This window comes from Streptomyces sp. 8L (assembly GCF_020176795.1).
Taxonomy (GTDB): Bacteria; Actinomycetota; Actinomycetes; order Streptomycetales; family Streptomycetaceae; genus Streptomyces.
The window spans coordinates 16,615-73,551 of record NZ_JAIUKE010000003.1; the positions used below are offsets into that span (position 1 = coordinate 16,615).

A 56,937-nucleotide genomic window follows, 5' to 3' on the forward strand; every position below is an offset into this window, starting at 1 on the left:
ACCCGCCGCCACGGAGCGGGGGGGGCCCCGGCCGGGCGGGGGGGGGGGGGTGGGGCCCCGGGGGGGGGGCCCCGCGGCTACCCACTAGGTCGGGGGGGGGGGGGCCCCCCCCCCCCGGGGGGCGCCCGACGCCCTGTGCACCGCCCCGCTCAACAAGGCGGCGCTGCACGCGGGCGGCCACCCCTATCCGGGGCACACCGAATTGCTCGCCGAACTCGCGGGCGTGGACGAGGTGTCGCTGATGCTGTCCACACCGAAGGTGAAGGTCATCCACGTCACCGCCCACGTCGGACTGCTGGACGCCGTGCGCCGGATCGAACCCGGCCTGGTGGAGCGGACGGTCCGCAGAGGCCACGAGGCGATGGTGCGGGCCGGGACGGCGCACCCCGTGCTGGGGGTCTGCGGGATCAATCCGCACGCGGGCGAGAACGGCCTGTTCGGGAACGGCGAGGAGGACGAGAAGATCCGGCCCGCGCTCGACGCGGTGCGCGCGGACGGCATCGACGCGCGCGGGCCGCTCCCGGCGGACGCCGCCTTCTACCTCGCCTCGCGCGGAGACCTGGACCTGGTGGTGGCCATGTACCACGACCAGGGGCACGGTCCGGTGAAGGTGCTCGGCATCGAGACGGGCGTCAACCTGACCGTCGGGCTGCCGGTGATCCGCACCTCCGTCGACCACGGCACCGCCTTCGACATCGCGGGTACGGGAACGGCGGACCCGCGCAGCATGATCGAGGCGCTTCGGCAGGCCGCCCGGATGTCCGGGGCGGCGGCGACCGGCTGATACACGGCCGGGACAACTCCCGGGCGCGAACCTGTGGATGACGGCGACATCGTTGACGCTCCCCGCCGCCACGCGGCACAGTTCACCCGGCACGATGACCGACAACGTTGTCGGCGCGTTGTCGCTCCAGTGCCGTACAGCATGCGCGGCAGGGGCCCGCCTGCCGCCTGCCTGCCGTACCGAATGTGTCGTCCAGGAGTGTGGGAGTGGTGGCATGACGATGGACCAGACCGCGAGGCGTGGGCCAGGGCGCCGTGGGGTATTGGCGGCGCTCGGCGCCGCGGGCTCGGCCGCACTCGTCGGCGGCACCGGGGGAGCGGCCTTCGCGGCCGGGCCCGGCAAGGGATCAGCGGATTCCGCGGGAAAGGCCGCGCAGGGGACGTCTCACACGCCTCCCGCGGCGCAGGCGGCCCGCGAGGTGCGGGAGGAGTTCCTGCACGCGTGGGACGGCTACAAGCGGTTCGCCTGGGGGCACGACGAGGTCCACCCGCTCTCCGGCGGGTCGAGCGAGTTCTTCGTCCCCGGGAGCCCGGTCGGCCTGTCGATCATCGAGGCGCTGGACACGCTGTACGTGATGGGGCTCGACGACGAGCTCGCCGACTCCGTCCGCTGGATCAAGAGCGACCTGTCGCTCGACATCGACGGCGACTTCCACGTCTTCGAGGCCATCATCCGGGTGGTGGGCGGCCTGCTCGCGGGCCATCTCGCCACGGGCGACAAGCGGTTGCTCGCACTGACCGCCGACGTCGCCGACCGGCTGCTGCCCGCCTTCACCAAGTCGCCCACCGGTATGCCCTACCAGTACGTCAACTTCCGTACAGGGGCGGTGTCGGGGGCGACGCCGCCGCTCGCGGAGATCGGCACGAACATCATGGAGTTCGGACTGCTGTCCAAACTCACGGGCGACAGCAAGTACTACGACGCGGCCAAGCGCGCCCTGCGCGCCGCCGTCGGCGCGCGCTCCTCGCTCGATCTGCTCGGGACCAGCCTGAACGTCGAGACGGGCCGCTGGACCGACGCCACCGACAACGGCCCGAACCCGCCCACGGACTCCTTCTACGAATACCTGTGGGGCGGGTGGACGCTGCTGGGCGACACCGACTGCCGCGACTGGTTCCGGCTGCTGAACAAGGCCCTCGTCAAGAACGCGGTGGAGACCTACGACGGCCGCGTCTGGTTCAAGCAGATCGACTTCTCCACCGGCGCGCTGCTCGGGCGGGGCCAGTCCGAACTGGGCTCCTTCTACGCCGAGGTGCTGGCCGCGAGCGGCGACGACGCGCTCGGCGCGGCCTACTACCGCTCCTGGACGGACGTGCTGGACCGGTACGCCGTCCTGCCCGAGTCCATCGACTACACGACACTGGCGGCGACCACCAAGGGCAACCAGTTCCGCCCCGAGTACGTCAACGCCTCCTTCGACCTCTCCCTGCGCACCGGACAGCGCACCTACGCAGACACCGCCTACCGCTACTTCCAGGGCATGAAGACCAACGCCCGCACCGCGAACGGCTACACGATCCTGGACGACGTGACCGTGTCCCCGATGGCCCAGGGCGACCTGTTCCCCGCGTACGGCTTCGCCGAGAACTTCAAGTACCTCTACCTCATCTTCGAGGACACACCGCGCTTCGACCGCCATGACTACGCCCTGTCGACGGAGGGCAAGGTCCTGCGCGGCCTGCTCCCGCGCCGCTGACCGGCCCGGCCCCGCGCCCCGGCCGGGCTCGCGTCCCGGCCCACCCGGCGGCGCGGGGCACGCGTGGGCCGGTGCGCGGGCGTGCTCACGCCTGCGCGGAGGCACTCACGACTGCGCGCGGGCGCGGGAGCCGTGTCAGCGGACGACGTCGAACACGTTCTTCTGCACGCCGTTGGCGTATGCCGCGTGCTCGACCAGCTTCAACTTCTGCGTGTCCTTGTCCGTGGCGCTGAACAGGCGCTTGCCGGCGCCGAGCAGGAGCGGGAAGACGAGCAGGTGGTAGCGGTCGATCAGGCCGGCGTCCGAGAGGCTCCGGTTCAGGGCGGCGCTGCCGTGGACGATGATCGGGCCGCCGTCGGTCTCCTTCAGAGCCGCGACCTCGTCGAGTGAGCGCAGGATCGTCGTCTCGCCCCAGTCGGTCACCAGGTCGTCCTCGGTGAGGGTGGTGGAGACGACATACTTCGGGATCACCTTGTAGTCGGCGAAGTCCGCCATGTCCGGCCACACCGGGCTGAACGCCTCGTAGCTGGTGCGGCCCATCAGCATCGCCGCGGCCTCCCGCTGCTCGCGACCCTTTATGTCGAACGCCTCGGGGAGGAACTCGATGTCCTTGAAGGTCCAGCCGGAGTTCCGGTAGCCGGGCTCGCCGCCCGGGGCCTCCACGACGCCGTCGAGCGAGATGAAGGCCGTGCTGATCAGGGTACGCATGGGTGGTTCCTCGGTGTGTCGTGTCCGGTTTTCGGCGGGTGGGACCGGCGGACGCTTCAGCCCTCCTTCGACCGCGGCGCACCAACCACGACCTATGACCGGTGATCACGGCGGTACTCATCGGTGCGCGCCCGCTGATTTCCGCGAGCTCAACGGCCGCGTCGGCCGCGATGAGGCACCCTGCCCCCGATGCGCGATCTGACCGGCGGTCAGCGCGGGGCACGCGCGGGCCGGCGCGCGGCCACGCTCATCCCAGGGAAGGGATCTCGATGGCCGGGCACCGGTCCATCACCATGGCGAGGCCGGCCTCCCGCGTGCGCGCGTACGCCTGCTCGTCCACCACACCCAGCTGGAACCAGACCGCCTTCGCCCCCTTCGCCACCGCCTCGTCCGCGACCGCTCCCGCCAGGTCGCTGTTGACGAAGACGTCCACCACATCCACGTCGAAGGGGATCGCGTCCAGCGAGGCGTACCCCCGCTCGCCGAGGACCGTCTCCGCCTTGGGATGCACCGGCACCACCCGCTTGCCGAAGCGCTGGAGCACGCCCGCCACGCCGTACGCCGCGCGCGCCCTGTTGTTGGACAGTCCCACCACCGCCCACGTGTCGCCCGTCTCGGTGAGGATCGTACGAATCGTCTCGTCATCCGCGTACATACCCGGGAAACAGGCCCGACGCGGTCCGGCATTCCCGCCCGCACCGGATGGCTCCCGCCCGCATAGGGTGGGGCGATGCCCGAGCAGTACCTGACCGTCGCCCGTGCGGGCGCGCACGAGACCGAGATCAACCGGTCGCGCTTCCTCTGCGCGCTCGCGCCCTGCGCCACCGAAGAGGAAGCGCGGGAATTCGTCGCACGTGTGCGCGCGGAACACCCCTCGGCGAGCCACAACTGCTTCGCGTACGTCATCGGAGCCGACGCCTCTGTACAGAAGGCGAGCGACGACGGGGAGCCCGGCGGCACGGCGGGCACCCCGATGCTCCAGATGCTGCTGCGCAGGGAGGTGCGCTACGTGGCCGCTGTCGTCACCCGCTACTACGGCGGCGTGAAACTCGGCGCGGGCGGGCTGATCAGGGCGTACGGGGGCGTCGTCGGCGAGGCCCTGGACGCCGTGGGCACCCGTGCCAGGAGGCGGTTCCGGCTCGCCACCGTGACCGTCGGCCACCAGCGCGCGGGGAAGCTGGAGAACGACCTGCGCGCCACCGGACGCACCGTGCGCGGCGTCCGGTACGCGGAGGCGGTGGCACTCGACATCGCCCTGCCGGACGCCGACGTGGAGACGTTCCGCGGCTGGCTCGCCGACGCCACCGCGGGCACGGCGGTGCTCGAACTCGGCGACGAGGCGTACGGGGACGCGTGAGGCCACGGGAACGGACACGGCGGCCGAGCGGCCCGGCACGGTGGAGCCGGACCCCGGCGGTCGGCGACCAGCGACAAGCGGGCGTGCGGCGGAGTGGCGTGCGGCGGGCGGGCCCGCCCGGTACGCCCGTTGCTCCACGGGCTGTCGTACCCCACCGATACGCTCGGGGATCATGAGATTCCTGCACACGTCGGACTGGCACCTGGGGCGCTCGTTCCACCGGGTGAGCCTGCTCGACGCACAGGCCGCGTTCCTCGACCACCTGGTGGCGACGGTGCGCGAGCGCGACGTGGACGCGGTCCTGGTCGCCGGCGACGTGTACGACCGCGCGGTGCCGCCGCTCGCCGCGGTCGAGCTGTTCGACCGCGCGCTGCACCGGCTCGCCGGGGCCGGGGTGCCCACGGTGATGATCTCCGGGAACCACGACTCGGCCCGCAGGCTCGGCGTCGGCGCCGGGCTCATCGAGCGCGCGGGGATTCACCTGCGGACCGACCCGGCGGGCTGCGGTACGCCGGTGCTGCTGAGCGACGCGCACGGCGAGGTCGCGTGCTACGGACTGCCGTATCTCGAACCGTCCCTGGTGCGCGATGACTTCCGGGTGGAGCGCGCGGATCACGAGAGCGTGCTCGGCGCCGCCATGGACCGCGTGCGCGCGGATCTCGCCTGCCGCCCCGAAGGCACCAGGTCCATCGTGCTGGCCCACGCCTTCGTCACGGGCGGCGCGCCCAGCGCCAGCGAGCGGGACATCACCGTGGGCGGGGTGGCGTCCGTCCCGGCCGGAGTCTTCGACGGGGTCGACTACGTGGCACTCGGGCATCTCCACGGCGCGCAGCGCCTCACCGACCGCGTGCGCTACTCGGGTTCGCCCCTCGCCTACTCCTTCTCCGAGGCCCCGCACCGCAAGTCGATGTGGCTGGTCGACCTCGGACCGGATGGGGAGGTCGGGGCCGAACGGGTCGACTGCCCGGTACCGAGGCCGCTCGCACGGATCAGGGGCCCCCTTCAAGAGCTCCTCGACGACCCCGCGCTCACCCGGCACGAGGAGGCGTGGGTGGAGGCGACGCTCACGGACGCGGTCCGCCCGAAGGACCCCATGGCCCGGCTGGCGGCGCGCTTCCCGCACACGCTCAGCCTGCTGTTCGAGCCGGAGCGGAGCGACGAGGACCCGTCCGCGTCCTATGCCAGGCGCCTCCAGGGCCGCAGCGACCAGCAGATCGCCGAGGACTTCGTCGCGCACGTGCGCGGCGGCGCGGGCCCCGATGCGGGCGAGCGCGCCGTACTGCGCGACGCCATCGAGGACGTGCGGGTGGACGACGCGGTGCGCGAGGTGGCCTCATGAGACTGCACCGGATGACGGTCACCGCCTTCGGGCCCTTCGCGGGCACGCAGGAGATCGACTTCGACGCGCTCGCCGGCGCGGGCGTCTTCCTGCTGCGCGGTCAGACGGGAGCGGGCAAGACGTCGGTGCTCGACGCGGTCTGCTTCGCCCTGTACGGCGGCGTGCCTGGCGCCCGCCAGAAACCGGGCATCGTCCTGCGCAGCGACCACGCGGCCCCCGGGACGCTCACGCAGGTCACGCTCGACCTCACCGTGGCGGGCCGCCGCATCGAGGTCACCCGGAGCCCGGCCCAGCAGCGTCCGAAGAAGGGCCGGGCCGGGTTCACCACGGTCAAGGCGGCGAGCGCGCTGCGCGAGTACGACGCGGCGGCCGGCGCCTGGCGGGCCCTGAGCCGTACACACCAGGAGATCGGAAAGGAGGTCACCGAGCTGCTCGGCATGAGCCGTGAGCAGTTCTGCCAGGTCGTCCTCCTCCCGCAGGGCGACTTCGCGCAGTTCCTCCAGGCCGACGCCGAACAGCGCGCGAAGCTGCTCGGCAGGCTCTTCGACACGCACAGGTTCGCCGCCGTCGAGGACCGGCTCGCCGAGCTCCGGCGCGGCGCGGAAACGCGGGTGCGCGCAGGCGACGAGAGGCTGTACGCGCTGGCGCAGCGCATCGCGCAGGCGGCCGGCCCCGGTGGCGCGCCTCCGCCGCCCGAGCGTGCGCCCGGCGATCCCGGCCTCGCGCAGGACATCCTCGCCTGGGCGGCCGCAGCCCGCTCGGTCGCGGTGGAGCGGTGCGACATCGCGGCGCGCGCGCTCGCCCAGAGAGGGGCCCTGGAGGCCGAGGCCCGCGCCGAGCTGGACGCCCAGAGCGAACTCGCCCGGCTCCAGCGGCGGTTCGCCGAGACACGCGAGCGCGCCGAGTCGGTCGAGGAGTCCCGCTCCAGCCGCGACGAGGCACAGGCCAGGCTGGACGCGGACCGCAGGGCCGAGCGCGTACAGGAGGCACTCACGCTGCGCGAGGCCGCCGGGCGGGACCATACGGCCGCCCTCGCCGCGTGCGGCGCGGCGCGCCTTCCCCTGCCCGCCGACCTCGCGGACGCGGGCGCCGAACAGCTCACCTCGGCGGAGCGGAGCGTACGGGAGGAACTGGGCGCTCTCGCGTCGGCGCGTGCGGCCGAGGCGCGGGTCGCTGAGATCGGACGTGAACGCGCAGAGCTGGAGCGGCAGTTGCGGGCCGACGACGAGACGGCACGGGAGGCCGCCGCGTGGCTCGCCGGCTGGGACGGCCTGCGCGCGCGGCTCCGTGAGGAGATCGAGGCGACCCAGCAGGCGGCCACCCGGGCGGAGCGCTTCGGCGCCCTGCTCGACCCGGCCCTGCGGCGACTCGAAGCGGCCCGCGACCGGGACGACGCGGAGCGGACCGAGCGCGAGGCGGCGACCCGCGCGGCGCGGGCAGGCGCCGCCGCTGTCGCGGCCCACGAGACCTGGCTCGATCTTCGCGAGCGCAGGCTCGACGGCATGGCGGCCGAACTCGCGGCGGGCCTCGCGGCCGGCGAACCCTGCTCGGTCTGCGGCTCCACCCAGCACCCCGCCCCCGCGCGCCCCGCCGCAGGCCAGGTCGACGCGGCCGCCGAGGACGCGGCACAGGCAGGGCACCGCCGCGCGGAGGAAGCGCGGGCCGCCGCCGACGCCGCGCACGCGCGCGTACGGGAGGCGTACGCGGCGGCGCACGCCGAGGCGGGCGACGCCCCCGTTTCCGAACTGGCCGAAGAAGCTGATCGGTTGAGCCGTGAGCACGAGGCGGCACGGACCGTGGCGGCCCGCGCGCATTCCGCGCGCGAGGCGCTCGCCGCGGCGGAGCGCGAACACCGCGACCGACAAGCGGCGCAGCAGCACGCCGAGCTCGCCGTGGCCGCGCGCACCTCCCAGCGCGAGGCTCTGGAGGGGGAACGGGCCGCCCTGTCCGAGGAGTTGGCCCGGGCCACGGGCGCCGCGGCGGGCATCGCCGAGCGCGCGGCCGAACTGGAGCGGCGCGCCGGCCTCCTCGCCGCGGCCGCCGACGCGGTGCGCGCCGTGGAGTCCACGGCAGGGCAGCTCAAGGACGCCGACGCGCGCCTCGCGGACGCCGCGTACCGCGCCGGCTTCGACACGCCGGAGGCCGCGGGCGCCGCGCTCCTCGACGGCGCGGCGCGGCGCGAACTCCAACACCGCGTCGACGCCTGGCAGCGCGAGGCCGCGATCGTCGCCGAGCGCCTCCTTGAGCAGGACGCAAGCGACGCCGGGGCCCGCCCGCACGCCGCGCCCGAGGCGGCCCGCGCGGCCCACGACGCGGCGGAGCGCGCCCTGCGCGAGGCATCCACCGCCCTCGCGGCGGCGCAGGAGCGCCGCACCGAACTGGGCGGCCTGTCGGCCCGCGCCGACACGGAGGCGCGCGCCCTCGGACCGCTGCGCACCGCGTACGACCGGGTGGCCGGGCTCGCCACCCTGACGGCGGGCACCTCCGCCGACAACGAGCGCCGCATGCGCCTGGAGTCGTACGTCCTGGCGGCCCGGCTCGAACAGGTCGCGCAGGCCGCGACCGTACGCCTTCAGCACATGTCGGCGGGGCGGTACGCGCTGGTGCACACCGACGCCCGGGTCGGCCAGCGCCGCTCCGGCCTCGGCCTGCACGTCGTGGACGCGTGGACGGGCAGCGCGCGAGACACGGCGACGCTGTCCGGCGGCGAGACGTTCTTCGTGTCCCTGGCCCTCGCGCTTGGCCTCGCCGACGTCGTCAGCGACGAGGCCGGTGGCGTCCGCCTCGACACCCTGTTCATCGACGAGGGCTTCGGGACGCTGGACGACCAGACGCTCGACGAGGTCCTGGACGTGCTGGACGGCCTGCGCGAGCGCGACCGCAGCGTCGGCATCGTCAGCCATGTCGCGGATCTGCGCCGCCGCATCCCCGTTCAGCTGGAGGTGATGAAGGGACGGCACGGCTCGACCGTACGGCTGCGCACCGCCCCCCTCGACTGAGGCACCCGCTCCGCCCCGGCCGGGCGCACCCCGCCGCACCGAGTCGACGGCGCGGGCCCTCTGCGGCCTGGCGCATGAGCCTGCCGCCCGCCGTCCGCGACGACGGGGCGCCTGGCATCCCAGCAGCCGGCAGCCAGGCGCTCGGCGCCTCTGGGGCCCCGGCGCCCCGCGGCCTGGCGCCCCGTTGCCGTCCCACCGGGGTGGGGGCCGGCGTCGGCGTCGGCTCCGCTCCGGCGTCAGAGCTCAGACAGCACTTCGACCAGGTCGTCAAGGCCCAGGGACCCCTGTGACAGGGCGGCCATGTGCCAGGCCTTGAGGTCGAAGGACTCGCCGTGCCGCTCACGGGCCTTCTCACGGCCCAGCAGCCAGGCGCGCTCGCCCAGCTTGTAGCCGATGGCCTGGCCCGGCATCGACAGGTAGCGGATCAGTTCGCTCTCCACGAAGTCCGCGGGCCGGCCGCTGTGCATGCCGAAGAACTCCTGCGCGAGCGCGGGCGTCCAGCGCTCGCCCGGGTGGAACGGCGACTCGGCGGGGATCTCCAGCTCCAGGTGCATGCCGATGTCGACGATGACCCGGCACGCGCGCATCATCTGCGCGTCCAGGTAGCCGAGCCTGCGCTCCGCGTCGGGCAGGAAGCCCAGCTCGTCCATCAGCCGCTCCGCGTACAGGGCCCAGCCCTCGGCATTGGCGCTGACCATGCCGACGGTCGCCTGGTAGCGGGAGAGCCGGTCCGAGACGTGCGTCCACTGCGCCAGCTGGAGATGGTGGCCGGGCACGCCCTCGTGGTACCAGGTCGACACCAGGTCGTACACCGGGAAGCGGGTCTCGCCCATCGTGGGCAGCCAGGTGCGGCCGGGGCGGGAGAAGTCCTCCGAGGGCTGCGTGTAGTAGGGAGCGGCGGCCCCGCCGGCCGGCGCGATCATGGCCTCCACCTTCCGTACCCGCGGGGCGAGTTCGAAGTGGGTGCCGTCGAGGGCATCGATGGCCTCGTCCATCAGGCCCTGGAGCCACTCCCTGACCTCGGCCACGCCCTCGATGTGCTTGCCGTGCTCGTCGAGGTGGGCGAGCGCCTCCCAGGGCGTCGCCCCCGGCAGGATCTTCTCGGCCTCGGTCCTCATCTCAGCGAGCAGCCGGTGGTACTCCGACCAGCCGTACGCGTACGCCTCGTCGAGGTCCAGATCCGTGCCGTTGAAATAGCGCGACCAGCGCGCGTACCGCTCGGCGCCCACGGTGTCGGGCGCGCCCGCGACGGCCGGCGCGTACACGTCCCGCATCCAGTCCCGCAGAGTGCGCACGGCGGCCGTCGCCGTCTGGGCGGCGGTCGCCAGCTCCTTGTGGAGCGGCTCGGGCGCGTCCGCGACGAACTCCTCGAACCAGCCGCGCTCCCCGCCCGCCCATTCGGTGAGCTGCTCCACGAAGGTGGCCGTGGGGCGCGGACCGGCCTTGAGGCCGCGCTCCAGGCCAAGACCGAGCGAGGCACGGTACCCCTCGAACGCGGCGGGCACGGCGCCCAGCCGGTCGAGCACCGCGGCCCAGTCCTCGCCGGACTCGGTCGGCATCAGCGTGAAGACCTCGCGGACGCTGTGCACGGGAGAGTGCAGGTTGCTCACCGTGCACAGGTGCTCGTCCGCCTCGTACACCGCGAGTCCCGCCGTCAACCGCTCGCGCAGCAGCCGTCCGCACAGCCGCTCCGGGGCCCTGTCCGCACCGGGCCGCTGCTCCGCCTCGTCCAGCTTGGCGAGAGTCGCGCGGTCGAGATCGGCCTGCGCCGCGAACCCGGCGGGTGAGAAGTCGGGAAGACGCCCGTTGCACTCCCGCACACCGAGGAAGGTGCCGGTGATGGGGTCGAGTCGGATGAGTGCGTCGACGTAGGCGTCGGCGACCTGACGGGGCAGCGCGCTGCCGGCTGTGTCTGACATGCGGACATCCTCTCCGACAGGAGGCGGTCCGTCACACCCTCTTTCTCCGTGGCCCCGTTCTTTCTCCGTGGCCCCCGTATTCCCGGCACCCCCATGGTGCCCGCCGGTGAGGCGCCGGCGCTCAGTGCTCCGGCGCCCCCGCCTCGAACAGACCGGCGCCGCCGTCCGGCGCCAGCGCGTGGATCGCGTCGTGGTCGAGTGTGGCCGTGATCACCAGGGTCGCGTCCTCGACCTGGTGGTCGAGCGGCAGCCCGAGCCCCCGCATCGCGGCCACCATGGCCTTGTTGGTGCGTCGCGTCACCGCGTACACGTTCGTGCATCCTTCGCGCACGGCCAGTACCGCGAGCCGGCCGAGGAGCGCCGTGCCGATGCCGCGCCGGTGCCACGCGTCCTCTACGAGCAGGGCGACCTCGGCCTCGTCACCGTCCCACAGGAGGTGGCCGAGTCCCACCAGCCGCCCGGACGCCGTATAGGCGCCGAGCGTCCGCCCGAAGCGCGGGTCGAGCAGATGGCCGAGGTACTTGTCCACGTCACCCAGGGGCCCGTGGTAGCGCATGCGCAGTGTCTGGTCCGAGCAACGGCCGTGCAGCGCCGCCGCCGCGGCGTGCGCCGCCGTGCCGACCCTGCGGATCGTGACTTCCTGGCCGTTGGACGAGGCGGCCGGGGCGGACGAGGCGGCCGGGGCGCCTTCGTACGGCTGCCGCGGGCCGAGGCTCGCATCGAGCGCGACCAGGGCACGCGCCCTCGCGAACTCGCTGGGTGTGAACGGAAGTGACGGGCGCTCGACGATCACCGTGCCTCCGGTGCCGTCGCGCAGTCGCATCGAGGTACCGTTCAGGGTGCCTTCGGCCGGTACGGTCTCGGCGGACGGGACGCCCGTCGGTGAGTACGCGGGAACGGAGCGCACCGAGCACCGTCCGAGCAGCGACCGCAGCGCGAGCGGCAGTTCGGCCGGGTCGAGCGCGGTGCAGGTCGCAAGGGCGATGGCGCGCGCGGGCGCGTCGACCAGGTCGTGTGCGTCGGCACGCTCGGCCCACACGTCCGTGCCGCCGCCGCGCCGTACGGCCGCGAGCAGGTCTTCGGAGAGGAGCGACGCGGGTGCGCGCAGGAGGAACTCGTCGACCGTGCCGGACGCGAGCGGGTGCGTGTGCAGGGTGAGGATGTCGATCCGGCACTTCGCGAGCACGGCACACAGGGTGGCGAGGCTGCCCGGCCGGTCCTTGACGGTGGTCCGCATGCGCCACAGTGACGTGTCGTCAGCCGTGTCGGTGTCGGACGCGCCGGCCGTTCGGGAGAGGTGCAGGAAGTCGGTGATACGACGGGGCCATGGGTGGGGGCCCCGCGCGCTCGTGCCGGAAGTCGGATCACTCATGGAACCACTCTGACCGGTTGGTGTTTCGTGATCACGAACAGAGCGTGTCTGAGAGGTTAAGGCTGGTTTTGATTGCCTTTGGGTCATTTTTGGCCGTTCCTGGCATTGGACTATCAGTCTTCAGGACGCGAAGCGGCCGGGGGACGGTTCGCCCGCGGCTCCATCCGGAGACCTCCTTTTCATCCGGGAGACCTCCTTCCACTCCCACACCTTTGCGGGACCCGCCACTTCGCCTGTGGCGCCGCACCGCTCGACGCGGCCGACGGCCACGGACAGTATCTCTCCCGTTCGCGGGAGTGACGAGATGTCGGAGGGAATTGCCGGGAGCACATGAGTGGGTACTGACCACGCCGTGGCGTACGCGCCGGTGCACGCGGTCGTATGCGGCGCGTTGGCCAGGCGATCGGACCGCATGTCCCTACGTCGGCCCCTCGTACGCGGCGGGTCTACCAGGTGATCGGGTCGCACGATCATGCGTGGGGTCTGCCCGGTGCCGAGGTCGAGTCCCTGCCCCGCGCGGCGCACGGCGGGTCGCATCAGGGGCGCGCGACCCGGCGGCAGCCGCCGGCAATCGGTCGCTCGACCGAGGACCGACGGACGATCGACGCGGCTCGCACCGGTGCCTAGCGTGTGAACACGGCCCGCGGCCCCGCCGGTCCGGGCCCTGTCGGTTCGGGCCACGCCGGTGCGGGCCGTCGAGACCGGAGATCCCGCAGGCGCGAGAGGACCACCATGCCCATCAGCGGCCAGGCTCACATCAGGATCGCCCGCCCCTCCCGCGACCTCGCGGCTGCCGAGCGGTTCTGGAAGGACGGCCTCGGACTCTCCGTCGTCTACCGCGACGAGGGCGGGCAGGCGCCGGGTGAGCACGCCCTGCTGATGCTCGGACTGCCGGACGCGGGCTGGCATCTGGAGCTCGTGCACGAGGCCGGCGCCCCGGTCGACCCCCGGCCCACGGAGGAGGATCTGCTCGTCGTCTACCTCGGGGAAGAGGTCCCCGGCGCCCTCGTGGGCCGCCTCGAAGAGTGCGGAGGCAGGCGGGTGGAATCCCCGAACCCCTACTGGAACCGGTGGGGCGTCACGATCGAGGACCCGGATGGCTACCGCCTCGTCCTGTCCGTCCGCGACTGGTCCAACAGCTGAGACATCTGCCCCGGTCTTCCTTGGTTTTCCCTGCCACGTACGGGGAGGAAGACGGGGCCCGCTCGGTGGAGCCGGATCGGCTGGGGTGCGGGGCCCGGCGCGGACGGTTTGGGAACGCTCCCACTCTTCGGGTATTGGTCTTGACCAAGTCTCCTGGGCGGCCTATCGTCCTTTAGTGCAGGAACCTTTAATAAATAAGCCATGGAATCCTGCGAGACACGGCGATCGCGGAGGCGCAGGGTGGGGACCACGCAGCTGGAGACAGTTCCGGAGCCGAAGTACTGGCACCTCAAGACAGTGCTCGGTGAAGCCCTCGACTCCGAGTTCAACGTCGGTGAGATCCTGCCGAACGAGCGGGACCTCGCGGCCCGTTTCGGCGTCGCCAGGGCCACGCTCCGGCAGGCCCTGGAGCAGCTGGAGCTTGAGGGGAGACTGCAGCGCAGGCGCGGTGTCGGTACGACGGTGGCGCCGCCCCGTCTCGGCGTCGACGTCTCGACCACGCATGCGAACGGCCCTGACACGTCCGACGACACCTGGCAGCCGCTCGGCTGCGCCGTCGCCGTACCGCCCGCGGCCGTCGCGCGCGTCCTGGAGACTGGAGCCGACGAAGAGGTGCACATCGTCCGCCGCGTCCGCTCGGCGCACGGCCAGTGCGTGGCGGCCGAGTTGCTGTACGTGCCGGCCGCGTCCGTGCCCGACCTGTCGGCCATAGACGCGTCGTCAGGTCCCGCCCGCGCCCGGAGCGTGCTCCGCGAATTGCAGCGCTTCGGTGTCGAGGGGCAGGACAGGGCCGTCGAACTCGGTTCAGCGCGCGCCGACGACGCGAAGGAGCTCGATCGGCTGCCCGGCGCGCCGGTCCTCGTCGTCACCACGCGTTACCTCGCCGGGGGCCGTACGGTGGCCGTCTCGGTGGCCACCTACCGCGCCGACACCTGCCGGCTGACCTTCGGGGACGCGGTCGAGGTCGAGATCAGCGACGAGCCGGAGCGCCAGGCCTCCTGACCCTCCGGAGTGGCGAAGGGCCCATCCGCGAAGGGCTGTTCTGTCACGGGGAGGGCCGTGGCGCGAAAGCCCGCGGTGCGCCGAGACTCGTGACGGCGGGCGATCGACCGCCAAGGGCCCTGCTGCTCCGGCGAGTTCTGCGCGGCACGCTGCCGGACGCTCCTCGTCGCCGCGTGCTTCCACGCGCGTGGGCCTCCGATCCGGCAGGGCGGGCGCTCTCGCGCCGAGGCGCGCATGCTTCCACGCGCGTGGACTAGGCCTTCCCCGCGCGTGGACTCGGCGTCCATGCTCCGCATGCGACCGACGGCGGCCAACACCCGCGGCCTCGGGGCCCGTCGCCAACGGCCGGCCCGGCGTTCAGCGGCGGGCGGTCACCGTCTGCTCCACCGCGAACAGTTCTTCCTCGACATGGTCGAGCGCGAGCCGCAGCGCGCCGGTCGCCACCGCCGCCTCACCGAGCATCGAGAGCTCCACGCGAGGCGCTCGCAGACAGAACTTCGACAACTCGGTGCGCAGCGGCTCAAGCACGCTGTCGAGCCCGGCCGCCCAGCCCCCGATCACCACCAGTTCCGGATCGAGCGCGAGGGACAGCGCCGCCACGTCGTGCACCAGGCGCTGGGTGAAGCGCCGCATCGCCTCGCCGGCTCGCTCGTCACTCTCCTTGGCGAGGGCGAAGACCTTCGTCACCGCGCGCTCGTCCAGCGGGTGCAGCGGCTCGCCCGTCGTGGACAGCAGCGCCTCCGGAGTCGCCTCGCGCCCCAGCAGATGGAGCGCCCCTATCTCGCCCGCGGCGCCCCCGAACCCTCGGTGCAACCGCCCGCCGATCAGGGCGCCCGCCCCGGGGCTCAGCCCGGCGAGCACGAACACGATGTCGTCGGACTCTGTGGCGACGCCCTTCCACTGCTCGGCCACCGCGGCGGCGTTCGCGTCGTTCTCCACCACGACGGGGCACTTGAACGACCGGCGCAGCCGTTCACCCAGCGGCAGACCCGTCCAGCCGGGGAGCGCCGTGCCGAGCCGCACCGTGCCGTCGGCCTCGACGATGCCCGGGCTGCCCACGCCGACCGCGCGCAGTGACCCCCGGGCCACGCCCGTACGGCGCAGTACGTCCGCGACCACCTGGCGTACCCGGTCGAGACGCTCGTCCGCCCCCGCCTCCTCCGCCACGTCGCGCCGGCCCGCGCCGATGATGCGCCCGTCGAGCGCGGAGATCAGTGCGGAGATCCGGTGCGGACCGATCTCGATGCCCAGGAGATGCCCCGCCTCCACGCGGAAGCGGAATCTGCGTGCGGGCCGTCCCTGCTTGCGCGCCTCCCCGTCGTCCGCGGGCGCCTCCACGACGAGCCCGCCCTCCATGAGCCCCTCCACCACGCCCTCGACGGTAGGGCGGGACAATCCGGTGATCCGGCTCAGGTCGGTCAGCGTGAGCGGGGTGTTGTCCCGCAGGGCGTGCAGGACCACGGCGGAATTGATTCGCCGCAGCAGGGAAGGGTCTCCGCCGGTCAGCCGCCCCACGATGCCCCTCCCTGACCGTAAACGTGTGTGCCGGATGGTACTCGCTGGTTGCGTACCGGGCGAGTGCCGATGGAGTCTGGGCCGCCACCGATCAAGATCTTCCGGAGGTACGGCCATGGCGGAGCAGCGCGATGTGATGGACGGCCCGGACGACGGGGTGGCCGATCAGGCGCGGGAATATGCGGAGTCCTGAGGCGCGCGCTGCACCGATCTCGACGGCTCGCCCTGCCTCGTGCTCGATGACCGGGCCGTCCACGCGCCGTTCGCCGCATACCGGGCGAAAACGGACCAGGACGTTCCCGTGGTCCGGCTGCACCGCGCCCACGCTGCTGCGGAGCGTCGTGGGGGCGCTGTGCGTGCTGGTGCCGCTGTTCCTGCTCGTACCGTTCATCTTCCCGACCGCGACGGACGGCACCTCGCTCGCGGACTTCCTGCCCGATCACGCCGGACGGCAGTTGATGCTCCAGGAGCCGACAGGTCCCGGCGGGGCGTGGGGAGGGGCGGCGGTACTCACAGCGTGGGCGGCGGCAGCGATACTCGCGGGCTGGCTGGCGCTCAGGAAGAGGGACGCCTGACATCCACGGGCTGACGGGGGACCACGTTGTCGGCGGGGGCGGGTTTACTGGAGGCATGACCTTCAGCGCCCCGGCCGCCGACCGTGCCGCCGCCGTCGAGCAGTTGCGCACCCGCGCCTTCCCCGAGCGGCGGGCGAGGGCTGGGGCGGTCGTCAGCGGACCGGCCTACCACTGGGCCGAACTGGCCGTAACACCCGTCTGGGACGGGGACATTGCCGACAGAGAGGCGGAAAAGGCCGAGCAGGAAGACCAGTGCGACGCGCTCGTAGAGACGCTGACCGGGCTCTGGGGGGCAGCGCCGCAGACGTTCAGCCTCATGAGCCTGTCCCTGCGAGAGGCCCAGGGTGAGGAACTGCCGGAGCCGTGGAGCCTCCTCGGCCGGAGCCTTCCGGAGCTGAACCTGTGGCAGGTGGAGGGACGCTGGATAGGAATAGGGGTCGCGGGCCTTTCGGATGACCACGAGAGGGTCCTGGTCGCGGTGGTCACCGAGATCGACCCGCCCTGACAGCGGGCCCGGGAACGCAATCGAACGCGGCTCGACCCACCCGGCCATACGACCCGCACCCGATGCGGGCGGGGCGGGCAGCGCGGGTGCCGTGCGCTGACGCACGAGCGGCCCCTCGCCTGGCGGCGTCACGTGCCCGGCCGGGCGCGCAGGGCAGTGCCGCAGCCAGGCGTTTGACGCACAGGCGGCCTCTCGCCCCGCGGCGTCAGGTACCGGGGATGCGTCGGAACCCGCCCCGCGCTCCCTCTCCCACCCAGTGCCGGCCCCAGTCCCAGCCCCGGTCTCCTCGCATGTGAGCCCATTTCTGTAAAAGAGTGTTGGCGTGATTGTTCATGTACCGCCCATGGTGTCTTTACTGACTCTTCCCGGACGGGGGTGTGGTTGCGCTCCCAGCCGGCGGCCTCCGGCAGGGAGCGGGCGAGACGGTCGGTCAGTTGCGCGAGCCGAGGACGCCGCCGGACGGCATCGCCGCCACCGGCTTCAGTGCCATCGACGCCGCTCGATTAGGCTGCTGTGATGAGCGCCGCCGACATGGACACCGACATCGACTTGGCCTTCGTCCATTCGCTGCCGAAGGCCGAGCTCCACGTACACCTTGAGGGCACCCTCGAACCCGCCACCGCGTTGGCTTGTGCTCGTCGCAACGGGGTGAGCCTGCCGTGGGGGAGCGAGGAGGAGCTGCGGGCGGCCTACGACTTCGCCGACCTGCCGGCCTTCCTTGAGGTGCTTTTCCGGGTGGCCGGCACGCTGCGGCAGCGGCAGGACTTCTTCGACCTCGCGATGGACTACCTGCGCCATGTGCATGCCGAAGGCGTCACCCAGGCGGAGGTCTTCGTCGGGTCGCAGACCTTCCTCGACGCCGGCGTGCCGATCGAGGTCATCCTCGACGGCGTGCTCGCTGCTTTCCGCGAAGCCGGCGAGGAATGGGGCATCGATGCCCGGCTGATCTGCACCGCGCAGCGCCACCGGGAGGAGGCCACCGCCCTGGAGTTGCTCGACCTGATCGAGCCGTGGCGCGAGCAGGTCATCGGGATCGGGATGGGTTCAGCGGAGCGAGGCAACCCGCCCTCGAAGTTCGCCCGCTTCTTCGCCGAGGCCCAGCGCCGCGGCTACCGGACCACGATCCACGCCGGCGAGGACGCGCCCGCCTCGTACGTCGTCGAAGCGTTGGAACTCGGGGTGGACCGGATCGATCACGGTGTGGCGGTGGCCGATGACCCGGCGCTCATCCGCCGGGTGGCCGACCTCGGTGTACCGCTGACCATGTGCCCGCTGTCCAACGTGGCGCTCAAGGTGGTGCCGACGCTCGCCGCCCACCCACTCAAGCGCCTGCTCGACGCCGGTGTGGCAGTCACTCTCAACTCCGACGACCCGCCCTTCTTCGGCGGCTACATTGCCGACAACTACGTGGCGAGCGCCGCCGGCCTGGGCCTGACCCGGGCGGAGCTGACCCGGCTGGCCGAGAACTCACTGGCCTCCTGCTGGACCTCGTCCTGACCGGATGCCTCCTCAGGCCGCCAGTGGCTGCCGTCAGACGGCCGGCGTCCCATCGCTTCCGTTGTCGACGTCTCCTCACCCGCTGAATTCCCGCGCGCGAGGTGAGAGTGGCCGGCGGTGTGCTCGCCCTTGGCCAGACAGTGATCGCCGACGCGGTCGATGCCGTGGAAGCGGCGCGGGAGCAGTGGCGGTCAATGGCGGGCCGGCATGGCGTGCCGGTGGCGTTCATCGAGGTGGTGTGCTCGGACCCGGTGGTGCACCGCCGGCGGCTGGAAGGCCGCTCCCGCGGGATCGATGGCTCCCTGAAACCGACGTGGGAGGCGGTGGAACGGCTGCGGGAGGAGTTCGCCCCGTGGATCGATCCCCGTCTGGTGCTGGATGCGGTGACCGACGTGTCATCCAACGTGGCAGCGGCTGCCTGACATCTGTGGGCTCACGGCAGGAGCGTGGGTCCGTCGGGCGGCGGCGCTCTGCTCCTCGCGCTCGGCCAGAACGTCGTTGTCGAACCGGGCGCCGGCCCGGACCAAGGGACCAGGTGGGCTCCGGTGATCGCTCGCCAGCGGTTCTGAGCGGACTCGACGAGCTTGAAGACCACGGCGAGGGCGGCGGCTGGGCTGCCGCCCCGCGGGTGACCTTGGTGCGGAGCTTGACTGTGGAGAACGTCGACTCGATCGGGTCCGTGGTCTGGAGGTAGCTCCAGTGCTCGGCCGGGGAGTCGTAAAAGGCCAGCAGCTCGTCCCGGTCGTCGGTGATCTTCACGATGGCCTTCGGCCACTTCGTGCCGCAGGTCATCGCGGACACCTCGACGAACCCACGGACTTGGCAGGATGCGGGCCGTGGCGCTGATCCTGAAGAAGCGACCACCCGCCTGGCTGACCGGCCGCCGGAACATCGGTTCGGCGACCCGCCCCGATGAACCCCTAGGCCCCCGGCCCAGGGCCGCGCCTCCGCCGTCCCTCGTTATGACACGATTCCTGTTACATATACAACCGTCACATGAATACAGCGGTCTTGCGGGGTGAAGGGCGGCTGAACGCCGGCCGCCCGACCCCACGACCCCACAGCCGAAGGACCTTCATGCGCGCCTCTGCTCCCCGACGCCGTACCCCGCTCGGCCCGGCCGCCGCCGCGACAGCCGCCGCTCTGCTGGCACTGGCCGCGGCGCCCGCCGTCGCCGCCGCCGGCACAGAGCCGGATCTGGCAGTCGGAACCATGCAGCCGATCAAGGGAGTTCAGCCGGGAAGTTCCTTCTCGGCCCCGGCCACCTTCCTCAACAAGGGTGCGGACGAGGTCAAGGACTTCTACGTGCAGTACGCGGTGTCGCCCGGCCTGAAGGCCGACGAAACGTACAAGAACTGCACCTACTACACGGTCCCGTCCTACGACGAGATGCCGGCGTCGAACGTCGCCTCCTGCCACATCCAGCAGCCGCTGAAACCGGGCATCGTCTACGGGACGAACAATCCGCTCTCCCTCAAGGCGCTCGGCAGCGCCTACCGCGACGACGTGCGCGTCTCGATCAGCACCGACAAGCCGGACCCGGGCGACGGCGGCTCCTCCGAGCCGGTGCCCGGCACCGGCGCCCCGCTCACACTGGTGGAGCAGGGCCTCGCCACCGACGCCGACCGCCAGAACCACCCCGACTCGTCCGCCCAGGCCGACGTCAGCGCGGCGAACACCGCCGACTTCGCGCTGACCGGCGACGAGGCCAAGGGCACGGTCGGCGACCAGGTCACCGAGACGGTGAAGTTCGCCAACCTCGGCCCCGCCTGGGTGCGGGGCACCATCGACACGAGCGTCACCACCGTGGACGTCCGCATCCCCGCCGGCACCTCCGTGGTGAAGGCGCACGACTACTGCGACAAGGTCAGCGCCACGCACTACCGCTGCGGGACCTCGCAGTCCTGGGTGAACCCGGACGGCGGCGAGAGCTACCCCTTCGTCCTGCGCATAGACAAGGCCGTCGGCCGCAGCACCGGCAAGATCACCTTCACCGGCGCCGACCGCCCCTTCGACCACAACGCGACCAACGACGTCGCCCAGCTGGTTGTCGACACCGGTAGCGCGTCGGAGAGCGGCACCACCGGCGGCTCCGGCTCGACGGGTGGTACGACCTCCGCGGGCTCCACCGGAGCTGCCACCGGCGGCACGGTCACCTCCGGCGGCTCGGCGGGCAACGCCCCCCAGCCGCAGGGCGGCGGCGTCCTCGCCGCCACCGGCGCGGGCGACACGACCCCGCTCGTGACCCTGGCCGCGGTCGCCCTGGTCGCCGGCGGCGGCGCCCTCTGGGCCACCCGCCGACGCGCGGCACACCGCACCAGCTGACCGCCCCGGAGGACCGCGGGCGTCCCGGCTGTCCCTTCACGGACAGCCAGGACGCCCGTGGACCCGTAGCGAAGACGAGGGCTGACAGTGCTCGGCATCGTGGAGGTGCCGGGTGACGACAACCTCGTACACGTTGGCTCGCTGGTCGTCTGCGTACTGCTCGGTCCGCTGGTAGCAGTCGTACGGGACACGTCGGCAGAAGCCGCTGTCGCTGCTGATCACCGCCGGGTACCGGCACGACAGTCCACAGTTCCAGCCCGTCCTCGAACGCATCCGCGTCCCGCGCATCGGTCCCGGACGACCAGGCGGCACACCCGACAAGGCGAGTGCCGACAAAGCCTCCGGCTGCCGCGCGAACCGTTCCTACCCGCGCAGACGCAGGATCGGATGCACCATCCCGGAGAAGGCCGATCGGGTCCGCAGTCGCAAAAAGGCTCGGCTTCCGAGGCGGCAGGCCGCCGGCCTTCGACAAGGACGACTGCAAGGAGCGCCACGCGGTGGAGCGCGGGATCAACCGGCTGAAACGGCGTCGCGCGGTGGCCACGCGGTACGACACGTTGGCCGTGCGCTACGAGGCAACGGTGCTGGCCGCAGCCGCCAACGAACCGCTGTGAGCGGCGCTTTCACCAGAGCCGCGGAGGAGGCGGTCAGCGGTGGTCCAGCACGTTGACCACCCGTCCACCGGGGTCGCGGACGAAGAACCGCCGCACGCCCCACTCCTCGTCCTGCAAGGGGTGAACGATCTCCGCGCCGCTCTCCCGCATGACCGCATAAGCCACATCCACGTCGTCCACCTCGATGCTCATGTCGGGGTTGACGGGCGCGGTCTTGTCGCTGGTCATGAGGCTGATCTGCGCTGCTGGGCTTGACGGGGAGGCGAGCGTCATGATCCAGCCGTGGTTCATGACCTCCTCAAAGCCCAGCAGGCCATAGAACTCCCGGCTCTCCTGAGCAGCCTCCGACCCGAGATTGGGCACGACACGGCGAACGGCCATCAACGACTCCACGTGAGAAGAAACGTGTCCCTACGAATCCCCAGGAGTACTACGAAAAGTTCGCCATCGCACGCACTTTCGCGACCAACCCTCATTCCGCACCCGGAGACGGCTTCACGACGCAAGGTCACGGCAGGACATCGCAGCGCCCCTGAGGAGACGGCCCCCTTCCGACTGGGCGACGCCTCGCAGAGGCCTGGTCGGATGTGTCGGTCGCCTGGTACTGCAACGACACTCCGTGATGTCCCCCGTCACATGGATGCCGGGGGAGCGGACATCTGGCGCGTCCGGGAGTGACGCGAGTGTGACCCGCTCGGGGGTCCCCCAGCCGTCGTGCGGGAGCGGAACTCGTAGGGCCGGCGTTCAGGCGGCGGGGAAGGGTGTGCCCGTCAGCTTCTCGCTGAGCGCGCGCAGTTCGGCGCGGGCCGCCGGGTCGTACGCCTGGGGGTCGGCCGCGGCGACCGCCGTGCGGTTGACGTAGAGGCCGGTCTGCTCGGCGAACTCCGGTGCGACGACCATGCGCAGGACGTTGGCCACCCCCTCGCTGAGGTCGCTCTGCGGGGTGAAGAGGTGCGTCACGATCTTGGTGGGCATGTACGAGGCCGGGTGCAGCGCGTTGACGGTGACACCGGTGCCGTCCAGCGCCTCTGCCAGGTCCGTCGTCAGCATGATCTGCCCCAGCTTCGCCTGGCAGTAGGCCTGTCCACCGGACCAGTCGTGCCGCAGCTGCACGTTGCTGAAGTCGAACGGCGCCTGGCCGGCAGAGGTGACGTTGACGATACGGGAGGGCGCCGAGGAGGCCAGCAGGGGCGCGAGGCGGCAGCTGAGGACGTACGTCGACAGGTAGTCGACCTGGAAGGTCAACTCCAGGCCGTCCCTGCTCTCCCGCCGCTCCAGCTCCACGCCCATCCCGGCATTGTTGACCAGCACGTCGAGCCGGTCCAGGCCGAGGAGCCGGTCGGCGAGGGCCTGGATCTCGTCCAGCGCGGCGAAGTCGGCCAGTTCGTAGCTGAGCCGGTCGTTGCCGGTGGCCGTGCGCAGCTCCGCCAGCAGTTGCTCGCCCTTCTCGGCGCTGCGGCCGTGCAGGACGAGCGTCGCCCCCATTTCGGCCAGCTGGTGTGCGAGCGAACGGCCGACGCCGTCGGTCGCGCCGGTGATGAGGATGGTCTGCTCTTCCAAGGACGTCATGTCCGGCCTCCGGAGAAGGGATTGGTTGCGTTGTCCCGCGTCGCGTCAGGACCGCGGGGAGGTTGGGGCCTCCGGGCCGGAGCGGTCAGTCCCCGGCCCGGGGGCCCTCACCGTCGAACCGTGTGGCTCATTCGGTGTTGACGACGACCGTCTTGGCCTGGAGGTACTCGTCTATACCCTCCGGACCCAGCTCCCGGCCGTAGCCGGACTCCTTGTAGCCGCCGAAGGACGTGGTGTTCTCGAACATCGCCCACGAGTTGACCCAGACGATGCCCGCCTCCAGGCGTGCCGCGACCTGGTGTGCGCGCCGCAGGTCGGTGGTGTGCAGGCCGGCCGCCAGTCCGAACGGTGAGCTGTTGGCGATGGCCACCGCCTCGTCCTCGGTGTCGAACGGGGTGATGGTTAGCACCGGGCCGAAGACTTCCTCGCGGGCTATGCGCATCCGCGGTGTGACGTCGGAGAAGACCGTCGGCTGGAAGTAATAGCCACGGGTGCCGGTGTCGCCTCCGACACCGGCCGAGCCGCCGGCCCGCAGGACCGCTCCCTCGGCCCGTGCGACGGCGACGTACTCCACCACGCGGTCCAGCTGGGCGCGGTGTGCGAGCGGACCGAGCACGGTCCCGGGGTCGAGCGGGTCGCCCACGGGAGCCGCATCGGCATGGGCGGCCATCCGCGTCACCATCTCGTCGTACACCGGCCGCTGCACCAGCAGACGCGAACCACTCATGCAGAACTGGCCGGTGTTGAAGAAAGCCGCCTGGAACGCCCACTGCGCGGCGGCGTCCAGGTCCGCGTCGGCGAAGACGATGTTGGCGCCCTTGCCGCCCAGCTCCAGGGTGACCCGCTTGAGGGTGTCGGCGGCGGTGGCGGCCAGCCGCTTGCCGGTGGCGGTGGAGCCGGTGAGGGCCAGCTTGCGGACGTCGGGATGGGCGGCGAGCCGGGCGCCCACCGTGGCACCGTCGCCGGTCACCACGTTGAAGACACCGGCCGGCAGTCCCGCCTCGTCCATGATCCCGGCGAGCCGCAGGGCGGACAGCGGCGTCTGCTCGGCCGGCTTGAGTACGAAGGTGTTGCCCGCGGCGAGAGCCGGTGCGATCTTGTTGACGGCCAGATTGAGCGGGAAGTTGAAGGGCGTGATGGCACCGACCACACCCAGCGGCTCGCGTCGGGTATAGGCGAGCGACCGGCCGCCGACCGGGCGGGCGGCGCCCTCCAGTTGCTCCACCATTCCGCCGTAGTAGCGGAACAGGTCCGCGGCGCTGGGCACGTCGAATCCGCGCGTGAAGCTGATGGGCTTGCCGACGTCGAGCGACTCCAGCCGGGCCAGCTCCTCGGCGTGCTCCTCGATGACGTCGGCGATCCGCAGCAGCACCCGGCCGCGCTGCTTGAGGGTCAGCGCGGGCCAGGCACCACCCTCGAAGGCGCCGCGGGCGGCGGTGACCGCCTGATCGAGGTCGGCGACGGTGCCCCACGCGACCTGGCAGATCACCTCCTCGGTGGCCGGATTCACCACGTCGCGGGTTTCCCCGTTCGCCGACGGAAGGAATTTGCCATGAATGAAGAGCTGGCCGTCGGAAACGGCGTCGGATGCCTGCGTGGTCATGATTCCACTCCTTGAAGCGTTCGAGAGAATCCCGTGTGCCTGCGGCGGGCCGCCCGCCGAGGCGAGTTCCGGGGTGCTGGTAATACCCGATCAGGAGAATTCCTGTGCCCTCAACGCTAAAGGGGAGATGCTTTTCGTATCCACTTCTCTCGGCCACACGGTGAGGCTACGTTAAGTCGGCGTCCGAGAAGCCGGTCCCGGGTCAACTCGTTTCCGGCCGGCGGAACTTCCCGATGAAGAAATGCACCATCAGGGCGAGTACGCCGAGCCCCGCGCCGGACAGACAGAGATTGCCGCCCGAAATTCCGGCCCCGACCAGGATGCCGCCGAGGCCCGCGCCCAGGGCCTGCCCGAAGTAGATGCCCGAGGAGTTGAACGAGATGACCACGCCGGGCAGATGGGGCATGAGCGCGGTCAGCCGGTGGTTGTTGGGCGTGGCCGCGGCCCAGGCCGCCGCGCCGTTGACGACCATGATGGCCATCACCAGGGGGACGACGGACACGAAGGACAGCAGCGCCGTGGTGACGACCAGGGTGCCGACGGCCAGGGCGAGCGTCCGTCCGGCGCCCCAGCGGTCGGTGAGCCAGCCGCTGCCGAACGCTCCCGCGGTGCCGCCGGCGCCCCACAGGAGCAGGGTGACGGCCAGAGTGGTGCCCCTGATGCCCGCCGTCTGGTCGAGCACGTCGGCGATGTAGGTGTAGACCATGATGCTGGCCGCGCTGGCGAGCAGCATGAAGCTCACGATGGCGACGACCCGGCCGTGGGTGAGCACCCGCAGCCGCTGGCCCAGTGCGATGGCCGGCGGCAGGGGCAGCGTCGGCAGGGTGGCCATGAGGCCGAGCAGCGCGATCAGGCCGACAGCGGCCACGAAGAGCAGGCTCGACTGCCAGGAGATGTGCTGGCCCAGGGCCGTGCCGATGGGCACGCCGAAGACCGTGCCGACCGTGAGGCCGGACATGATCACCGCGAGGGCCTGGCCGCGGCGGGCCGGCCCGGCCAGCGCGACCGCCGCGGCGGAGGCGTTGGGGGTGTAGAGGGCGGCGCCGAGTCCGGCCGCCACACGGGCCACGAGAAGCAGCGTCAGGTTGGGGGCCGCAGCCGAGGCCACGTTCGCCAGCACGAACAGGGCCAGCGCGAAGGCCATCAGCGGCTTGCGCGGGAGCTTGCTGGTGAAGGAGGCGAGGAAGGGGGCGGTGACCGCGTACGTCAGGGAGAACGCGGTGATCACCTGTCCGGCGGCGCCGGTCGACTCGTGCAGGCCGTGCGCGATCTGCGGGAGGATGCCGCCGAGGACGAACGAGTCGGTGCCCATGGCGAAGGAACCGAGAGCGAGGACCGCCACGGGACGCGCCCAGTTCGCGGGTGGGGCGGGGGGCTCTGAGGCCGTGGGCCGGGTGGTGGGGTTACCGGCAGTCTGTCCAGTGGTCATGCTGCCAGGGTGCGGAGAGTCGGGCCGCTGGTACAGAGGGCCACTTATGCTGGTGTCAGGAGCACCACGACGAGGCCGGGGCCGATCCCCGAAGGCCGGGCCGCTGGCAGCGAGGGACGTCCATGGACGAGAACATGACCCAGCGCGAGCTGCTGGCCGGATTTCTGCGCTCGCGCCGAGAGATGCTGCGGCCCGAGGAGGCTGGGATCGAGCCGGGCCCGCGCCGCCGGGTCCCCGGACTGCGGCGCGAGGAGGTCGCGCAGATGTCCGGGGTGAGCGTGACCTGGTACACCTGGTTGGAGCAGGGCCGGAAGATCACGGTCAGCGGTCAGGTGCTGGAGGGGCTGGCGCGTGCCCTGCGGCTGTCCGCGGCCGAGCGCCGTCACCTGTACACGCTGGCCGGAGTGGCGCTCTCCCACGACGTCCCGCAGCCGGCGGTGGTCAACCCGACGCTGCGGGCGCTCGTGGAGACCCTCGCCCCCAACCCGGCGCACGTGACGAACCTGTGCTGGGACCTGCTGACGTACAACCGGGCCTACGAGCAGTTGGTCGGCGGCCTGGACGGGCTGCCGGACGGGCAGCGCAACAGCATCTGGCTGCTGTTCACCCGGCCCTCCATGCGGACACTGCTCGTCGACTGGCAGCGGGAGGCCAAGGACATCCTCGGGCAGTTCCGCGCCTCGGTGGGGCGCTACCCGAACGACCCGCGGGTGCGGGAGCTGCTGGACGCGCTCACCGCGGCCAGTCCGGACTTCGTGCGCATGTGGTCCGAGCATCCGGTGCAGGCGTTCACCCCGGCGATGAAGCGGTTCCAGCATCCGATGGCGGGCCGGGTCGCGTTCAACTACGCGAAGTTGACGGTGGCGGAGGACCACAACCAGCACCTGGTGGTCTTCCTGCCCGCGTCACCCACCGACGAGCAGGCCATGCGCGAGCTGACGCTGTCCGACACCACGGGGTCCGCGCCGTAGGTCCGTGGGCGCGGGGGCCGTGCGACCGGGGCTCCGGCCGAGGCATGCCGGAGCGCCCCGCCGCACCGGCCGTGAACCGGGCCGGCGGGGGGGGGCGCGCGGGGGCGGCGGTCGCCGCGGGCCGGTCAGCCGGCCGGCCGCGCGGTCGCGTCCACCAGGCTCATGAACGGCTCAAGGCCGCCGAGCCGCAGCGCCCGGCGCACCGGGAAGGCGGCGCCGTCCACGATCACCTCGGTGCCCGGGGCGAGCTGCTGCTGGCCCAGGGCCAGGCAGCGGACGGCGGCTCCCGTCACCGACGTGACGTCCGCCAGGTGCAGCACCACCCGGCGTACGGTGCCGGCCGCGATCCGGTCCAGCAGCTCACGCAGCCGGGCGGTGTCCTCGTTGCGCAGTTCGCCGCCCAGATGCAGCGCCGCGGTCGTGCCGGAGAAGGCGAGGTGTGCCTCGAAGGCCATGTCCGTTCCCCTCGTGTCAGGTCGTACGGGTGCGTTGTACGGGCTTGAGCCCTGGGTCCGGCGGGCAGTGCGCCGGTGTCAGCGGGCCGTCAGGACGGCCACGCTGTGCCCGGTCAGCTGGAGCGAGCCGCGGACGAGCGCGGGCTCCCGCCCCGGCGGGTAGCTGTCCAGGGGGGTGGGCGCGCCCGTGTCCATGGACAGGTGCCAGCGCGTGCCGGGCGGTGGTTGCGGCAGCCGGACGGTACGCCGTGCGCCGCCGGTGTTGGCGGCCAGGTACACCGTGTCCGCCGGGCCCGCGGGCTGCTGCTGGTGCAACAGGACCGCCAGGAGGGTCGAGGACGGGTGCCAGTCGGGCTGTCCCGGCGTCTCGCCGTGCCAGCTCACCGGCGGACAGCTCCATCCGTCGGGCAGGACGCCGTCGGGGTGGGTGGTGCGCCGCAGGACCGGGTGCGCCCGGCGGAACGCGATGCAGTGGGAGACGAAGCGCAGCAGTGCCGCGTGGCTTGCGGTGTGCGACCAGTCCAGCCAGCTCACCGGTGAATCCTGGCTGTAGGCGTTGTTGTTGCCGCGTTGCGTGCGCCCGAACTCGTCGCCGGCCAGCAGCATCGGGATACCGGCGCTGGTCAGCAGGAGCAGCAGCGCGTTGCGGCGCTGCCGTTCGCGCAGCCGCAGCACGGCATGGTCCGCGGTCGGACCCTCGTAGCCGCAATTCCAGCTCTCCTCGTCGGGGATGCCGTCGCCGCCGCCCTCACCGTTGGCCTCGTTGTGACGCCGGTCGTAGGACGTCCAGTCGGCAAGGGTGAGACCGTCGTGGCAGGTGATGTAGTTGACCGAAGTGGTGGTGGGGCGGCCCGGGTACAGGTCGGGGGAGCCGACGAAGCGGGTCGCGAAGTCGCCGGTGCTGCCTCGCCTGCCGAGCAGGAAGCGCCGCACGGTGTCGCGGTAGCGGCCGTTCCATTCGCTCCACCTGCCGTGGCCGGGAAAGGACCCCACCTGGTCGAGCCCGGTGGCGTCGGTGGCCTCCGCGATCAGCAGCCGTCCGGCGAGCACCGGGTCGTGCGCGAGGGCCGCGAGCAGCGGCGGATCGTCCAGGACGCGGCCGTCGGTCCCCCGGGTGAGGATGGAAGCCATGTCGAAGCGGAATCCGTCCACGTCGTAGCGGATGACCCAGTCGCGCAGGCAGTTCAGGATGAATTCCCCGGTGACCGGGTGGCCGGCGTTGACGGTGTTTCCGGTGGCCGTGAGGTTGAGCGGCTCGCCGTCCGGCGAAAGGAGGTAGTACGCCGACTCGTCCAGGCCGCGGAAGGACAGCACCGGCCCGCCTCGGCCGCCCTCCGCGGTGTGGTTGAACACCACGTCGAGCACCACCTGGATACCCGCCCGGTGCAACTCCGTGACCAGCTCTCGCAGTTCGGCGTCGGCGCCGCCCGGGGTCGGATCGGCGGCGTAGGCCGCCTTCGGCGCGGCGAAGCCGACGGTGTTGTAGCCCCAGAAGTTGGGCAGCGGCGCGCCGCTCTCCGGTGAGGTGTACGTGTTGTCGGTCTCGTCGAACTCCGCGATCGGCAGCAGCTCCACGCAGTTGACGCCCAGCTCGCGCAGGTGGGGGATCTTCTGGCGGAGCCCGGCGAAGGTTCCCGGGTGGCGCACGCCCGAACTCGGATCGCGGGTGAAGCCGCGCACGTGCGCCTCGTAGATGACCAGGTCGGCCGGGTCGATCGACGGCCGGGGCACGGCCGGCGGGCCCGGCGCTGCGAGGAGCCGGGAGCGGTAGCGCGGCCGTTCGCCCCATGCGCCGGCTCCGGCCAGCCCGCGCGCGTACGGGTCGAGCAGCACGGGCGACCGGGTGCCCGGCGGGCGCTCGACGCGGTAGCCGTAGTCGAAACGGCCGGCCTCGGCACCGTACAGCCGGACGGTGTGGACTGTGCCGACCCGGCCCTCGTCGGGGAAGGGGTACTCGGCCAGGACGGTGCCGCTGCCGGGGTCCATCAGCACCAGCCACAGGCGCGGCGTGTCACGCGCGTGCACCGCGAAGTTGACCGCGCCGGGTACCGGGGTGGCGCCGAACGGCTGGGCCTGGCCGGGGCCGACGCGCAGACCGTCCAGGAGCGGCGGCGTCTCCTCAGGGGCAGCGGTGGGGATCGTCATGGCGCACTCCCTGCCGGGCGCAGCCGTGCCCTGACCAGGTGCCGGGCGCGGTCCCTGGGGAGCCGTACGGCCAGTGAAGCGGGGTCGAAGTCGTCGTACGGCGCGCCGTCCACGCGGACCGACTCCAGCACCACCCGGCCGGGCGGCAGCACGTCGGGCGCCACGCGCAGCAGCCCCTGCGGGTAGTCGGCGTCCGCGCGGGGCCTGAACCACAGGTCCAGCGGCTCGCGGTGCACCAGCAGCCGCCCGTACACCTCGGCCAGATAGGCGAGTTCCGCCTTGTGGTACATGCTCATCGCGTGGCTGCCCTTGAGCCGTTCGCCGCCCACGTGGTACGGGACGCCGTCGGCGAGTACGGAGAAGTGGACAGCGCCCTCGTCGTGGTCGAGGAAGAAGGCGTTGTAGAAGGCGGACGCCTCCTCGGCGTGCCGGAGGAAGCCGTCGTCGCCCGTGTTCCCGGCCAGCACCAGGTAGGCCAGGATGGCCTGTTCCTGCTGCCACCAGGTCTTGTGGTCGTGCCAGACGAAGGCGTGCCTTCCATGGTCGGGCTGCCGCTCGACCATGTCGTACCAGCCGCCGCGCCGCGGGTCGCGGCCGACGTCCGGCATGGTGCGGCCGATGCGTTCGGCCAGTTCGCGGTACGCGGGCTTGGGCATCGTGGCGTTCATCCGCATGAGGTTCCAGGCGATCTTCAGGTTGTGGCCCACCACGGCCCGGTCCTGTTGCCAGCCCCAGGACCGGTCCGGGGTCCAGTCGGCGTGGAAGCGCTCGTCGACGAACGGGCTGCCACCCGACCGGTCCGGCATGTGGGTGACGATCATGTCGAAGGTGTGCTCCAGCATGCGCCGGTACCGCTCGTCGCCGGTCGCGCTGTAGAGGTTGAACAGATAGGCGGGGGCGTGGTCGCCCACCGAGTTCCAGTTCTTGCGGGAGCGGTTCGGGCCCAGTGACGCGTGGTGCGGATCGAGCGTGACCGGGTCGATGTGCGAGTAGTAGCCGCCGAGCCGCCGGTCGGCGAAGAACCGCTCGAAGAGCCGGATGGTGCCCTCGATGTCGGCCAGGAGAGCCGGCGCCCCGGTCAGCCGGTAGGTCTGCACGAGGCCCACCAGTGCGTAGATCTGCTCGTATGCCGGGATCGCACGGTAGTCGTCGCCGAATTCCGAGGCGTAGAAGGCGCGCGGGCGCGGTCCGCCGACGTCCAGGCCGTGGTACCAGGAGACGACGTCCTCGACCGGGTCGACCGAGCGCAGGTGGTCGTGGAGGTAGGCCGACCCGGCCTCGGCCACGTCGAGGAAGTCCTGCTCACCGGTGAGGGTGAAGGCCGACGCCATCCCGTAGACCATGCGCGAGATGGTGTCGGTCTCCTGGACGTGGATGGCGGTCTTGTCGCCGCCGCCGCGGATCTCGGTGCGGTAGTCGTTGAAGTCGATCGGCCCGTCGCCGAACTGGGAGCGCCGGTAGAAGCGGGCGAACTGGCGAAGTTGCGCGGTCCACCAGCCGGGCGATTCGTACGGCGGCGGCTCGCCCGGCCCGCTGACCACGACGATCGCGGTGGCCTGGTGGTGCAGGCCGTCCTCGTGCGGGTAGACCGGGCCGTGGCTGAAGACGAGGGCGCCGGGGGCCAGCAGGTCCTCCAGCCGGCCCGTGACGTCCTGGTACGGATCACCCAGGTTGCGCAGCCGCTGCCCGTAGGTGACGTCGGTCAGATGGACGACGACGGTGCCGCCGCCGGGGGTGCGCAGTTCGACTCGGCGCCCCCGGCGGGCGAGCACCCGGCCCGCCACGGTGTCGGAGAAGGTGAAGTCCAGGTCACTGGCCATGACCGGCCCCGTCTACGCCCGGTCCTGCGTTCGGGTCGGGACGGCACGCCGCCGGGCGGTTCATGCCGGCACCGCCTGGACGTCGAGCAGGTCGATGACGCCCCGGGCCAGCAGGTGGCAGTCCTCGACCGTACGGCTGGTCACCAGGTCCCCGTCGATCACCAGGTCCCGCTCGGTGTAGTGCGCGCCCATGTTGCGCACGTCGCCCACCAGGTTGTTGTGGCAGGTGACGGGACGGCCGCGGACCAGTTCGGGCGCGGCGGACAGCAGCAGCAGTCCGTGACAGGAGAACGCCTTGATCAGATTCGGCATCCGGAAGGCGCGCCGCAGCAGGTCCACGGCGGGTGCGGGGACGCCCAGGTCGTCGGTGTAGCGAAGCCGGTCGGAGACCATTCCGGCCGGCACCACGAGTGCGGAAAGGCGCGACAGCTCACCGTAGTCGAGTGCTTCGAGGTCGCCCGCCACCGTGATCGGCGCGCGGGTCTCGTGGCCGGTGAAGGTCAGGGACGGCATGCCCCACAGCCGGGTCAGCAGAACGACCTCGGCTCCCTCCTCGGCGAAACGGCGACGGTAGTAGGAGATCTCGTCCTCGACGAAATCGCTCTCCAGGAGGATTCCGACGCGTTTTCCGGCAAGACGCCCGGACCGGCTCGTTGAGGCCTCGGCCATGGTTGTGTCCTTCCATCGGGTCGATCGGTGGCGCGCGGTCAGCGGCGGGTGAGCGCGCCGACCGGCGGGTGCTGCACGAAGGCGATGCCGCGGATGCGGGGCACGCCGCCCTGGAGCACCACCCACCAGATCTGGCGGTCTGTGTCGTGCTGGGAGGTGGTGGCGGGGCCGGTGCTTCCCGCGCGGGACGCGGCAGCACCGGCCCCGGCAGCCGTCGCGGTGGCCGCGCCGGCGCGGGTGATGGTCACCTGCGCGTGGATCGGGGAGACCAGCTGGATGCGGACCTCCTCGGCGGGCGGGCCGCCCAGGAAGCCGAAGCCTCCCGCCCGTTGGCGGTACCAGGTCCTGAACTCCTCGAAGTGGCCCTGGAACTCGTCGGTGCCGCGCACCGTGCGGCCGGGCAGTTCGAGCAGCAGGCCGTTGGCCAGGTGCGGCAGCAGGTCGGCCGCTGAAGGGCGGCGGGCCAGTGCGGCGCGCCACTGGGCGACGAGTCTGCGGACCGCCGGTACCGACAGCGCGGTCCTGCGGGCAGGCTCGGATGATTCCATGGGGTGTCGTCCTCCTTCGGGGTCTTCGCCGGACTCAGTCGGTGTCCAGGTCGATGAGGTAGGGGCCGTCGTGGGCGAGCATCGCCCCCACGGCGTCGGCCACCTGGTCCTTCCGCTCGACCCGGCGCCCTGGCACGCCCAGGGAGGCAGCCAGGTCCGTGAAGCGGATCTCCGGGTCCGACAGGTCGAAGGCCGCCGGCGCGGTGTGCCGGGCGATGCCCAGGCCGTTCCAGTACTGCTCGATGTTGAGGTCGAGCAGCCGGTAGCGGTGGTTGTTGCAGATGACGAACTTCGCGCCGATGTCGTAGCGCGCCGCCGTCCACAGGGCCTGGATGGTGTACATGCTGCCGCCGTCGCCGGTGAAGCCGACCACCGGCAGCTCGGGCCGGGCCAGCTTGACGCCGAGCGCGCCCGGTATGCCGACGCCCAGCGAGCCGCCCCGGGTCTGGAAGAACCGGCCTGGCTCCTTGGGCGGCAGATACCGCGCCAGCGGGCCGGACGCGGTCAGGGCCTCGTCGAAGACGGCGAGTTCGGCCGGCGCGCGTTCGGCCAGCGTGCGGACGAACAGGTCCAGGAGGGACCCGTCACCGGCACCGCTCGTGACGGGGGCCGTCCACTGCCGGGGAGGCGCGCCGGGCTGGCCCTGCCGGTCCAACGCGTCGGCCAGCGCCCCCAGGGCGAGCTTGGGGTCGGCCACCATGCCGAGGTCGACGGGGAAGTTCTTCGCGATCTCGTACGCGTCCAGATCGATGTGGACGATCCGGGCGTCCTCGCGGAAGGGGCTGGTCAAGGACGGGAAGACCTCGGGGAAGAGGTAGGTGCCCACGACCAGCACCGAGTCGGCTTCGGCGACCACGCGGGCGCTGTCGGCGCCGAACATGTGGCCGAGCTGCCCCCCGTACAGCGGGTGCGTGGTGTCGAAGTTGACCTCCGAGGAGTTGACGCCCCACACCTGGGCGCCCAGCCGCGTGGCGACTCCCTCGAGTTCGGCCTGCGCACCGCTGGCGGCGACCCCGTCGCCCATCAGGATCAGGGGCCGCCGCCCGGCCAGCAGGGCCCGGGCGGCACGCTCCAGCAGCTCGGGCGACGGAGTCGACCGGGTGTCGGGCAGCGACGTGGGCACCGCGGGCTCGGTGGTGACCTGGTCCAGGACGTCCGCGGGCACGACCACCAGGACCGGACCGCGCGGCGGGGTCATGGCGATCTTGACGGCCCGCCGCAGGACCCGCAGCGTGGAGGCCGGGTCGAGGACGCGGGTGGCGTACTTGGTCACCGGCTGCGCCATCGCCACCAGGTCGGCGGCCATCTGGGCATCCATGGCGTCATAGCGGACCCCGGCGTCGCCCGCCAGCACCACCAGCGGTGAGCCGCCGCGTTTGGCCTGGTAGAGCATGCCGATACCGTTGCCCAGGCCGACTCCGGTGTGGAGCTGGACCAGGGCGGGCCGCTGAGCGGCACGCGCGTATCCGTCGGCCATGCCCACCGCCACACCTTCGTGGAGGGCCAGCAGGTAAGACATCCCGGAGCGGCCCGCCTCGTCGAGGAAGCCCTGCTCCACGGTGCCCGGATTGCCGAACATGTAGGTGATGCCGTCGGCCGCGAACTGCTCGTAGATCGCGGTCTTCCCTGGTCTCGCTCGCATGATCACTGCTCCTGGTCGTGGGTGGGGTGACGGACTACCAGCCGTGGCGGCGCAGGCCGTTCTCCAGCACCTGCACCAGGAGTTCACCGCTGGGCGCGGAGTCCGGCGTGGAGCGGGCGGTGACGAACGGATGGTCGACGATGACGGAGGTCTCCTTGCCGACGTTGCCGTGGAAGCCGCCGTCGGGGCCGGTCGCGTCCCGCAGGATGTACTCCAGGGGGTACGGCGGCGGGCCCATGTTGAACTCGACGCCCACGAAGCCGGTGCCGTCCTTGTAGTCGTACTCCTTGGGATGGCCGGTGACGTGCTTGCCCCGCAGCAGGCTGGCGCGGGTCTCCAGGTCACGGGCGAAGGCCAGCACGGCGACGCCGTAGCACTCGGCCAGGACCGGCTTGTCCGCGGCGGCGAAGCCGAGTACCACCTCGTGCAGCCGCTCGTTGTTGGCGAGGTCCACGATCGGGCCGCTGCCGCCGACGATGACCAGCGCGTCGAAGCCCGCCACCAGGTCGCCGACGGTCGCGTCCCGCAGCCGGTGGTACTCCTCCAGCTCCCGAAGGTGGTTCAGCGAGCTGAAATAGGGGCGCTCGGGGATGAGTTGCTGAAGGCTGAGCGGATTGTCCAGGCGGGTGGAGGCATCGATCTCCCGCACCTTGCGGGCCATGTCCCGAGTCGTGACGGAACGGCCCAGCGGGGGGTCGATGTAATCGGGGTCGTAGCTCGGCGGCAGCGCCTGGGCCCGCCGGCCGGTGGGGGTGGCGAAGGTGGTGCGGTAGCCGCGGGCGTCGAACGCCTCGACGGGACCGACGAGTTCTTCTCCCCAGTAACCGTATTCGGAGAGAATTACCAGGATGCGTTTCGACACGAATGACTCCCGGGTTCATGGTTCATTGAATGGGGCACGAGTCCCGCGCTTTCCCTGCGGGAAGGCTTTGAAAGGCCGTTGAACGAGTCCGAGTCAACTCCCCCGCACGGGAGGCGGCAAGCGCCGGACGCCGCGCGGTGACTACTTCTAGAAGTGGGTGGAGTAATGCGGAAGCGGCGAAACCGCTTAGCGGCTCCGCGACTGTGTTAAGTCCGTGAAGTGCACCGCCGATTGTTCGCATCCCTTTGTTCTGCGCGTGATCGTTTTACATGATGACGGCATCGCAGAAGAAGAGGTGACGGACCATGATTGGGCGATTGGGGATTGACGAAGTCACTCCCGCTGTCGACGGCGGCCGCTATCCGGCCAAGGCTGTTGTCGGTGAGCACATACCGGTGGCTGCCACCATTTGGCGCGAAGGCCATGCGGCCCTGGCGGCTGCGGTGTTCTGGCGCGGGCCGGGGCCGGGCGGCCCCCGCGAGGTGCTGCCGATGGAGCTCGCCGACCCCGGGTCCGACCGCTGGTCGGCCACCGCCGTGCCGGACCGGCCCGGTGTGTGGAGCTACCACGTCGAGGCGTGGAGCGACTCATGGGCCACCTGGCGGCAAGGGATGCGCGCCAAACTCGACGACGGCCGGACGGCGGAGAGCCTCGCCAACGAACTTGAGGACGGGGCGCGGCTGCTGGAACGTCACGCCGAACAGCCGGGCGTCGGTGCGGACGGGGCCTGGCTGCGCCGAGCCGCCGACGCGCTGCGTGACCCGCGGGCCCCGCTCGCCGACCGCGTCGCGCCGGCCCTCGACGGCCGTACCACCCGCATCGCGTACCACCACTCACCGCGCGAACTGCTCACCCGCGGAGCGGAGTTCGAGATCCGGGTGGACAGGCCTCGCGCCCTGGCCGGAGCCTGGTACGAGTTGTTCCCCCGTTCCACCGGGGGGCGCGACGCGCACGGCCGGCCCGTGCACGGCACCTTCGCCACAGCCGAGGCACTGCTGCCCCGCATCGCGGGGATGGGCTTCGACGTCCTCTACCTGCCACCGGTCCATCCGATCGGTGTGACCCACCGCAAGGGGCCCGACAACGCGCTCACGGCCGCGCCCGGCGACGTCGGCTCACCCTGGGCGATCGGTTCCGCCGAAGGCGGGCACGACGCCGTCCACCCGCGACTGGGCACCCTGGAGGACTTCGACCACTTCGTCGCCGCGGCCGGACGGCTCGGCCTGGAGATCGCCCTGGACCTGGCCCTCCAATGCTCCCCCGACCACCCGTGGGTGACCACCCACCCGGAGTGGTTCACCCCGCGGCCGGACGGCACCATCGCCTTCGCCGAGAATCCGCCCAAGCAGTACCAGGACATCTACCCGCTCGACTTCGACCACGACCCGGTGGGGCTGTACGAGGAGCTGCTGCGGATCGTGCTGTTCTGGGTCGAGCGCGGTGTGCGCATCTTCCGGGTGGACAACCCGCACACCAAGCCCCGGGATTTCTGGCACTGGCTGATCGGCACCGTCAAGGGAAGCCACCCCGACGTGCTGTTCCTGGCCGAGGCGTTCACCCGGCCGGCTGTCCTCAAGGGGCTCGCGAAGGCCGGATTCACCCAGTCCTACACGTACTTCACCTGGCGCACGACCAAGCCGGAGCTGACCGAGTACCTGACCGAACTGTCCGCTTCGGTCGACTTCCTGCACCCCAATTTCTTCGTCAACACCCCCGACATCCTGCCGGCCAACCTCCAGCAGGGCTCTCCGGCCGTCTTCGCCTCCAGGGCGGCCCTGGCCGCCCTCCTCTCGCCGGCCTGGGGCGTGTACGCGGGCTTCGAGCTCTACGAGAACGAGGCGCTCAAGGACGGCGGCGAGGAGTACGCGCATGCGGAGAAGTACGAACTGCGCCCCCGTGAGTGGGCGATGGACGTCGCCGCGGGCCGGGGCCTGGAGCCGTGGATCGCGACGCTCAACCGGCTGCGCCGCGCCCATCCCGCTCTGGGCCTGCTGCGCACTCTGCGCTTCCACGACATCGCACACGACGCGCTGATCGCGTTCTCCAAGACCGACCCGGCCAGTGGCGACGCCGTGCTGTGCGTCGTCTCGCTCGCCCCCGACCGCCCGGCGGCCGGACGGCTGGAGCTGCGCGGACCGCTGCCCGGCGCGGACCCCGACGGCACGATCACCGCAAGGGAGGCACTGAGCGGCGAGAAGGTCCGGCTCGGCGGCGGCGAGGTCACGATTCTCCCGGGTGGCCCGGCCGCCCGCATCTTCACCTGGAGCACCAATGCCTGACGAAGCCACCGACAAAGCGGTCGTCCCGCACGCCGCCGACGAATACGGCAGCGCGCGGGCCATGCCCGTCGAACCGGACTGGTTCAAGCGGGCGGTCTTCTACGAGGTGCTCGTACGCTCCTTCTACGACAGCGACGGTGACGGCACAGGCGACATGCGGGGCCTGACCGAGAAGCTGGACTATCTCAAGTGGCTGAGCGTGGACTGCCTCTGGCTGCCGCCGTTCTACGCGTCACCCCTGCGCGACGGCGGCTACGACATCAGCGACTTCCGCAGAGTGCGCCCCGAGCACGGCACCATCGAGGACTTCATCGAGCTGCTTGACGCCGCGCACGCCCGCGGCCTGCGGATCATCACCGACCTGGTCATGAACCACACCTCGGACCAGCACCCGTGGTTCCAGGAGTCCCGGCGCCACCCCGAGGGGCCCTACGGCGACTTCTACGTCTGGGCCGACGACGACCGCGGCTACCCCGACGCCCGGGTCATCTTCGTCGACACCGAGAGCTCCAACTGGACCTTCGACCCGGTGCGCGGGCAGTACTTCTTCCACCGCTTCTTCCACCACCAGCCCGACCTCAACTACGAGAACCCCAGAGTCCAGGACGCGATGCTGGACGTACTGCGCTTCTGGCTCGACCTGGGGATCGACGGCTTCAGGATGGACGCGGTGCCCTACCTCTTCGCGGAGGAGGGCACCAACGGGGAGAACCTTCCGCGCACCCACGCCTTCCTGAAGATGGTGCGCAGGGTCGTGGACGACGAATACCCCGGCCGGGTGCTGCTCGCGGAGGCCAACCAGTGGCCCAAGGACGCGGTGGAGTACTTCGGCGACCCGGCCGTCGGCGGTGACGAGGCCCACATGGCCTTCCACTTCCCGCTGATGCCCCGCATCTTCATGGCGCTGCGCATGGCGGACAGCCGGCCGGTCACCGAGATCCTCGCCCAGACCCCCGCCATCCCCTCGGGCAGCCAGTGGGGCATCTTCCTGCGCAACCACGACGAGCTGACGCTGGAGATGGTCACCGAGGTCGAGCGCGCCTACATCTACTCGCAGTACGCCAGGGAGCCGCGGATGCGAGCCAACATAGGCATCCGCCGCCGCCTGGCACCGCTGCTGGACAACGACCGCGACCAGATCGAACTGCTCACCGCGCTGCTGCTGTCGCTGCCCGGCTCGCCGGTCCTCTACTACGGGGACGAGATCGGCATGGGCGACAACATCTGGCTCAGCGACCGCGACGGCGTCCGTACGCCCATGCAGTGGACGCCCGACCGCAACGCCGGATTCTCCACCGCGGACCCGGGGCGGCTGATCCTGCCGATCGTCTCCGGCCTCACCTACGGCTACGCGTCGGTCAACGTGGAGGCCCAACTCGCCGCCCCGGCCTCGCTGCTGCACTGGACGCGCACCATGCTCACCGTGCGGCGCAAGCACCCCGCCTTCGGCCTGGGCACCTTCGAACCGCTGGAGACGGGCAACAGCAGCGTGCTGGCGTACGCGCGACGGCTGAAGAGGGCGGACGGGCCCGACGACCTCATGGTGTGCGTCAACAACCTCTCCGGGCACCCGCAGCCGGTGGCGCTCGACCTCAGCGAGGTGGCGGGCGCGGTGCCCACCGAGATAACCGGCGCCGTGGAGTTCCACCCCATCACCGAGGCGCCCTACCAACTGGCCCTCGGCGGCCACGGGTTCCTCTGGCTGAGCGTGCGGGTGCCCGGCGAAGGGCGTGCGCCCGTGCTTGGCGCCGAGTCCGATTCCGGGGCCGAGGCCGAGTCCGAGTCCGGGGCCGAGTCCGGTGGGGCGGCCCGTGTCCGGGGCGCCGGCTGATCCGCCGCGGACCGCCCCTGTCCGGTACCGCAGTCGTCACGAACGGATTCCCGACCATGATGTCCATGCCCGACCTGGCCACCGCCCTCACCGCCTGGTTGCCGAGCCAGCCGTGGTTCCCCTCCGCGGGGTGCTCGCCCGTCCGCACCGAGGTGCTGCACATCCATCCCTTCGCTCCTCTCGGTGACGCCCCGGCTGAGGACGTGCGCGGGGTCGTCGCCGTGGTGCGCGTCCACCACGCCGGCGCAAGGGGAGCCGGCGTCTACCAGGTGCCGCTGGGCGTGCGCTCGTCCCTGCCCCCCGGCCTGCGCCCGCCGGTGGTCGCGGAGCGTCTCGGCGTAGTGCTGTACGACGCGCTCGGCGACCCGGAACTGGTGGACCCCCTGGTGCGGCGGATCTCCGCCGGCCGGAGCATGCCGGGCCTTTGTCCGGAACAAGGGCTGCCGGGAGCGGAACTGCCCGCCCGGCGGTTGCGCTCCCGGCCGCTGGGCGTCGAGCAGAGCAACACCTCGGTGCTCGTCGAGGACCGCTACCTGCTGAAGGTCTTCCGTCGGCTGGAGCCGGGCACCAACCCGGATCTGGAGGTCCAGCTGCTGCTGCGGGCCGCGGGCTCGCGCAGCGTGCCGCGTCTGCTCGGCGCGCTGACCGGGCGGCTCGGCCGGTCCCGCGCCACCTTCGCCGTCCTCCAGGAGTACGTCGCCGACGCGGAGGAGGGCTGGCAGAGCGCGCTGACGGATCTGCGGGGGACCGGTGACAGGGCGCGGGAGGACCCTCCCGCACCGGGCGGCGGCTTCGCCGCATCGGTTCTCGAACTGGGCAGGGCGGTCGCGCGGGTTCACGGGGAACTCGCCCGTGCGGGGGGCACCGTGGCGGTGACCGAGTCCGGTACGGCGCGGCTGGCTGCCGGGATGGAGGCCCGGTTCGAGGCGTCCCTGACAGAGGCCCCGCTCCTGGCTCCCCACGCAGGAGCGGTACGGGCGGCGTACGCCGCGGTGCCCGGGGTGCCCGTGCGCGGCCTCTGGCCCGACCAGCGGGTCCACGGCGACCTGCACCTCGGTCAGGTCCTGCGGACCGGGGACCGCTGGCGGATCGTGGACTTCGAGGGCGAACCGAATGCACCGCTGAACGAGCGGCGCGCCCGCCAGTCAGTGCTGAAGGATGTCGCGGGCATGCTGCGGTCCTTCGACTACGCCGCACACCACGGCGGGGCCGCGCCCGCCGACGAAGCGGTGCCCGCCGACCGCCCTGTCGCCGGCGGCCCTCCGGCCTCCGACAGCACATGGGGAGGGGCCCGGGACGCCTGGGCCGCCCGCCATCAGGACGCCTTCTGCGCGGGGTACGCGGCCGTCGCCGGCCGGGACCCCCGCGAATTCGACGTCCTTCTCACCGCCCATCTGCTCGACAAGGCGGTGTACGAGGTGGTCTACGAAACGAGGCGGCGCCCGGAGTGGGCGGCTATTCCGCTGGCGGCCGTTGCCCGTTTGGCCGCGGATATCACCCGTTCTCGGTCCGCCTGATCGCCCGGCGGTGCCGATAGTCGATTTGTTTTATTCGCCGCGGATCGTGCCCAACCCTGCGGAATTACCACGGAGCCGGTCCCCGCGAGGTGCGTGGCAGCGAATCGGCGTAACGGTGCGTAAACCGCCCCAGGCTGCTCTTGCGCGGCGGCGTGACGCCGCCGGTTCTTTCCGAGGAAAAGGGTCGCAACTACGTTAGATGCACATTGCAGGTGGTGCGTGTCCGTAGGAAGCTGCGAGTGCCTTCGGGGTGTAGATCGCAGAGAGTTAAGAAAGGATTACTGATGCAACCTGATATACCGGAAACGATGCACAGTGATGCGGGGTCCTTATCTTTTGCGGCAGATGCATTCAGCACGATGCCGCGTTCCGATCAGCGCCGCTGGGCAAAGCTGTACCTCCGCGGGCTGCTGCTCGCCGACGGCAGGAAGTCGGTGCGCCGGATAGCCGACAGCATGCCGGTCGACCGGGCGAACCAGTCGCTCCAGCAGTTCATCAACCAGAGCCCGTGGGACTGGGAACCGGTGCGGGCGCGGATAGCGGGGCGGGTCGAGGACGTGATCGCGCCCGACGCCTGGGTGGTCAACCGGGTGATCATCCCCAAGCGGGGCGACCGCTCCGTCGGCGTGCAGAGGCGTTTCGTCCCCGAGCTCGGCCGCACCGTCAACAGCCAGCTGGTCCTCGGTGTCTCGCTCGCCTCGGAGCGGGCGAACGTGCCGGTGGACTGGCGTATCGCGCTGGTCGGCGGCTGGTCCACCGATCGCGACCTGCGCCGGGCCGCGTACATCCCCGACACGGTGACCGCGAAACCGGAGTGGGCGGAGATCTCGGAGATGCTGGAGGAGATGCGCTCGCGCTGGCAGCTGTCACCCGTGCCCGTCCTCGGAGACCTCCGGCACCTTCCGGACGCGGTTCGGCTGATGTGCGAACTCGGCCGGCGAGGTGTGGAGTACGTCTTCCAGGTGGATGCCGCCTTCCCGGTCGTCGCCAACACACCGATGGCCCCGCCCACCGCCCAGCGCCCGCTCCGCCGGGCCTGCGGCAGACCGGAGGCCGTCACCGTGCGCAGCCGCTTCGAGGCCATCACCACATGCCCCGCCGTGCCGCAGGCGCGCCTTCCGGCCGGCCCACCCGGCCGTAGCGGCGCCACCCCGCGCGGCCGGCTGCTGTCGTCACTCGCTAGTCTTTTGCCCTTCCGCGGCGCGGCGGACGGTACGTCCTGCCCTGTGCGGATCGTCGCCGAGGTGAACCAGCGTGACGAGTTCACCAGGTTCTGGGTGACCAACGCGATCGGCCGGAACCTCGACGAGGTGATGGCGCCGGCCCACCGGGCCGTGCAGAGCCACCAGGCCATGACGGAACTCCAGGGCAGATTCGGCCTCTTGGACTTCGAGGGACGCTCGTACCGCGGCCTCCACCACCATCTGACCATGGTGTCCGCCGCGTTCGCCTACAACGTCGTCGGCGACGCGATGACGGCGGTACGGGCCTGAGGGCCGGCCCGGCCGTCCCGGCGGGCTCCCGACATCCGGCCCGGCGTCCCACCGCGCCGGTGAATTGCCCGAATGCATCCAGCATACGGTCGAATCTCCGCATTGTGAGAGGCCGCAGTGGACGCCGCCCGCTGATCCACCGTGGATCGGGGAACAGCCCCAGCCCGTACGACCGGCATTCCGCCAGGCCAGGCACCGCGCACCGCCGGCGGTAGAGCGACCCTTCCCGAGGAGGGCCATGACCACACCATTCGCCGACGTCTCCGATCTGTTGCCGCACCGTGAGCGGCACGCTTTCCAAGAATTCAGCAGAAGCCTCTTCTACTCGTTGCCCCGCGCCGATCAGCGCAAATGGGCCGAGGTGTATCTCGCGGGGCTGCTGACCCTCCAGGGCCGCAAGAGCATACGCCGGATGGCGGAGCAGTATCCGGGGTGGAACGTCGCCCGTGCCGCCCAGTCGTTGCAGCAATTCGTCAATCAGAGTCCGTGGGACTGGTCGCACATCACCAAGGCCCTGGCGGACTGGGTGACTTCCGTCAGCAGGCCGGAGGCCTGGGTGGTGGACACTGCCATCATCCCCAAGCGCGGAGTCCACTCGGTGGGCGTCTCCCGAAGGCACGTCGCCGGTCAGAACCGTCCGGTCAACGGCCAGTTCGCGGTGGGTGGTTTCATCGCCACACCTTCTGACGCGCTCCCCGTCGAGTGGCGGCTGGTCCTGGAGCAGGACTGGACGAGCGACCACCGCCGCAAGGCCCGCGCCCGCATACCGCCCGGCTCCACGGCGCGTCCGCTGTGGCGCCACGTCCTGGACGCGTGTGAGGCCGCGAGCAGGCTCGGGGCCCCGCACACCCTCCCGGTCGTCACCGACCTGCGCTGTGAAGCCGGCGTGGACCGGCTGATCGGCACCCTGTGCGAACGCGGGCACCTGTTCGTGATCGGAGCCATGGCGCCGCGCCGGGCCGCGCGCCCCGGCGCGGCCGGCCTGCCCTACCGGCTCCCCGACCCTTTCGAGGCCACGGACGGGCGCCTGGCGGTCCCCGCGCGGATTCTGGCGCGGGAGGAAGCGGACTACGGCGCGCGGACCCATCGGCGAACCCGGCTGGTGGCTCATCAGGTGAGGCTGGCAGGAGCCGGAGGCGGCTTCGTGGGCATGGTCTACCGGCCGTTGGACGAGGGGGCCGCCGGCGACGGGCTCTTCCGTTACTGGGTCACCAACAGCATGCACATGGGCCCACACGATGTCATGGACCTGGTCGGGCATCTCCAGCGGGCCAAGAGTTCCGTCCGGTTGCTGGCCGAAGAGTTCGGCATGTGCGACTTCGAGGGTCGCTCCTTCCCCGGCTGGCACCACCACATGACGCTGGTGTCCGCGGCCGGAGTCTACCGCCGTACCGGCGCGCCGTTCGCCGCGCGCCGGGCGGCGGAAAACCGCACGCCGCCCGAGGTGCCCCCGGGGAAAACCTGGCCGGCCGCCTGAGATCCGTCCGGATGTGACTTTCCGCAATTCCCGTAAGTAGTGACGGCGGAAGGGAATCCTTTGACAGTCGCTCGTCGCGGATTCTACGTTTCTTGTACGGCCGGTAATTCACGAGTCCAGTGGAATCCGGCACGACATATCCAGCACGCGGCATTTCTCGGAAGGCCGTCCATCAGTCTTGCCAAGAGATAGGGGAAATCCATGGAAGTGGACCAGTCCATCACGAGGTTCGTCTATGAGTGGTTCGACGACCTGAGCGCCCACGAGCCCGTGGACCGGATGCTGCCGCGATTGCGCGACGACGGTCTGGAGATGGTCTTCCCGGAGCGCACCCTGCGTGGCTACGACGACTTCCTCGACTGGTACGAGGGGGTCGGCAAGGCCTTCGCCGACCAGACGCACACCGTCGAGGAAGTGCGCTGCGAGCAGCGCGGCGACCTGATCGAACTGGCGATCACCGTGGTGTGGACCGCCACCGACACCGCCGACCGCACCCGCAGCAGCTTCCGCGCCCACCAGACCTGGCGGCTGCGCAGGGACGACGACGGCGGCCTGCGCATCGTGACCTACCGGGTCGACGACCTCAGCCCGCTGTCCACCACCGGTGCCGAAGACGCCCGGGGGCGGCGGTGAGGACCGGCGGACGCAGCACCGACTACGTGGTGGTGGGCGCCGGCTCCGCCGGGGCGGTGATCGCGGGCCGGCTCAGCGCCGACTCCTCCCGTACCGTCCTGCTGCTGGAGGCCGGTGACCGGGACGTACGGCCGGAACTGCACCGCACCGACGCCGCTTCCGTGATCGGCCTGCTGACCTCCGACTGGAGTCCGCAGATCGACTGGGGGTACGCCACCGAGGCCGAACCCGGACTCGACGGCCGCACCGTGCCGGTCGCCCGCGGCAAAGTGCTCGGCGGCAGCAGCTCGGTCAATGCCCTGATGTGGGTACGCGGCCACCGGGACGACTACGACCGCTGGAGCAGGGAGGGCAACCCCGGCTGGTCCTTCGAGGACGTCCTGCCCTACTTCCGGCGCGCCGAGAACTACGCCCAGGCCCCGGCCGGTTCGGCACTGCGCGGTACCGCGGGACCGGTGCGCGTCCGTGATCTCGACCATCCGAGTCCGGTGGCACGCAGTTTCGTCGCCGCCACCCGCGAACTCGGCTTCGGCGCGGGCGCCGGCCCGGACGGCTTCGACTACAACGGGACCCATCAGGAGGGCGGCGGCTTCTTCTACCAGACGACCCGCACACCGGACAACGAGCGCAGCAGCACCGCCTCGGCCTACCTGGCGCCGGCGCTCGACCGCCCCAACCTCCACATCGAGTTACGGGCGCAGGCCACCCGGCTGCTGTTCACCGGGCAGCGGGTGAGCGGTGTCGAGTACGTTCAGGACGGCGTTGTGCACACCGTCGGTGTGGACCACGAGGTGATCGTCAGCGCGGGGGCGTTCGAGAGCCCCAAGCTGCTGATGCTCTCCGGTGTCGGCCCGGCCGCCGAACTGCGCGAGCACGGCCTGCCGGTCGTGCGGGACCTGCCGGGCGTCGGCGAGAACCTCCAGGACCATCCCTTCGTCCCGCTGTGCCACCAGGCGCTCCAGGAGCACCCGGCCGGCGCGCTGCTCTCCGAAGCGGGCATGTTCACCCGCACCGCGGTGGGAGCGGCGGCGGCCAGGTCCGCCGGCCTGTCCGGTCCAGGGCAACTTCCCTCTCCGGACCTGCAGTTCACGTTCGGACCCATCAAGTTCCTGCCGCCGGCCGCCCCGGCCGAGCTGTGGGACGGGCCGGGCTTCACCTTCGCGCCGATCCTGCTGCACCCGGCCAGCCGCGGCAAGGTCCTCCTGCGCAGCGCCGACGCGTCGGACACCGCGGTCGTACGCGCCAACTACCTGCAACGGCAGGCCGACGTCGACGTGCTGACCGAGGGACTGACACTCGCCCGCGAGCTGGCCGCCACCACGGCCTTCGACGGGACACGCGGCGCGGAACTCGCCCCGGGCAAGGCGGTCACCGGCCGCAAGGAGCTGCGTGACTTCATCCGCGCCAACACCTCCACCCTCTGGCATCCGGTGGGCACCTGCCGGATGGGCGACGATCCGATGGCCGTCGTCGACGCGGAGCTGCGGGTGCGCGGACTCGAAGGACTGCGGATCGCCGACGCGTCGGTCATGCCGCACATCGTGTCGGGAAACACCAACGCGGCCTGCGTGATGATCGGCGAGAAGGCGGCCGACCTGATCGCGCACACCCCATCGCAACGGACAACAGGACGGACATCATGACCGCTGACCGAACGACCGCAGCCGCCCAAACGACCGGCGCCGCGCTCTACCGCCGCTTCCTCACGGCCTTCAACAGCGCCGACTTCGCCGAGGTCGCCGAGGTGATCAGCCCGGACTTCGTGGACCACCACCCGGGCTTCGACATCAACGGCGTCGACTCCTACCTCGACGCCCTGAACAACGCCCACGCCACCCTGGAGATCCGCGGCGAGCTGGAGGAGGTCCTGGAGGCCGGCGACCGGGTCGTGACCCGGGTCCACCTGACGGGCACCCACGTCGGCACGGTACTGGGCGTCCCGGCCACCGGCCGCGACGTGATGTGGGAGACCACCGAGATATGGCGGGTGCAGGACGGTCGTCTCGCCGAACGCTGGGCGGTCGACGACCTGCTGGGTCTGCGCGAGCAGATCTCCGTCCAGGAGGACAACGTCGCCCTCGTGCAGCGGGTCAGCGACGTGGTCAACGAGCGCCGCTACGACGCGATGGACGAGTTGTTCTCCGACGATTTCGTGGACCACAACCCGGCCTGGAGTGTGGACAGCCTGGAGGAACTGAAGGGAATCATCAAGGCCGTCCACGGCACCCTCGACTTCACCGCCCACCTCGACGGCCTCTACGCGGCGGGCGACGACAAGGTCGTCATGCAGATCACCTTTACCGGCCGGCACGTGGGTCTGATGTTCGGTGTGGAAGCGACCGGCAGGCCTGTGACATGGACCAGCATCGAGGTCTACCGGATAGCGGGCCACAAGGTCGTGGAGCGGTGGGTGCAGGCGGACACGACCGGCCTGATGGCGCAGCTCGGCGTCGCACTGCCCCAGTGATCGGAACCCAACCAGGAAGTGGGACATCATGAACACCGCAGAAGTGATCGACCGCTACTACGCGTTGGCGAACGCGGGGGAGTGGGACGCCTGGTCCGACCTGTTCGCCGTGGACCAGACCATGGACGAGCAGCTCGCCGGCCATGTCGAGGGCCGCGAGACGCTCAGGGAGATGATGCGGGGCTTCCCGCGGACCTGGGCGTTCTTCGCCAACATGCCCGTGCACATCGTGATCGACGGCGACCGTGCCGCCGTCCTGTCGCACATCTCGGGGCGTACGGCCGGCGGGGAGTCCGTGGAGGCCGACGTCTGCAACTACTTCGAGATCACCGACGGCCTGATCAGCTACATGCAGAACGTGCACGACAGCGTCCCGTTCGCTCCCATCCTCGGCAAGTGAGGCGGCGCAGATGACCAAGAGCAAGGCAATCGAGGCACGCTGGTCGCACGTCGGCCTCAACTGCACCGACCAGGACGCGACCGAGGAGTTCTACACCCGCTGGTTCGGCTTCCGCCGGGCCCGTACGGTCGAGGCGGACGGTGTACGGGTGATCTTCCTGCGCAGCGGAAACGTCTATCTGGAGCTGTTCCAGACCGATGCCTCCCCGCTGTTCACGGCGGAGAACGACGGTCCCGACCATCCCGGCACCGCCCGCCACCTCGCCTTCCAGGTGGACGACGTCGACGCCTTCCTGGCGGCGGCCGACGGGGCCCTGCCGGTGTCGCTCGGTCCGCTGACCTTCGACGCCTTCATCCCCGGCTGGAAGACCGTCTGGGTGACCGACCCCGACGGCCTGGTCATAGAGGTCAGCCAGGGCTACACCGACCAGTCGGAGGAGGAGCTGGCCCGCTACGCGTAGCCGGCCCGCCGCGTGAGCGAGGGCGCGGGAGCGCCTCGGGCCACCACGGAGGTCTGCCGGATCGTCGCGATCGACGAGCGAACGGGCCGGAAGCGACATGAGGGGCGAAAGCCCGTCGGGGGATGAAGGAAGGCTCTGCCACCGCTTGGAGCTGTGGCAGAGCCTTCCGGTACGTCGCGATACCTGAACGCAGGCGATCACAGCATGTTGCCGACCGGTCCTGGGAGAAGGCCGCCGAGACCGTGGAGCGTCCGTAGCCGTCGCGGCCGCCAGGGAAGGCGAGCTGGTTCCTCGCCCTCCGAAGAAGATCGAGTACGAGATCCGCTGCGCCACAGCCGACACGCGGAAGGGATGGCGCGACCTCGTCGCGACGATCCGCAACCCCCTGACAGAGACCTGCGTCTCTGGCCACCCGGTCGAAGCCTCAGAACACCACCCGGAGGCCGGGCGCCGCCACGTCGGGGACGAGGCGGCGCGGGGCCTCCAGTCCGGCGGGGGCGATGCGAGGCGCGCCGGAGAATGGTGTGGAGCGGGGCATCCGGGTCATCCCCGGGTTCAGAGGATCGAGCCCGGCGTGTAGCCGGCGGCGTCCGGGTGCCGCTTCACGATCTCCTCGATCCGTGCGACGACCGTGGCGATCTGGTCCTCGGCCGCGCCGGTGAAGGACAGCTTGTCCGCCATCAGTGCGTCCAGCCGAGCCCTGTCCAGCGGCATGCGGTCGTCGGCCGCGAGCCGGTCCAGCAGCTCGTTGCGCTCGGCGCCCTGCTCGCGCATCGCCAGCGCCGACGCCACCGCGTGCTCCTTGATGACCTCATGCGCGGCCTCCCGGCCGACCCCGGCGCGCACGGCGGCCATCAGGACCTTCGTCGTCGCGAGGAAGGGCAGGTAGCGGTCGAGTTCACGCGCCACCACGGCGGGGAACGCACCGAACTCGTCCAGCACGGTGAGGAACGTCTCCAGCAGTCCGTCGAAGGCGAAGAACGCGTCCGGCAGTGCCACCCGGCGCACGACCGAGCAGGACACGTCGCCCTCGTTCCACTGGTCGCCGGCCAGCTCGCCCGTCATCGACGCGTAACCGCGCAGGATGACCATCAGCCCGTTCACGCGCTCGCAGGAGCGGGTGTTCATCTTGTGCGGCATCGCGGACGAGCCGACCTGTCCCGGCTTGAAGCCCTCGGTGACCAGCTCGTGCCCGGCCATCAGGCGGATCGTCTTCGCCAGCGAGGAGGGCGCGGCGGCCAGCTGGACGAGCGTCGACACCACGTCGTAGTCGAGGGAGCGCGGGTAGACCTGCCCGACGGAGGTGAACTCCCGGCCGAAGCCGAGGTGTCCCGCGATCCTGCGCTCCAGGTCCGCCAGCTTCGCCGCGTCGCCGCCCAGCAGGTCGAGCATGTCCTGGGACGTACCGACGGGACCCTTCACGCCGCGCAGCGGGTAGCGCTCCAGCAGGTTCTCCAGCCGCCCGTGGGCCACCAGCAGCTCGTCGGCGGCCGTCGCGAACCGCTTGCCGAGCGTGATGGCCTGCGCCGCCACATTGTGCGACCGGCCCGCCATCACCAGCGCGGCGTGCTCGGCAGCCAGCTTGCCGAGGCGCGCGAGCACCGCGACGGTACGGTCCCGCATCAGTTCCAGCGAGACCCGGATCTGCAGCTGCTCGACGTTCTCCGTCAGGTCGCGGGAGGTCATGCCCTTGTGGATCTGCTCGTGCCCCGCGAGCGCGTTGAACTCCTCGATCCGCGCCTTCACGTCATGCCGCGTGACCTTCTCGCGTTCGGCGATCGACGCCAGGTCCACCTCGTCGAGCACCCGCTCGTAGTCGGCCACCGCCGACGCCGGCACCTCGATGCCGAGGTCCTGCTGCGCCCGGAGCACGGCGAGCCACAGCTGCCTCTCCAGCTTCACCTTGTGCTCGGGGGACCAGACGACGGCGAGCTGCGTGGAGGCGTAGCGGCCGGCAAGGACATTGGGGATGCGTGGCTTCGCGGAGACTGTCACATTGACGATTTTACTGTCACGTGCGTTCGGCCCCCGCCCGCCCTCGCGCCGGGTCCCGGGCCTCCGCGCCCGCCCGCGTCGAGGGGGACGTCAGGACGGTTCGTAGGGCAGCAGCTCGGGGCGCTTGGGCGGCAGGCCGTCGCCCGAGGAGCGGCCGGTGGCGCGCCGGACGATCCACGGCCACAGGTGCTCCTTCGCGAACCGCAGGTCACTGCCGCGCCGGAGCAGCCAGCGGGGCGGTACGTGCGGAGGCAGGGCGGCCCGCCAGTCGTGCTCGGCCGCGTTGCCGAGCGCCTCCCACACGGCCTCGGCGATCCGCCGATGGCCCTCGGCGGTGGGATGGAGCCGGTCCACACCCCAGAGCCGCTGGTCGGCGAGGACCGGGGTGCCGTACAGGTCCACGACCAGCGCGCCGTGCCGCGCGGCCAGGACGTCGATGTGCGCGAACAGCTCCTCCATCCGGGGCCGTACGCGCGTCATCACCGGACCGTTGCGGCCGGGGCTGCGCATCAGCACCAGCCGCTTGCAGGCCGGGCTGAGACGTTCGACCGCCTCGTCCAGCAGACCCCGTACGCGCCCCATGTCGACCTTGGGACGCAGGACGTCGTTGAGCCCGCCGACCAGCGTGATCAGGTCGGGCGTCATCGCCGCGGCCAGGTCCACCTGCTCGTCGACGATCTGGCCGATCAGCTTGCCGCGCACCGCGAGGTTCGCGTACCGGAACCCGGAGGTCCGGGCGGCGAGGCGCGCTGCCAGCAGATCGGCCCAGCCGCGGTAGGAGCCATCGGGCAGCAGGTCGGACATGCCCTCCGTGAAGGAGTCGCCGACCGCCACAAAGCTCGTGTATTCGTCCATCGTCTCCATGACGCGGATGATCCTACCGCGCGGTAGGAACCGGCCTCAGGCGTGCCGCCCGACCAGTTCCCGCAACACGTCCTCCATGGTCACAAGGCCCTCCAGCTTGCCGTCCGCGTCCAGCACCGCCGCCAGGTGGGTGCGGCTGCGGCGCATCGCCGTGAGCACGTCGTCCATCGGGGTGGAGTCCCGTACGCGCGCGATCGGCCGCATCTCGGAGACCGCGAACGCCCGGTCCCGGTCCACCGCGTCCAGCGCGTCCTTCACATGCAGGTAGCCGAGAATCCGCCGGTTCGAATCGACCACCGGGAAGCGGGAGAAGCCGGACGCGGCGGCCAGCCGCTCCAGGTCGGCCGCGCTCACCGCCAGATGCGCGGAGACCACGTCCTCCAGGGGCATCACCACGTCGCGCACCGGCCGCCTGCCGAGCTCGAGGGCGTCGTGCAGCCGCTCGGACGCGCGGTCGTCCAGCAGTCCCGCATGGCTGGTCTCGGTGACCAGGCGGCCCAGCTCGTCGTCCGAGAACGCGGCCGCGACCTCGTTCTTGGTGTCCACCCTGAGCAGGCGCAGCAGCCCGTTCGCGACGGCGTTGACCGTGAAGATGACCGGTTTCAGGGCGCGGGCCAGCCCCACCAGCGGCGGCCCGAGCAGCAGCGCGGCCCGCGCGGGTTCCGTCAGGGCGACGTTCTTGGGCACCATCTCGCCGAGCAGCATGTGCAGATAGGTCGCGACCACGAGCGCGATCACGAACGAGATGGTGTGCCCGGCGCCGCTCGGGAGCCCCATCGCGTGGAAGGCGGGCTCCAGGATGTGGGCGATCGCGGGTTCCGCGACGATGCCGAGCACCAGCGTGCACAGGGTGATGCCGAGCTGTGCGGCGGCGAGCAGCGCCGAGACGTGTTCGAGCCCCCAGATCACGCTGCGGGCCCGTTTGTCGCCCTCTTCGGCGAGCGGCTCGATCTGGCTGCGGCGCACGGAGACCAGCGAGAACTCGGCTCCGACGAAGAAGGCGTTCACGACGAGGGTCAGCAGCGCGATGATCAATTGGACGGCGGTCATGTCCCGGCCCCCTCTCCCGTGCCCGTATCCGAACCGGGCCCCGCCCGGCCACCGCCAGGCTTGTCAGCCTCGTCTCCCTGGTCCGCCGCGGACCCCAGCGGCGCCCGCAGGGTCACCCGGGCCGCCCTCCTGCCGCGTGCGTCCGACACCTCGACGCGCCAGCCGTCCTCCGTGCCGACCGTGTCGCCCTCGGCGGGGATACGGTCGAGGGCGGCGGCGACGAATCCGGCGAGGGTCTCGTAGGGCCCCTCCGGCACCCGCAGCCCGATCGGTTCCAGCTGGTCGGCCCGCACGGCCCCGTCGACCGACCACAGCGCGCGGCCCGCCGCGTCCTCGCCGATCCGCGCCAGGTCCGGCGTCTCGTGCGGGTCGTGCTCGTCGCGGACCTCGCCGACGACCTCCTCGACGATGTCCTCCAGCGTCACCACCCCCGCGGTGCCGCCGTACTCGTCGATCACGACGGCCATGGTGCGGCGTCCTGTGAGACGGTCGAGCAGCCGGTCGACGGTCAGCGTCTCCGGTACGAGCAGGGGTTCGCGCATGAGCGAGGTGACCGAGCGGTGGGGCCGCTCCCGCGCGGGCACCGCGAGTACGTCCTTGATGTGGGCCGTGCCGACCACCGCGTCCAGGCCGCCCCGGTGCACGGGGAAGCGGGACAGCCCGGTCGCCCGGGTGGCGTTCGCGACGTCCTCGGCGGTGGCCTGCACATCGAGGGCCACCACCTGGACGCGCGGCGTCATCACGTTCTCCGCCGTCAGCTCCGCCAGGCTGAGGGTCCTGACGAAGAGTTCGGCGGTGTCGGGCTCCAGCGCCCCCTCCTTCACGGAGTGCCGGGCGAGCGCCACCAGCTCCTGCGGGGAGCGCGCCGAGGCCAGCTCCTCGGTGGGTTCTAGGCCGAGACGGCGCACGGAGCGGTTGGCCATGCTGTTGAGGTGGCCGATGAACGGCCTGAAGACGGTCGTGAAGTACGACTGCGGTGTCGCGACGACCTTCGCCACGGCCACGGGCGAGGAGATCGCCCAGTTCTTCGGCACGAGTTCGCCGACCACCATGAGGAAGACGGTGGACAGCGCCGTGCCCACCACCAGGGCGACCGACGAGGACGTCGAGCGCGACAGCCCTGTCGCCTCAAGGGGACCGCGGATGAGCCGGGAGACGGACGGTTCCGCGAGCATGCCGACGACCAGGTTGGTCACGGTGATGCCCAGCTGGGAGCCGGAGAGCTGGAACGTCAGGCTGCGCACGGCCCGCAGCGCGCCGGCCGCGCCGCGCTCGCCGCGCTCCACGGCCTGCTCCAGATCGCTGCGCTCCACGGTGGTGAGGGAGAACTCCGCGGCGACGAAGGCGCCGCAGAGCAGCGAGAGCAGCACCGCCACGGCGAGCAGGAGGACCTCGGTCATCGGTTCACCTCCGTCCCATGATCGGACAGAGGGGCGCGGAGCGCTCGGTGTCGCCCGCGTCGTGTGCGCGGGGGACGCTGGCTGATGCGGGGAGGGTCGCCCATGGGCGGACGCTCACACCTTCCGGTGATCGGGGCCGGGTGGCCCGGGGGCAGTACCTGCGTCGTCCGTACGAGCCGATCCGGCCGGGGGCGCCGGTCCGGTCCGGTCGTACGGACGTAGGACGGATACCCACCCATGGTAAAGGAACAGCAAAGTCGCGGTTGCCGTCAGCCGGTCAGCGGCTTGACCCACCGGGTCCACTGCGACTGCGGCGCGTAACCCGACGCCCGCCAGGCAGGGTGGGCCAGGTCGTTGCGGTCCAGCACCATCGCGTCCGCGCGGCGCCCGCCCAGCGCCGTGAACCGCTCCTCCGCCGCCGCGAGCAGCGCACCCGCCACGCCGCGCCGCCGGTGGTCCGGGTGCACGGCCAGCCGGTAGAGGTGACAGCGCCAGCCGTCGAACCCCGCGATCACGGAGCCGACCAGCCGGGCGCGCGCCGCCTCCGTGCTGTCCGTGCCCCTGCCCGGTGCGGCCTGGACGCCGTCACCGGCCCCGTGCGTACCGTGCGCCTCATCCGTCCGGCCGTCGTCCGTGTGCCTGTGCTTGTGCTGGTGTTCCGCGAGCAGTAGCGCCCCCGGATCACGGCTGAGCAGCCGCGCCACCCCGGCCGCGTCGTCGCTGATGCTGGTCCCCTCGGCGGCGGTCCTCCAGAAGTCCAGTACGGCGTCGAGGTCCGCCGGTTCCGCCGGCCGTATGCGCAGTCCGGCCACTCGAAGATCATTCATGCCGGACATCCCATCATCGGGCTCCCCGGACGGGCGACCCGGTTTCGCGGGCTTGCCGGCGCTAGCGTGTTCGCGCTAGCTTTGTGGTGTGGCCAAGACCCAGTTGAACGTCAGGGTGGACGAATCCACCGCAGAGGCCGCCAGGCGGCAGGCCTCGCAGCGCGGTGTCAGCGTGAACCGCTACATAGAGGAACTGGTCCAGCGGGACACGGGCGAGGCGGGCAGGGCGTTCGTCGAGTCCGCCGCCGACTTCATGAAGCAGTACGAATCCCTCTTCGCCGAGGAGTTCGGCGCCGAACGCGAAGGCAGGCGTTGACCCTCAAGATCGAGCTTCCGTGGCTGCTGATGGTCGCGGAACACCACACGCCCGGCGATCCGCGGGTGACGGACTACGGAGCGCTGGTGGCCGCCGTCGGCCGGCACGACGCGGAGATCTTCGGCGTCCCCGTCTACAGCGATCCGTGCTCCCGTGCCGCCTCGCTGCTCCAACTCCTCCTGCACGTGCCCGCGCTGGAGAGGTCCAACGCGATGTTCGCGTCGGCCGTCGCGTACGGCTACCTCGTCGCGGACGGCCAGAAGGTGGTGACGTCCCCCGAGGGCGTGCGTGATCTGGCCAAGCTGGTCAGGGACGGCGTGGCGGACGTGGGCGCCATCGCGGAGGAACTGCGCGGCTGGTGCCTGTGAAGCGGACGCCGCGCGTCCGCGCGGGGCCTCGGGACTAGCGGGCCTCCACGCCCGCCCAGGGCGCGGCCCCCACATCCGCCCAGAACCTCGTGACCTGTACGGACTCCACACCCGCGGTCGGAGCCTGCGACCCGCAACCGCTCACGCCCGCGTCCGTCCCCCGCGTGCCGCCCGGCCGCTGACGAAGCAGAACTCGTTGCCCTCGGGATCGCGCAGCACCTGGAACTGCCCGTAGGCGTCGGTCACCAGCTCGCCCGCGGCGCCCGCGCCGGCCGCGACCGCCTCCGCCGTCGCGGCCGGGATGTCGCCCGCCATCAGGTCCAGATGCAGGCGGTTCTTCACGGCCTTCGGTTCGGGCACCCGCTGGAAGGCGAGCCGTGGTAGGCCCGGCGGGTCCACGTACGACCAGTGCGGCTCGCGGTCCACGGCCTCCGCTTCGAGCAGCGACGCCCAGAACCGGGCGAGCGCCGCCGGGTCGGCACAGTCGAAGACGATCTCGTCGAGTCGTGCGCGTATACGCTCACCCTACGAGCGCCCGAACCGGATGTCCGTGACGCCGGGACGGTTCGCGGCCCCGGCCCCCTCACCGCGGCGGCGCGTCGGGCGCGTACCGCGCGCGGAACGCCTCCGCGTCCCAGACGCCGCCCAGCGCAGGCGCCAGCCAACCGCCCGCCGCCGAGCGGAAGTCCGCGGGGGCGAGCGCGCCCGCGCCGTGCGGCACGGCGCCGAGCAGCGGCGCGCCCGCGGCCTCCGGCAGGTCCGCCAGGTTGCACTGCTCGGCCAGGCCCGGCGCCGCGGGCCAGCTGCCGATCACCGTACCGAGCGGGCTGATCTCACGGCTGCGCAGTGCCTCGGCCGTCAGCGCCGTCGTGTTGAGCGTGCCGAGCCCGGCCCGTACGACCACCAGGACCGGCGCGCCCAGGAGCCGCGCCGCGTCGGCGACCGTTCCGCCGTCCCCGTCGAAGCGTACGAGCAGGCCGCCCGCGCCCTCGACGAGCACCAGGTCGTGCTCGGCCGCGAGCTTCTGCGCGGCCTCGGCGACATCAGCGGGGCGCACCGGTGCCATGCCGGCCCGCCGCGCCGCCGTGCCGGGCGCCAACGGTTCGGGGAAGCGGGCCAGTTCGACCGTCGTGACCCGCCCCGCGAGCCGCCCGGCCGCGGTGACGTCGCCGTCCTCGCCTGCCGCGAGCCCGGTCTGGGCCGGTTTGAGCAGGGCGACCGAGCGTCCCGCCGCGACGGCCGCCGCCGCGACCGCCGCCGTCACCACCGTCTTGCCGATCTCCGTGTCCGTACCGGAGACGACCACCACTGCCATGTCATCCCTCCCGTGCCGCGGCGGTCACCGCGCGGCAGATCGTCGCGACGTCGTCGTCGCCCGTCACATAGGGCGGCATCGTGTACACGAGGTCGCGGAACGGGCGCAGCCAGACGCCCTCCCGCACGGCGGCGGCGGTGGCCGCCGCCATGTCGACCTCGTGGTCGAGCTGCACCACCCCGATCGCACCGAGTACCCGTACGTCACGGACGCCCGGCAGCCCGCCGGCCGCGGCGAGCCCGTCGCCGAGACCGGCCTCGATGCGCTTGACCTCGCCCGCCCAGTCCTGGCCGAGCAGCAGGTCGAGCGACGCGCAGGCGATGGCGGCCGCGAGCGGGTTGGCCATGAACGTCGGTCCGTGCGCCAGGACGGGCACCTCGCCGCGTGCGATGCCGTCGGCCACGCGCTCGGTGCACAGCGTCGCCGCCATGGTCAGATAGCCGCCGGTCAGCGCCTTGCCCACGCACATCACATCGGGTGAGACGCACGCCTGGCCGGCCGCGAACAGGGTGCCCGTACGCCCGAACCCGGTGGCGATCTCGTCGAACACCAGCAGGACGTCGTTCTCGTCGCACGCCTCACGCAGCACCCGCAGGTAGGCGGGGGAGTGGAACCGCATGCCGCCCGCGCCCTGCACCACCGGCTCCACCACCACGGCCGCCGTCTCGTGGGCGTGGTGGGCGATCAACTCCCGCAGCCGGGCCGCGTAGGCCTCGTCGTACTCGCTGGGCGGGGCCTCGGCGAAGATCTGCCGGGGCAGGGCGCCCGCCCACAACTCGTGCATGCCGCCCTCGGGATCGCACACCGACATCGGCTGCCAGGTGTCGCCGTGGTAGCCGCCGCGCCAGGTCAGCAGCCGCCGTTTCGCGGGGCGGCCCAGAGAACGCCAGTACTGCAAGCACATCTTGAGCGCGACCTCGACCGACACCGACCCCGAGTCGGCGAGGAAGACATGGCGGAGCGGTTCCGGGGTGATCTCCACGAGCCGGGCGGCGAGCCGCACCGCGGGCTCGTGCGTGAGCCCGCCGAACATCACATGGCTCATCCGGCCGATCTGTCCGCGCGCGGCCTCGTTGAGGACCGGGTGGTTGTAGCCGTGGATGGCCGACCACCACGACGACATGCCGTCGATCAGTTCGTCCCGCCCGAGGACGGGCTCCGCGAGCCGCAGGCGTACCCCGG

At 71.6% G+C, this 56,937-nt stretch carries 48 protein-coding genes and 2 pseudogenes (1 of these 50 only partly in view); 25 read left to right on the forward strand and 25 right to left on the reverse strand.

Annotation, left to right across the window (positions count from 1 at the left end; genetic code table 11):
- Positions 1–130: 130 nt before the first annotated feature.
- Positions 131–784, forward strand: a pseudogene (locus tag LCE31_RS00145) (4-hydroxythreonine-4-phosphate dehydrogenase PdxA); the annotation flags it as partial.
- A 214-nt stretch (positions 785–998) separates the two neighbouring features.
- Positions 999–2,480, forward strand: coding sequence for a glycoside hydrolase family 47 protein (locus LCE31_RS00150; protein WP_225011698.1), 1,482 nt, complete (start codon positions 999–1,001; stop codon positions 2,478–2,480).
- A gap of 135 nt (positions 2,481–2,615) precedes the next feature.
- Here the strand turns inward: LCE31_RS00150 and LCE31_RS00155 are convergent, their stop codons facing one another.
- Both LCE31_RS00155 and LCE31_RS00160 read right to left on the reverse strand, forming a co-directional pair.
- Entirely contained in the window at positions 2,616–3,188 is a 573-nt protein-coding gene (locus LCE31_RS00155; RefSeq protein WP_225011699.1) for a dihydrofolate reductase family protein, read from the reverse strand.
- Between the two features lie 247 nt (positions 3,189–3,435).
- Positions 3,436–3,843: a CoA-binding protein gene (locus tag LCE31_RS00160; protein ID WP_225011700.1), complete on the reverse strand. Its 408-nt coding sequence runs from the start codon at positions 3,841–3,843 to the stop codon at positions 3,436–3,438.
- A gap of 75 nt (positions 3,844–3,918) precedes the next feature.
- Here LCE31_RS00160 and LCE31_RS00165 point away from each other — a divergent pair, with 75 nt between their 5' ends.
- The 3 genes from LCE31_RS00165 (at position 3,919) to LCE31_RS00175 (ending at position 8,883) form a co-directional block, all read left to right on the forward strand.
- Complete coding sequence (locus LCE31_RS00165; RefSeq protein WP_225011701.1) at positions 3,919–4,545, forward strand: YigZ family protein; 627 nt, start codon at positions 3,919–3,921, stop codon at positions 4,543–4,545.
- Between the two features lie 172 nt (positions 4,546–4,717).
- Positions 4,718–5,884, forward strand: coding sequence for an exonuclease SbcCD subunit D (locus LCE31_RS00170; protein ID WP_225011702.1), 1,167 nt, complete (start codon positions 4,718–4,720; stop codon positions 5,882–5,884).
- Positions 5,881–8,883, forward strand: coding sequence for an AAA family ATPase (locus LCE31_RS00175; protein WP_225011703.1), 3,003 nt, complete (start codon positions 5,881–5,883; stop codon positions 8,881–8,883). Before LCE31_RS00170 ends, LCE31_RS00175 begins: the two co-directional genes overlap by 4 nt.
- A gap of 236 nt (positions 8,884–9,119) precedes the next feature.
- Here LCE31_RS00175 and LCE31_RS00180 read toward each other — a convergent pair whose 3' ends face one another.
- Both LCE31_RS00180 and LCE31_RS00185 read right to left on the reverse strand, forming a co-directional pair.
- Positions 9,120–10,802: a DUF885 domain-containing protein gene (locus LCE31_RS00180; RefSeq protein ID WP_225011705.1), complete on the reverse strand. Its 1,683-nt coding sequence runs from the start codon at positions 10,800–10,802 to the stop codon at positions 9,120–9,122.
- 121 nt (positions 10,803–10,923) lie between these two features.
- Positions 10,924–12,261 carry a GNAT family N-acetyltransferase gene (locus LCE31_RS00185; protein ID WP_374118365.1) on the reverse strand — a complete coding sequence of 446 codons (1,338 nt, stop codon included), beginning with the start codon at positions 12,259–12,261 and terminating at the stop codon, positions 10,924–10,926.
- 645 nt (positions 12,262–12,906) lie between these two features.
- On the opposite strand from LCE31_RS00185, the gene LCE31_RS00190 reads away from it, so the two are divergent.
- A complete protein-coding gene (locus LCE31_RS00190; RefSeq protein ID WP_225011708.1) occupies positions 12,907–13,317 on the forward strand; it encodes a VOC family protein in 411 nt (136 codons plus the stop codon).
- A 240-nt stretch (positions 13,318–13,557) separates the two neighbouring features.
- The gene (locus tag LCE31_RS00195) at positions 13,558–14,319 is read left to right on the forward strand and encodes a GntR family transcriptional regulator (RefSeq protein ID WP_225011709.1); all 762 of its coding nucleotides are present in this window, start codon (positions 13,558–13,560) and stop codon (positions 14,317–14,319) included.
- Positions 14,320–14,676: 357 nt separating this feature from the next.
- Here the strand turns inward: LCE31_RS00195 and LCE31_RS00200 are convergent, their stop codons facing one another.
- A complete protein-coding gene (locus tag LCE31_RS00200) occupies positions 14,677–15,834 on the reverse strand; it encodes an ROK family transcriptional regulator (RefSeq protein ID WP_225011710.1) in 1,158 nt (385 codons plus the stop codon).
- Positions 15,835–16,073: 239 nt separating this feature from the next.
- On the opposite strand from LCE31_RS00200, the gene LCE31_RS00205 reads away from it, so the two are divergent.
- From LCE31_RS00205 to LCE31_RS00220, 4 genes are all read left to right on the forward strand, one after another.
- A complete protein-coding gene (locus LCE31_RS00205) occupies positions 16,074–16,409 on the forward strand; it encodes a hypothetical protein (RefSeq protein ID WP_225011711.1) in 336 nt (111 codons plus the stop codon).
- Between the two features lie 55 nt (positions 16,410–16,464).
- Complete coding sequence (locus tag LCE31_RS00210; protein ID WP_225011712.1) at positions 16,465–16,914, forward strand: hypothetical protein; 450 nt, start codon at positions 16,465–16,467, stop codon at positions 16,912–16,914.
- A gap of 516 nt (positions 16,915–17,430) precedes the next feature.
- Entirely contained in the window at positions 17,431–18,411 is a 981-nt protein-coding gene (add, locus tag LCE31_RS00215; RefSeq protein ID WP_225011714.1) for an adenosine deaminase, read from the forward strand.
- Positions 18,412–18,518: 107 nt separating this feature from the next.
- On the forward strand, positions 18,519–18,833 hold the full coding sequence (locus tag LCE31_RS00220; protein WP_225011715.1) for an AAA family ATPase: 315 nt from the start codon (positions 18,519–18,521) through the stop codon (positions 18,831–18,833).
- On the opposite strand, the pseudogene LCE31_RS00225 reads toward LCE31_RS00220, so the two are convergent.
- Positions 18,807–19,194, reverse strand: a pseudogene (locus LCE31_RS00225) (transposase); the annotation flags it as partial. The gene LCE31_RS00220 and the pseudogene LCE31_RS00225 overlap by 27 nt on opposite strands.
- A 294-nt stretch (positions 19,195–19,488) precedes the next feature.
- Here LCE31_RS00225 and LCE31_RS00230 point away from each other — a divergent pair.
- Positions 19,489–20,736: an LPXTG cell wall anchor domain-containing protein gene (locus tag LCE31_RS00230; RefSeq protein ID WP_225011716.1), complete on the forward strand. Its 1,248-nt coding sequence runs from the start codon at positions 19,489–19,491 to the stop codon at positions 20,734–20,736.
- A 647-nt stretch (positions 20,737–21,383) separates the two neighbouring features.
- Here LCE31_RS00230 and LCE31_RS00235 read toward each other — a convergent pair.
- The 4 genes from LCE31_RS00235 to LCE31_RS00250 form a co-directional block, all read right to left on the reverse strand.
- Positions 21,384–21,731 carry a VOC family protein gene (locus tag LCE31_RS00235; RefSeq protein WP_225011717.1) on the reverse strand — a complete coding sequence of 116 codons (348 nt, stop codon included), beginning with the start codon at positions 21,729–21,731 and terminating at the stop codon, positions 21,384–21,386.
- Positions 21,732–22,094: 363 nt separating this feature from the next.
- Positions 22,095–22,919, reverse strand: coding sequence for an SDR family NAD(P)-dependent oxidoreductase (locus LCE31_RS00240; protein ID WP_225011718.1), 825 nt, complete (start codon positions 22,917–22,919; stop codon positions 22,095–22,097).
- Positions 22,920–23,046: 127 nt separating this feature from the next.
- Positions 23,047–24,522, reverse strand: coding sequence for an aldehyde dehydrogenase family protein (locus tag LCE31_RS00245; protein ID WP_225011719.1), 1,476 nt, complete (start codon positions 24,520–24,522; stop codon positions 23,047–23,049).
- A 202-nt stretch (positions 24,523–24,724) separates the two neighbouring features.
- Positions 24,725–25,951 carry an MFS transporter gene (locus tag LCE31_RS00250; RefSeq protein WP_225011720.1) on the reverse strand — a complete coding sequence of 409 codons (1,227 nt, stop codon included), beginning with the start codon at positions 25,949–25,951 and terminating at the stop codon, positions 24,725–24,727.
- A 122-nt stretch (positions 25,952–26,073) separates the two neighbouring features.
- On the opposite strand from LCE31_RS00250, the gene LCE31_RS00255 reads away from it, so the two are divergent.
- Positions 26,074–26,922, forward strand: coding sequence for a helix-turn-helix transcriptional regulator (locus LCE31_RS00255; protein WP_225011722.1), 849 nt, complete (start codon positions 26,074–26,076; stop codon positions 26,920–26,922).
- A gap of 125 nt (positions 26,923–27,047) precedes the next feature.
- Here the strand turns inward: LCE31_RS00255 and LCE31_RS00260 are convergent, their stop codons facing one another.
- The 7 genes from LCE31_RS00260 to LCE31_RS00290 form a co-directional block, all read right to left on the reverse strand.
- A complete protein-coding gene (locus tag LCE31_RS00260) occupies positions 27,048–27,377 on the reverse strand; it encodes an STAS domain-containing protein (protein WP_225011723.1) in 330 nt (109 codons plus the stop codon).
- A gap of 78 nt (positions 27,378–27,455) precedes the next feature.
- A complete protein-coding gene (locus tag LCE31_RS00265; RefSeq protein ID WP_225011725.1) occupies positions 27,456–29,522 on the reverse strand; it encodes a glycogen debranching protein in 2,067 nt (688 codons plus the stop codon).
- Positions 29,519–31,342, reverse strand: a complete 1,824-nt coding sequence (locus LCE31_RS00270; protein WP_225011726.1) for an AGE family epimerase/isomerase — start codon at positions 31,340–31,342, stop codon at positions 29,519–29,521. The genes LCE31_RS00265 and LCE31_RS00270 overlap by 4 nt, the downstream gene beginning before the upstream one ends.
- 60 nt (positions 31,343–31,402) lie before the next feature.
- Positions 31,403–32,011 carry a DJ-1/PfpI family protein gene (locus LCE31_RS00275; protein ID WP_225011727.1) on the reverse strand — a complete coding sequence of 203 codons (609 nt, stop codon included), beginning with the start codon at positions 32,009–32,011 and terminating at the stop codon, positions 31,403–31,405.
- 38 nt (positions 32,012–32,049) lie between these two features.
- Positions 32,050–32,559, reverse strand: coding sequence for a hypothetical protein (locus tag LCE31_RS00280; protein WP_225011728.1), 510 nt, complete (start codon positions 32,557–32,559; stop codon positions 32,050–32,052).
- A 34-nt stretch (positions 32,560–32,593) separates the two neighbouring features.
- The gene (locus LCE31_RS00285; protein WP_225011730.1) at positions 32,594–34,201 is read right to left on the reverse strand and encodes a thiamine pyrophosphate-binding protein; all 1,608 of its coding nucleotides are present in this window, start codon (positions 34,199–34,201) and stop codon (positions 32,594–32,596) included.
- A gap of 34 nt (positions 34,202–34,235) precedes the next feature.
- Entirely contained in the window at positions 34,236–35,063 is an 828-nt protein-coding gene (locus LCE31_RS00290) for a type 1 glutamine amidotransferase domain-containing protein (protein WP_225011731.1), read from the reverse strand.
- A gap of 317 nt (positions 35,064–35,380) precedes the next feature.
- On the opposite strand from LCE31_RS00290, the gene LCE31_RS00295 reads away from it, so the two are divergent.
- From LCE31_RS00295 to LCE31_RS00340, 10 genes are all read left to right on the forward strand, one after another.
- Positions 35,381–37,342, forward strand: a complete 1,962-nt coding sequence (locus LCE31_RS00295) for a maltotransferase domain-containing protein (RefSeq protein WP_263631205.1) — start codon at positions 35,381–35,383, stop codon at positions 37,340–37,342.
- Between the two features lie 61 nt (positions 37,343–37,403).
- On the forward strand, positions 37,404–39,173 hold the full coding sequence (treS, locus tag LCE31_RS00300; protein ID WP_225011784.1) for a maltose alpha-D-glucosyltransferase: 1,770 nt from the start codon (positions 37,404–37,406) through the stop codon (positions 39,171–39,173).
- 65 nt (positions 39,174–39,238) lie between these two features.
- Complete coding sequence (locus LCE31_RS00305; RefSeq protein WP_225011733.1) at positions 39,239–40,690, forward strand: maltokinase N-terminal cap-like domain-containing protein; 1,452 nt, start codon at positions 39,239–39,241, stop codon at positions 40,688–40,690.
- Between the two features lie 308 nt (positions 40,691–40,998).
- Positions 40,999–42,183 (forward strand): IS701 family transposase, encoded by a 1,185-nt coding sequence (locus LCE31_RS00310; RefSeq protein ID WP_441349403.1) that lies wholly within the window; start codon positions 40,999–41,001, stop codon positions 42,181–42,183.
- A 238-nt stretch (positions 42,184–42,421) separates the two neighbouring features.
- On the forward strand, positions 42,422–43,660 hold the full coding sequence (locus LCE31_RS00315; RefSeq protein ID WP_225011735.1) for an IS701 family transposase: 1,239 nt from the start codon (positions 42,422–42,424) through the stop codon (positions 43,658–43,660).
- A 201-nt stretch (positions 43,661–43,861) separates the two neighbouring features.
- Positions 43,862–44,293, forward strand: coding sequence for a nuclear transport factor 2 family protein (locus LCE31_RS00320; protein ID WP_225011736.1), 432 nt, complete (start codon positions 43,862–43,864; stop codon positions 44,291–44,293).
- Positions 44,290–45,936, forward strand: a complete 1,647-nt coding sequence (locus LCE31_RS00325; protein WP_225011737.1) for a GMC family oxidoreductase — start codon at positions 44,290–44,292, stop codon at positions 45,934–45,936. Before LCE31_RS00320 ends, LCE31_RS00325 begins: the two co-directional genes overlap by 4 nt.
- A complete protein-coding gene (locus LCE31_RS00330; RefSeq protein ID WP_225011738.1) occupies positions 45,933–46,760 on the forward strand; it encodes an ester cyclase in 828 nt (275 codons plus the stop codon). The genes LCE31_RS00325 and LCE31_RS00330 overlap by 4 nt, the downstream gene beginning before the upstream one ends.
- 28 nt (positions 46,761–46,788) lie before the next feature.
- Positions 46,789–47,160: a nuclear transport factor 2 family protein gene (locus LCE31_RS00335; protein ID WP_225011740.1), complete on the forward strand. Its 372-nt coding sequence runs from the start codon at positions 46,789–46,791 to the stop codon at positions 47,158–47,160.
- Between the two features lie 10 nt (positions 47,161–47,170).
- Positions 47,171–47,620 (forward strand): VOC family protein, encoded by a 450-nt coding sequence (locus LCE31_RS00340; RefSeq protein ID WP_225011742.1) that lies wholly within the window; start codon positions 47,171–47,173, stop codon positions 47,618–47,620.
- A 555-nt stretch (positions 47,621–48,175) separates the two neighbouring features.
- Here LCE31_RS00340 and purB read toward each other — a convergent pair.
- The 5 genes from purB to LCE31_RS00365 form a co-directional block, all read right to left on the reverse strand.
- Complete coding sequence (gene purB / locus LCE31_RS00345) at positions 48,176–49,615, reverse strand: adenylosuccinate lyase (protein ID WP_225011743.1); 1,440 nt, start codon at positions 49,613–49,615, stop codon at positions 48,176–48,178.
- A 90-nt stretch (positions 49,616–49,705) separates the two neighbouring features.
- On the reverse strand, positions 49,706–50,479 hold the full coding sequence (locus LCE31_RS00350; protein ID WP_225011745.1) for an SGNH/GDSL hydrolase family protein: 774 nt from the start codon (positions 50,477–50,479) through the stop codon (positions 49,706–49,708).
- Positions 50,480–50,515: 36 nt separating this feature from the next.
- Entirely contained in the window at positions 50,516–51,529 is a 1,014-nt protein-coding gene (locus LCE31_RS00355) for a hemolysin family protein (protein ID WP_225011747.1), read from the reverse strand.
- Positions 51,526–52,929 (reverse strand): hemolysin family protein, encoded by a 1,404-nt coding sequence (locus LCE31_RS00360; RefSeq protein ID WP_225011748.1) that lies wholly within the window; start codon positions 52,927–52,929, stop codon positions 51,526–51,528. Before LCE31_RS00360 ends, LCE31_RS00355 begins: the two co-directional genes overlap by 4 nt.
- Before the next feature lie 269 nt (positions 52,930–53,198).
- Positions 53,199–53,765 carry a GNAT family N-acetyltransferase gene (locus LCE31_RS00365; RefSeq protein ID WP_374118366.1) on the reverse strand — a complete coding sequence of 189 codons (567 nt, stop codon included), beginning with the start codon at positions 53,763–53,765 and terminating at the stop codon, positions 53,199–53,201.
- 79 nt (positions 53,766–53,844) lie between these two features.
- Between LCE31_RS00365 and LCE31_RS00370 the strand changes: the two genes are divergently transcribed.
- Together LCE31_RS00370 and LCE31_RS00375 are read left to right on the forward strand one after the other, a co-directional pair.
- Positions 53,845–54,072 carry a toxin-antitoxin system HicB family antitoxin gene (locus tag LCE31_RS00370; RefSeq protein WP_225011750.1) on the forward strand — a complete coding sequence of 76 codons (228 nt, stop codon included), beginning with the start codon at positions 53,845–53,847 and terminating at the stop codon, positions 54,070–54,072.
- Positions 54,069–54,440 carry a fic family toxin-antitoxin system, toxin component gene (locus LCE31_RS00375; protein ID WP_225011751.1) on the forward strand — a complete coding sequence of 124 codons (372 nt, stop codon included), beginning with the start codon at positions 54,069–54,071 and terminating at the stop codon, positions 54,438–54,440. Before LCE31_RS00370 ends, LCE31_RS00375 begins: the two co-directional genes overlap by 4 nt.
- Positions 54,441–54,581: 141 nt before the next feature.
- Here the strand turns inward: LCE31_RS00375 and LCE31_RS00380 are convergent, their stop codons facing one another.
- The 3 genes from LCE31_RS00380 to LCE31_RS00390 form a co-directional block, all read right to left on the reverse strand.
- Complete coding sequence (locus LCE31_RS00380; RefSeq protein ID WP_225011786.1) at positions 54,582–54,956, reverse strand: VOC family protein; 375 nt, start codon at positions 54,954–54,956, stop codon at positions 54,582–54,584.
- 67 nt (positions 54,957–55,023) lie between these two features.
- On the reverse strand, positions 55,024–55,755 hold the full coding sequence (gene bioD / locus LCE31_RS00385; RefSeq protein WP_225011752.1) for a dethiobiotin synthase: 732 nt from the start codon (positions 55,753–55,755) through the stop codon (positions 55,024–55,026).
- Between the two features lies 1 nt (position 55,756).
- Positions 55,757–56,937: the 3' portion of an adenosylmethionine--8-amino-7-oxononanoate transaminase gene (locus LCE31_RS00390; RefSeq protein ID WP_225011787.1), read on the reverse strand. The gene runs 115 nt beyond the window's last position; 1,181 of the gene's 1,296 nt are visible here — the last part of the coding sequence; its start codon lies off the right edge, out of view; its stop codon occupies positions 55,757–55,759.

What these genes read in the sequence shown, in the direction of transcription:
- LCE31_RS00150 (WP_225011698.1), top strand. Translation starts at nt 999, where the DNA reads ATGACGATGGACCAGACCGCGAGGCGTGGGCCAGGGCGCCGTGGGGTA.
- LCE31_RS00155 (WP_225011699.1), bottom strand. Translation starts at nt 3,188, where the DNA reads ATGCGTACCCTGATCAGCACGGCCTTCATCTCGCTCGACGGCGTCGTG.
- LCE31_RS00160 (WP_225011700.1), bottom strand. Translation starts at nt 3,843, where the DNA reads ATGTACGCGGATGACGAGACGATTCGTACGATCCTCACCGAGACGGGC.
- LCE31_RS00165 (WP_225011701.1), top strand. Translation starts at nt 3,919, where the DNA reads ATGCCCGAGCAGTACCTGACCGTCGCCCGTGCGGGCGCGCACGAGACC.
- LCE31_RS00170 (WP_225011702.1), top strand. Translation starts at nt 4,718, where the DNA reads ATGAGATTCCTGCACACGTCGGACTGGCACCTGGGGCGCTCGTTCCAC.
- LCE31_RS00175 (WP_225011703.1), top strand. Translation starts at nt 5,881, where the DNA reads ATGAGACTGCACCGGATGACGGTCACCGCCTTCGGGCCCTTCGCGGGC.
- LCE31_RS00180 (WP_225011705.1), bottom strand. Translation starts at nt 10,802, where the DNA reads ATGTCAGACACAGCCGGCAGCGCGCTGCCCCGTCAGGTCGCCGACGCC.
- LCE31_RS00185 (WP_374118365.1), bottom strand. Translation starts at nt 12,261, where the DNA reads ATGACCCAAAGGCAATCAAAACCAGCCTTAACCTCTCAGACACGCTCT.
- LCE31_RS00190 (WP_225011708.1), top strand. Translation starts at nt 12,907, where the DNA reads ATGCCCATCAGCGGCCAGGCTCACATCAGGATCGCCCGCCCCTCCCGC.
- LCE31_RS00205 (WP_225011711.1), top strand. Translation starts at nt 16,074, where the DNA reads ATGACCGGGCCGTCCACGCGCCGTTCGCCGCATACCGGGCGAAAACGG.
- LCE31_RS00210 (WP_225011712.1), top strand. Translation starts at nt 16,465, where the DNA reads ATGACCTTCAGCGCCCCGGCCGCCGACCGTGCCGCCGCCGTCGAGCAG.
- add (WP_225011714.1), top strand. Translation starts at nt 17,431, where the DNA reads ATGAGCGCCGCCGACATGGACACCGACATCGACTTGGCCTTCGTCCAT.
- LCE31_RS00230 (WP_225011716.1), top strand. Translation starts at nt 19,489, where the DNA reads ATGCGCGCCTCTGCTCCCCGACGCCGTACCCCGCTCGGCCCGGCCGCC.
- LCE31_RS00235 (WP_225011717.1), bottom strand. Translation starts at nt 21,731, where the DNA reads ATGGCCGTTCGCCGTGTCGTGCCCAATCTCGGGTCGGAGGCTGCTCAG.
- LCE31_RS00240 (WP_225011718.1), bottom strand. Translation starts at nt 22,919, where the DNA reads ATGACGTCCTTGGAAGAGCAGACCATCCTCATCACCGGCGCGACCGAC.
- LCE31_RS00245 (WP_225011719.1), bottom strand. Translation starts at nt 24,522, where the DNA reads ATGACCACGCAGGCATCCGACGCCGTTTCCGACGGCCAGCTCTTCATT.
- LCE31_RS00250 (WP_225011720.1), bottom strand. Translation starts at nt 25,951, where the DNA reads ATGACCACTGGACAGACTGCCGGTAACCCCACCACCCGGCCCACGGCC.
- LCE31_RS00255 (WP_225011722.1), top strand. Translation starts at nt 26,074, where the DNA reads ATGGACGAGAACATGACCCAGCGCGAGCTGCTGGCCGGATTTCTGCGC.
- LCE31_RS00260 (WP_225011723.1), bottom strand. Translation starts at nt 27,377, where the DNA reads ATGGCCTTCGAGGCACACCTCGCCTTCTCCGGCACGACCGCGGCGCTG.
- LCE31_RS00265 (WP_225011725.1), bottom strand. Translation starts at nt 29,522, where the DNA reads ATGACGATCCCCACCGCTGCCCCTGAGGAGACGCCGCCGCTCCTGGAC.
- LCE31_RS00270 (WP_225011726.1), bottom strand. Translation starts at nt 31,342, where the DNA reads ATGGCCAGTGACCTGGACTTCACCTTCTCCGACACCGTGGCGGGCCGG.
- LCE31_RS00275 (WP_225011727.1), bottom strand. Translation starts at nt 32,011, where the DNA reads ATGGCCGAGGCCTCAACGAGCCGGTCCGGGCGTCTTGCCGGAAAACGC.
- LCE31_RS00280 (WP_225011728.1), bottom strand. Translation starts at nt 32,559, where the DNA reads ATGGAATCATCCGAGCCTGCCCGCAGGACCGCGCTGTCGGTACCGGCG.
- LCE31_RS00285 (WP_225011730.1), bottom strand. Translation starts at nt 34,201, where the DNA reads ATGCGAGCGAGACCAGGGAAGACCGCGATCTACGAGCAGTTCGCGGCC.
- treS (WP_225011784.1), top strand. Translation starts at nt 37,404, where the DNA reads ATGCCCGTCGAACCGGACTGGTTCAAGCGGGCGGTCTTCTACGAGGTG.
- LCE31_RS00305 (WP_225011733.1), top strand. Translation starts at nt 39,239, where the DNA reads ATGCCCGACCTGGCCACCGCCCTCACCGCCTGGTTGCCGAGCCAGCCG.
- LCE31_RS00310 (WP_441349403.1), top strand. Translation starts at nt 40,999, where the DNA reads ATGCACAGTGATGCGGGGTCCTTATCTTTTGCGGCAGATGCATTCAGC.
- LCE31_RS00315 (WP_225011735.1), top strand. Translation starts at nt 42,422, where the DNA reads ATGACCACACCATTCGCCGACGTCTCCGATCTGTTGCCGCACCGTGAG.
- LCE31_RS00320 (WP_225011736.1), top strand. Translation starts at nt 43,862, where the DNA reads ATGGAAGTGGACCAGTCCATCACGAGGTTCGTCTATGAGTGGTTCGAC.
- LCE31_RS00330 (WP_225011738.1), top strand. Translation starts at nt 45,933, where the DNA reads ATGACCGCTGACCGAACGACCGCAGCCGCCCAAACGACCGGCGCCGCG.
- LCE31_RS00335 (WP_225011740.1), top strand. Translation starts at nt 46,789, where the DNA reads ATGAACACCGCAGAAGTGATCGACCGCTACTACGCGTTGGCGAACGCG.
- LCE31_RS00340 (WP_225011742.1), top strand. Translation starts at nt 47,171, where the DNA reads ATGACCAAGAGCAAGGCAATCGAGGCACGCTGGTCGCACGTCGGCCTC.
- LCE31_RS00350 (WP_225011745.1), bottom strand. Translation starts at nt 50,479, where the DNA reads ATGGAGACGATGGACGAATACACGAGCTTTGTGGCGGTCGGCGACTCC.
- LCE31_RS00355 (WP_225011747.1), bottom strand. Translation starts at nt 51,529, where the DNA reads ATGACCGCCGTCCAATTGATCATCGCGCTGCTGACCCTCGTCGTGAAC.
- LCE31_RS00360 (WP_225011748.1), bottom strand. Translation starts at nt 52,929, where the DNA reads ATGACCGAGGTCCTCCTGCTCGCCGTGGCGGTGCTGCTCTCGCTGCTC.
- LCE31_RS00365 (WP_374118366.1), bottom strand. Translation starts at nt 53,765, where the DNA reads ATGTCCGGCATGAATGATCTTCGAGTGGCCGGACTGCGCATACGGCCG.
- bioD (WP_225011752.1), bottom strand. Translation starts at nt 55,755, where the DNA reads ATGGCAGTGGTGGTCGTCTCCGGTACGGACACGGAGATCGGCAAGACG.